We start from the raw sequence: 57,671 nt of genomic DNA on the forward strand, positions 1-57,671 counted from the left end.
TTTGAAGCTAGCGAGATTTTGCAATCTCTTTTATAGTCGATTACTCGACTGTGCTTACTCACTCGTTGTTCAGTTTTCAAAGATCAATTTCTTTCGTTCGCTACCGTGTTACCGAAGCAGCGAGAAGTAATATACCACAGATCGTTTCACCAATGCAAGTGCTTTTTTCAATTGATGTCGATGTCTGTCGAGAAGTTCATTTCGCATCACTTGTGTTTACCTGCTTCAGAACAACGAGGACTAATGTACCATGACTAGAAATCAATTACAACCCCTTTGGAATAGTTCCATTATTGCCATTGTTTTGAATTGTTTTAGATTCAAAAAAAAGAACCTGCAGCAACAAGCTACAGGCGTCTAGCATTTATATATTAAAAAGGGGAGTAAGACATAGTATAGGCTCGCTTCCTTAAACGAACCTGAAATGCGCATCTCGTAATGATTACCAAATAACCTATAAGCGCTTCACAATACGTATCCCATAAACTTTAGCTACTTTGCAACCCTTGTGAGCAATGAATTTAACAGTAAGACTCTCCTGACCGCGACTTCACTCGCTAGGAATGCGATAATTCCACTGATTGTAGATGATTTCCTCCCGCTTATATTCTTCCTCAGTAAATAGATCCCAGTAAAAGCTATAGCATTTCGAAAGCGTATCATGCCCTCTTCTGGATACTTTGTTTCTTGTTCTACCGCAATCCCCATCTCCGACCTATCCAAACTGGAAGGTGCATATTGAGCGATATAAAGACGGTCCGCCTCGTGATAGTATATGCCGTTGGCGTAGGAAGCAGGGTATAAGGCCCCCCAAGCCAGCAGCACCTCGTCTGCAATGCCACCTACTTACCTCACCTTACCTGACATCATTGCCCTCTCCCCCATCCATATGAGTTGTGAGAAGTAGTGAGTAGTATGGACAGTTTATGAGTATTGAGGAGAACGACAACTATTCTGACACAAGGGGGAGTTATGAGTGGAATAAGAGTAATTGGAGAGTAGTGAGGATAACGAGATGAACCTTCCTCACCAACCCCATAGTGCCCCGCCTACCAGTACTCCGCCAGTACAAGCGATCCCACAAGCCTCTTAGCTACGAATACTCCGCTTTGTCTCCACGCCTATAAACACCCGTTCACCCCCGGGGTGAGGACTGGGACAAAGGGAAAGGGGATTGGAACGGGAATAGAAGACAATATAGGAGGGAGAGGGGCAAAATAGAGGGATATGCCGAGGCATATCGCCGTAACCGCACGAGTTGCTCAATTTCCCCGAAAAACCGGCACTACCGTTTCCTCCGACATCCTTTAGTCCGAAAACATCGAATTAATCTTACCGTCAGCGCCATCCAAACTGGATTAGTCCGAAATCGCCCAACTAAAATACCCTAAACAACCTCCGCCCCAGAAAAGTGGTTAATAGTTCGGCAGAATCTGACTAATTGGTCTTTTTCGAGCGGTATGCTTGGTTTAGTTCGGAGAAATCAGACTAAACCAGATTCAAACAATAACGAAATAAGGGTAAGCTTCACAACATATAAGTGCACAAAAAAGAGGGAGCTGCGCTCCCCCTCTTCTATTACAAAGGCACCACGTTGCGCCAGCTGCGCAACGCCGTAACATCTTCCGCACCTTCGGCCGCGTAAGCTTCACAAACGAAGCCCGGGACTTCCGTGCCGTCCCGGAGCTCAACCTTGCCGATCCCAAGCGGAGCCGGGATCGCTGCAGTAAAGCCGCCGAATGCCTCGAGCGGCATCTCCCAAATCTCCAGCAGGATGGCTGCGCCACCCTGCTGTTGCTTGATCATCCCCGGCTTCGCAGGGGATGTCGGCAGCTTCACAAGGCTGTACTTCGCTGCGGATTCATCCTCCCGGATGAACCGCGCTCCACAGCCTTGCATTTGTTTCTCTAGCGGGTAGCCACGCATGTGCAGCCCGCAAACCGCCACGAGCGTCGTTTGCGCAGCAGCGGCGCTATCCGCACTTGAACTTTTGCTCTCAGCGCCCGCCGCAAACAACTCCGCCGCACCGCAGATCAGACCCTCCTCTTCCGCTACAGCGAAGAGGGTAATCCCAAAAGGCGTCTCCGGTGCCGCATCGCCCGCAGGCACAGCAACTGCGCACAGATCCAGCAGGTTGCAATGGTTCGTGTAGCGACCCATATTGCGATTGGTGCTGATCGGGTCCGCGAGGACCTGCTCTCGCGTCCATGTGCCTCCACAAGTTGGCATCACAAGCACAGCATCCTGCAACAGCTTTCGAGCTTCCAGCTTATACAGTTGAAGCTTATGCATCGCTACAAATACCGATGCCGCATCATATTCGCCAGCTGCACCCGAACGCAATATCTTCTCCGTCACCGGATAAGCTACACCTGGATTAGCTTCGATAAATGGCCCTATATCTGCCCAGCGTTCAGCTACCCATGGACCTTCATATAAAATCGCCGCAGCTTGTGCGAATAACTCAATATCTACCTCTTCAATCGAAATGCCCTCACGCCGACTTACCTCACGCACCTGCTCAACGGCGCGTTCCCACGCTGCACGATACTCCGCAGCGTAAGGCCCGTAGAAGCCTAGCTGGCCACTTGGCAATAATACGCGAGCAGGCAAGCTCGCCGGTTTCCGCACGACGTTGCGGGACCAAGGATCTTCCGCGTGGATACCGCGTGCCACGCTGTCTACGACAAGCGCATCCGCAAGGGAATGCGCGAAAACCGTGACACAGTCGAGGCTCGCACAGGCTGGCACGACCCCCTTGGTCGGCCACGCGCCGAGACTGGGCTTGTAGCCGACTAGGCGATTCAGCGCTGCCGGCACTCGGCCGGAGCCCGCTGTATCTGTGCCAAGTGAGAAAACCACTTGGCCACGGGCTACACTGACGGCCGAACCGGAACTCGAGCCGCCGCTGATCAGTTCCGGACGCAGCGCGTTATGCGCGTCCCCGTAAGGACTGCGAGCGCCGACTAGGCCCGTCGCGAACTGATCTAGATTGGTTTTGCCTATAGGAATGGCGCCTGCCGCAATCAATCTCTCGACGACACCCGCATGCTCATCTGGCGTAAAAGCATATTCTGCGCACCCTGCGGTCGTCGGGATGCCAGCTAGGTCAATGTTATCTTTAATCGCAAAAGGAATACCCCAGAGAGGTGCATCCGCCAACGAGAGAGATGCCAAACGATCCAAGTACGGCTGAATCGCGTCCATCGTCGGCGGCGTGATCCAAATGTTCATATCAGCGTCAGCAATGGAACGCTTTACAATCGTCGACATGACCTCCTGTGGAGATAATGTGCCCGCTTCATATTTTTCACGCAAGCAACCGAGTGTTAATTCTTTTTCCAACCCATCACTACTAATCCGTTCTCCGTCTATTCGCTCTACCATACCCCTTCACCTCTCCCTTAAGCAGATTGTGCGATACCTAGAATTAATTGTCCGGCATGCACTTGATCGCCCGGCTTTACGCCAATCATCGAAACATAGCCGTCACAAGGAGCGTGCTGCGGAAACTCCATTTTCATACTTTCGAGAATGGCCAGTTGGTCACCCTTCTTCACTTGCTCACCCGGAGATACCAACACTTTCCAAACACTGCCTGGCATAATACCACGCACGGCGATCGTTCCTGCAGGTAACTCATCCTCCGGTGCAGCATCGCCTGTCTCCTGCTCGGAGACATATTCCGCAAGACCTTTCGCTTTCCAGCTCTCACGTTCTTCTTTGAACGCATCACGCTGCTGGGTACGGAACGTATCCGTTGTTTCTTCTATAGAACTTAGGAATTGTAGATATTCACCTAGATCAAACGTCGTCTCTTGAATGTCAGCCTCATAACGTCCGCGAGGGAAATCCTCACGCAGTTGCAGCAACTCTTCCGCACTCACTTCATAGAATTGAATTTGATCAAAAAATCTCAACAACCAAGGCTTACCCGCCTGAAAGCTCTCCGTTGAGCGCAGACGATTCCACATTTGAATGGTGCGTCCTACGAATTGATATCCGCCTGGACCTTCCATTCCGTATACACACATGTAAGCTCCGCCGATGCCGACAGCATTTTCTGGTGTCCATGTACGAGCTGGATTGTATTTCGTTGTAACTAGACGATGACGAGGATCCACCGGTGTTGCCACAGGAGCCCCTAAATACACATCGCCCAACCCTAATACGAGGTAGTTCGCTTCATATACTATCTTCTTCACTTCATCTATGGTATCTAGACCGTTAATCCGTTGAATGAATTCAAGGTTGCTCGGGCACCAAGGCGCATCTGGTCGCACCCCTTGTTGATAACGCTCGATCGCTAGCTGTGTAGCTGGATCATCCCATGACAATGGCAAGCGCACAATACGCGATGGTACACGGAACTGTTCTAATGGAGCCAGCGAAGCGTCGATCTCGATGACCTTCAGGCACGCATCTGCCACCGTAATTTCCGATGGATCAATATGAATTTGCAGGGAGCGAATACCTGGCGTTAGATCCAACACGGGAATCGAGCCACTTTCCACAATCGCCTGCATCAAAGCCTGCACTTGGAAGCGCAGCAGCAAATCCAGCTCTAGCTCACCGTATTCGACGAGCAAGTTTTGATCTCCACAACAGCGGATCGTGATTGGGAATCGGCGATTCTCTACTTCATGGAAAAGTCGCGGATATTCCGGTGTAATCTCCTCATTTACTGCAGGCAATTGCACATGTACGAGTCGGTCAAAATCTCCCTCGCCAATCGCACGCAAGTTGCTCTCTTGCAGATCACGCAGTGCTTCAGCTTCCGGCAGCGTCAGCAGGTGGAAACGGATCGAGTCACCTGGGTGCAATTGACCTAACTTCCAGAATTCAGCGGATGCCGTCGTCACCGGGCACACAAATCCACCAAGACTCGGTCCATCAGGCCCAAGCAGAATCGGCATATCGCCCGTCAAATCCAGCGTACCTATCGCATAGGCATTATCGTGAATATTGGAAGGATGCAATCCCGCTTCTCCACCATCTTCACGTGTCCATAGCGGAGCAGGCCCTTTCAAACGAACCCCTGTCCGCGAGGAGTTAAAATGCACTTCCCAGCTCGTTTCTGTCAGTTGATCCAGATACTCTGTACGCAAAAACTCACCTGTACAATGTGGTCCAGGAACGACCCCAATTGTCCACTCGCGTGTCATGCCAGGGCGATGGTCTGGGGCTAATTCAAACACATCCTGCACGCGGTTCTCGCCACCTTCATTAACCCCAAGCACATCGCCCGTACGAAGCGCACGTCCGCCATGCCCACCGAAGCCACCCAACGTAAACGTCGATGAGCTGCCTAAAAGTTTCGGCATATCAAGTCCGCCGCCGATGAGTAAATACGTGCGCATGCCCTCTTTGGCTTCGCCAAAGCTCAGCACTTGCCCTTGGGATGCAAACACCGGACGGTACGTAGCGACCGTCTCTCCATCGAGTTCCGCTTGCATATCGGCACCAGTTACGCAGAACCACATGTCACTGCGGAACTTGTAGGAGCCGCCACGCAGGGTCATTTCAAGACCAGGCGCATCATCCGCATTGCCTAGCAATTTATTCCCAATACGGAACGATAGCGGATCCATCGGTCCGCAAGGAGGCACGCCTACATCCCAATGGCGGATACGGCCTGGGAAGTCTTGCACGGTTGTTTGGATACCTCCATCAACTACTTCAAGCGCGCGCTCTGTCGGTTCAAATGTGTTCAGCAATTGCGTGTAAACATTGCCGCTGAGGCAAGCCTCTTCTTGCAGTAGCGCACGCACATACTGCAGATTTGTCGTTAAACCGTACATGCGCGTTTCAGCCAGCGCTTCTACTAATTTATGGATCGCGTCTAAGCGGTCCTTGCCGTGAACAATGATTTTAGCCAGCATCGGGTCATAGAGTGTCGTTACAGTCAGACCATCACGTACCCATGTCTCATTACGAGCTTCATTAGAGAAAACCGCGCGATCCAGCTGACCCGCACTTGGACGGAACTGCTGAAGGCAATCCTCTGCGTAAATCCGCGCTTGGATACTGTGGCCTTGCGGCTTGCTGATTTGGGATTGAATGTCATTCAACTCAAGCGCCGCTTCACGCACCATCCACTCCACGAGGTCAATGCCAAGCACTTCCTCCGTCACACCGTGCTCCACTTGAAGACGTGTGTTCACTTCCAAGAAGTAAAACTCACACGTTTCTGGATCGTAGAGATATTCAACCGTACCTGCGCTGCGGTAGCCAACCTCCGCTGCCAAACGCTTCGCCGAAGCAAACATCGCTTCACGCACGTCATCCGACAGATTCGGAGCTGGACTCTCTTCAATAACTTTCTGATTACGGCGTTGGATGGAACAATCGCGCTCACCAAGCGTGACTACCTCACCTAAGGAGTTGCCGAAAATTTGTACTTCAACGTGACGAGCACGGGCAATATATTTCTCGAGGAACACGCCCCCGTTTTTGAAATTCGTTTCAGCCAAATGGCGTACGCCATCATAGGCAGAGCGCAATGTCGCTTCATCTGCACATACGCGCATGCCGATACCGCCGCCGCCTGCTGTACTTTTTAGAATAACCGGGTAGCCAATACGCGCAGCTTCCGTTAAAGCTTCTTCTAACTCCGTGATTAACGGAGTACCTGGCAGCATCGGAACACCTGCACGTTCGGCAATTTCACGTGCGGAATGCTTCAGTCCGAACATCTCCATTTGCTCTGGAGTCGGTCCGATGAATACAATGCCATGTTCCCGACAAGCACGGGCGAAATCCGCATTTTCACTCAAGAAGCCATACCCAGGATGGATTGCTTCCGCACCCGTTTCAAGCGCTGTTTGGAGAATCAGCTCTGTATTCAAGTAACTTGACTTCGCTGGCCCCTCACCGATCAGAACCGCTTCATCAGCTCCATCCACATGTAAACTATCTTGATCTGCAGCCGTATAAACAGCCACGGATTGAACCCCCAGTTTGCGCAATGTACGCTCGATACGCACAGCGATGGCTCCACGGTTCGCAATTAGCACTTTTGTAAACATCGTAACCACTCCTTCATGTGTATGTTCGTTCGTTATTTATCCCAGATGAGCACCCGAATCGGTGTCGGGCTATAGGCATTACATGGGTTGTTAAGCTGCGGACAATTGCTGATCAGTGCCATGGTGCTTCCAATGGACTGCATTTCAACATAGCAGCCTGGCGCGGATACACCATCATCGAATTTCAAACCACCATCCGGTGTCACAGGTACATTCATGAAGAAATTAATGTTTGGCGCCAAATCCCGCTTCGTATACACGCCGTCCTGCCCAGCTAACTGCAGCATGAATGTATCGCGACAATTGTGCATCGACAGCTTATCGTGCGAGTAACGCACGGTATTGCTTTGTGCCGAACATGAGCCACCGACCGTATCATGACGCCCGCAAGTGTCAGCTACGATTTTCAAAAGTTCTTTACCTGACTCGGCTCTCAGGATAGAACCTGTACTCAAGTAGATGTTGCTTTGCCCTGTGATCGTCGCCACCGCACTGTAGTGATCCTCTGGATTCTCCGCATCATAGAACAACGTGTCTGCGGCTTGATTCCCTTCGAGATCCACGATCCGCATCACTTGCCCTGGCTTCAGCACACGCATCCAGCCATCCCCCGCTTGAACCACTTCACTATATATCGCATCCTCCACTAAACGAGGGCTTTCTACTCGATTAAAAACGGCCATTTTCGTTCCTCCTCCTGTTAATCGTTTCTCTAAGAACCTAACAGTGTGTGATATTCCCATGTATTTTCAAAAGCTCGGCGATTCTCCGGGCGATAATTCAAGCAAAAATCGTCTTCATTAACTGGCGTGGCGTCTTCCACTTCGATTTTGACAGGCACAGATGGGTAACTCTCTCTTGGATCAAGCGGATTCGGCGTGTTAGACAGAACGACTAGTGTGTCTAGCTCTGTTCTTAACGTAACTGTGGCCCCTGCTGGGCAGTGATCTAGGCTGAGTCGCATGTCCCCATTGTCATCCACCACTACTTTGGAGAATAGATTCACGACCGGCATCATATCCCGCATGCTTAGGCCATTACGAACAAGCTCAACTGCAAAGTTCTCTTGACCGCTCCGCAGCCAATCATTGCGCAGTTCCTGATAATTCGTTGTTCCGTACTTGGCATCTGTCGCTGCACGGCTCGTGTATCCACTAAGTGGATCGTGCCACCCTAGGCTGTCTTCCACGATACTCACCATCGCACGACCGTTATCGCTCATCAGTACATTCCCACGGGTTAAATGCGCTGTATGCTGCGCCTTCAACGTATCAGGCATATTGTAACGCTCCGTCAGATCCTTCGCGTGGTACAACTGGATTGACACATTCGCACCTGCTTCCTGTGCAGTCAAGCGAATCAACTTCCCTTTGCCAATTACCCCTGACCATTTGCCTCCTGGCCCTATGTCCTTGCTCCAAATGTTCCCCATGCTATCGCTCTCCTTCGCTTTTTGCTTAAACAAAAAGGGAGACATCACAAGACCCATTGTCTTGGTGATATCTCCCAGGTTTTTATCCTTCCGTGGCACTCTTTCATAAGAGTGGTTTACTCTCGGACCAGCCCGGTACGTGACCGGCGGAACCCTAGTAAACAATCGTATTCGTTTGTGTCACTAAACATAACATCGTTGATGTTTTGTGTCAATAACTTCTAATTATTTTAGTTAATCGGCACAAAATACTTCTCGCAATCCCAATAATGTGTTATATTAACTTACACAAACAACAAATATCTAACATAATCAATAAAATAGTTAACATCCTTACATATAAGTAATGAAACATCACATACAAAGTTTTCTAGGGTTCCGCGGGTGGCCTGCTTCCCGGTCTGGACCAAGAGAAGACGCACAGCTAAAGACTGTGTTCACGGAGGGATAAAAGCCCGGGAGATATCTGTAACCTAGATATCGCCTTGGCTTTTTTGCATACAAACCTCTTCTGTGTTCACATTAATCACTGATGAGGGAGTGTTATCGCTATGACCACTGAAGGCACACTACGTAAATCCCTAAGCTTATATCAAGTTGTTTATATGGGGCTCGCTTGGATGACCCCTATGATTTATTTCTCCATCTATGGGATCGCCTATGAGAATGCACACGGGATGTTAACACAAGCCTACCTGCTCGCCTTTATCGCTATTTTCTTCACTGCGTATAGCTATGGTGTGATGTCGAAGGTTTTCCCAACTTCCGGTTCCGCCTATACCTATACCAAAAAAAGCATCCATCCTTACCTAGGCTTTCTCGTAGGCTGGGTCTTGCTCCTGGATTATTTCTTCTCACCCATCATCGCGTGCTTAACCTTCGGTATCTACCTGCATGCTCAGTTCCCATCCATTCCTGCGTACGTGTGGATTATCGGACTTAACATCGTCCTCGGTCTCATCAATATCATCGGCATCAAATTCTCTGCAAATATCAGTAAATTGTTCGTCTGGATTCAAATTATCTTTATCGCCGTGTTCTGCTTCTTTCTATTCCGCAACTTATCTGGTGCTGGTGAGATTCACCCACTTCAGCCTTTTCTGCAAACGGATGTACCTTTCTCTACCATTCTCGCTGGCGCCTCCATTATATGTTTCTCTTTCTTAGGCTTTGATACAGTGACAACAATGGCCGAAGAAACGGTCAATTCCGAGAAAACCATTCCGCGCGCTATCATGATCATCATCATTACGGCCAGCGTGCTTTACTTAGTGCCATCCTTCCTAACACAGCTCGTGTATCCGCATTTAACTTTTGTTCATATTGACTCTGCAGGCTTTGAAATTGTGAAAATGGTAGGCGGCGCCGCATTGAGTTCCGTGTTCCTCACCGTCCTGGTTCTTGCGATCTTCACACAAGGATTATCGTCCGTTACTAGCGTGTCACGCCTCCTGTTCGTGTTGGGTCGAGATAACGTACTGCCGAAGCGAGTGTTTGCGTTTCTTCATCCAAAGTTCAATACACCAGTTATCAACATAGTGATCGTCAGCGTCGTCTCGCTGCTCGCGCTTGTGATTTCCCTGGATAACGCCGTGAAATTCGTTAATTTCGGCGCCCTTTCCGCCTTCTTCTTCGTAAATGTATCTGTCATCGCGCAAAAGTATATGAAAGAACGCCACCGTTCGCCGAAGCAAACGATCTTGTATCTCGTACTTCCGTTGCTAGGCGCCGGATTCATTGGCTATCTATTGTCGTTGCTGGATAAGGACGCGATATGGATGGGCATAACGTGGCTGCTGGTTGGGGTGGTGTACCATCTCGTTCAAAAGCGTACCGCTCAAACCAAAGATGCTGCATTGGCCATGCGTGCTGCACGGTCTACTCCCCTGAACTAGTGCATAACAAGAAGAACCTGAGAATTTTCTCAGGTTCTTCTTTGTAGTTAGGTTACTTCCGATCCGCTGGATACACCAACCCGATCTGTCTCCGCGCCTCATCCATAATAGCCATCGCCGCGCTGGAATTCGCATGTGAGTTCGTCGGAGACTCTAGGTCGCCCGCCTTAATCAGCCGGCTAAACTCCTCCGCCTCGTAGCGCATCGTCCTTGTGCTTTGCTCACGCGTCAGATCCTCTACAGAGCCATCGCGGTAACGAATTTGTACTTTCTCTGGTTGGTTAATCTTATCAATGACCATAGTCGCCAATTCGCCTTGAATTTCGGCCGGCAGGTAGGAGCTAGCGATTTTGGAATGCTGAATAACAGCATCCATCTCTTTGTAGCTTAGTAACAAACTACCCTCGCCATCAACGCCTGATTCCAGCATCACCGCACTCGCTTGCACCCGCTCAGGCGCACCAAACAACACAACCAATGGATAAATACAATACACACCTAAATCCATCATCGAACCATTTGAAAACACCGGATTAAATGCATTCAACACAGTACCTTGCTTATAAGCATCATATCGGGATGAGTATTGACCATAGCTGGCAACATAACGTCGTACTTGGCCAAGCTTATGTAAATTCTCTTGTACCGCTTTGAAGTTAGGCATAAGCGTTGACTTCAAAGCCTCCATGAACACAACCTGATGGCTGCGCGCTGTGTCAATCATCGCCGCAAGCTCCGTACTATTGGAAGCTGCAGGCTTTTCGCAAATTACATGCTTTCCATGCTTCATACAATGAACAGCATACTCCGCATGTAAGGAGTTCGGGCTTGCAATATAAACAGCTTCAAACGCATCACTTTGCGCAAATGCCGCTAAGTCTGTAAATTGATGTACCACATCAAATTTCCCTGCGAATTCCGCGGCTTTTTCCGCCGTGCGTGAGTAAACAGCGGTCAATTCGAACTCTCCTGTTTCGAGCGCCGCATGAATGAATTCCTCTGTGATCCAGTTCGTACCAATAACTGCGAATCGTATCATTTTCCCCATGACTCCTTCATCCTAGCTATATTCTTTGACCTCTACCCTACCAAATTCACCCTCCGAATTCAATCTCAGCACCTTTCTGATTTCCACACAATCATTGAAACTTCCCGTAATGCTTGATCTTTACTTTCGTTTGACAATGAATCTCTACCTCCGGGTATACCTCACGCCAGTCCATCGCTTTCCATTCCTTATAGGGAACGATATTCTTAATCACGTTTCCCAGCCCGAGGCTATCTACATTATGCTTCTGCATATCTTTCACTATGGTCTCCATGTGCGAGGTGATTTTCTCCCCAATTTTACCCTCTAATGCATGCCGATCTTCTTCTTTGCTAATTTTCAAACCTCCCATGTACTCCAAAATAACACCGCTTACTGAAATCTCGAAATCCACTCTGAACGAGCTTCCGTCCGTCCGTGCCGCGTGAACCTGTCGTTTGCTAACCAACGAATCAAACAACACAAACTCTTTCTTATCTCCCTCTTCACTTAGACGCATGGGTAAGGAACCTAACTTGAAATTTTTGCTTAACATGGCGAAAAAAATCGATTCCTTGTCTGCTATTTTCATCACGTAGCGATCATCTTGAAACAAGGCAATGCCATTCACCTTCACATGGTCACCAATATCTTTAATAATCGGTGCAACAGGGTCAATACCATCATCATAATAATCTCTAGTGAACTCGTATAAAGTAATCTTCGGTATGCTCTGGAACTTCATTTCAGATTCCATCATTCGATCAATATACTGTGCTGTTCGTAAGTAATTGCTGTAGTTTTTGACTAATAAGTCATGGGCATCTCCATCTACAACAGTCACTTTGACACGCGGTGAAACAGAAGGATCCCTCACCAAGGTATCGATATCATCCCAAAACCCTCGCTGAGCTAGTGTCGTTCCGAACAAAATATTACGCATCTGACCGCTAACCAGAACCAGCTGAGTCTGCCTAGAGAGATCTACTTTTGCACCTTTGCTGCTATCTGAAATGGTTGTTAACACTTCCCTTGGTCTGCGACCTTCATCCACAGCTAGAGGAATACTATTGGTCACCTTGAGCATCCCCCCAGGCATTAAATCAAATGCTGTCGTATGTGTCAGTCCAATCTTTTCTAAGATCCGCTGGTCATTCCCACAGCCTGTGATCGTCATCAGTAGCATACAAGTAATCAGCCATCGAAACTGAATCTTAAGCAAGCTGTTTTCGCCACCTTTGAATAGAAAGAATACCAATTAAACAGATCGGTAGGACAAAGCAATAAGCAATATTCAAATACGTACAAATAGTCAACCATTTACCCACTTCATCCAACACACTTGGCATTAACGAAATGAGAAAACTGATAACCATCATAAATAACGTGATCCGCTTAAGCTTAAAATTTTTGAAAATTCGCTGCATACATAAACTCGCCGCCCAATGATACATGACAATCGTAATGAGAACCCGAAAAACAAGAAAACTAAAGAGGATATTCTCCGCTCGCTCGATAAAAGGAAATTTAATATACGCAAGTAAGTCGATAAAAGGAAACATAATTAATTTCAACTGCTGCAAGCTATAGAAACCGAAGCAAATTAGGCACACACTCACATAAATAAGAAAGCTAAACGCACTAGATAGCTGTACACCTGTAATAAATCGCGTTTTCTGCTGAACATAGGGGAACAACAACATGCAGAGCTCATACCCCAAGAAAGAACCATAGAGATTAAAAAAACCTGTCCAGTGCTCTTTCCCCTCTTGAAATATATAGTGCGTATATCGCGATAATTGCAAATCATTATAAAATGGAATTTCCAAAGGCATCATCCACAATAGCAAAAAGAAAAATACGGTACCTGCCTTCACAATCGTATACACACCTTTAACGAGCAGTAAATACGCAAGCAGGCTGATAACGAACATGAAAGACATCGGGTTTGCAGTTGGAAATGCGGTAACTTGGAAAATAAGGACATACTCCTTAGCAACCAGACTAGCCGTAAGTGCCCAAGTGAGCCCTACAATGACATATAACGGATAAACGATCCACTTGGGCAGAAAGCTTTCAAAAATTGTGAATATATCTGCTCCGTTCCCCAACTTCCAAACGACCCCAATCAGGTAGATATTGAACGCAACTACAGCAGCGATGATTACTAACATAAGCCAACCGTTATAGCCAAAATATTCAGCTGCAATACGCGGTAAAGCAAAGATCCCCACCCCAACTTGTATCATATGAATCAAAATGAAGATATGGAAACCGTTCAGTTTCTCATTCACGCACGGATCATCCTTATTTTCTCATTTTATTCTTCTTGGAATTGGTCGTTTTCACCTGACTCGGCCGTGCTGTCAGCATAGAGAAAGGACTACGAATGAAAACATCCTTCCAATCAGCCCATTTTGTAGGCGCAAAGGGTGAAAGATAGGACGTCCCCAGGCTGGTTAACCCACATAAATGGATGACAATAAAACCAATGCCCGCCATCAACCCGAAATTCCCCCATATGCCCGCTAGCAATATCAAACCAAAACGGATAAGACGAATCGATGCACTCATCACGTAACTCGGAATAACAAAGGACGATATCGCTGATGAAGCGACTGCAATAATGAGAATGTTACTTGTAAGCCCTGCTTGAACAGCCGCTTGACCAATAACAATACCGCCAACAATGCCGATGGTTTGTCCGATTTTGGTCGGCAAACGCGCCCCCGCTTCTCTCAGCAGTTCAATCGTAATTTCCATCAACATGGCTTCGATAACCGGAGGAAACGGCACTTTACTTCGCGATTCTCTTAAAGTTAAAATCAGTGCCTCTGGGATCATCTCATAATGATACGTAGTCACAGATACATAGACAGCTGTGAATGTAATGGTTATCACGAAGGCGATAAACCGGAGCATCCTTGTAGCAGTCCCGATCGACCATCTCTGATAATAATCATCCGCGGAAGAGAAGAAGTCGAAGAAAGCTGTCGGAGCGCTCACCACGGCCGGACTCCCATCTACAATTGCCAGAATGCGGCCTCCAACCAATTTGGAAACTGCTGTATCTGGACGCTCCGTAATTAGGAACTGCGGGAATAACGAGTATGGATAATCATCGATATACTGAGAAAACATGTTGCCATCATAGACCGCATCAATCTCTATTCCACGAATACGTTGAACAAATTCATCAACCAGGTCCATATTCGCAATACCTTTGATATAAAGAACAAAAATGACTGTTTTGGTGACTTCACCAACTTCTAGCTTAATAACTTTTAAATGGGAGCTCTTCACCCGTCTTCGCACTAAAGAAAGGTTCGTTCCCGCTGTTTCTGTAAACGCATCATGAGGCCCCGTAATAACGGTCTCGGTTTCGGACTGCTGCACACTCCTGGATTCAGGGCCATAAACAAAGAATAAGTATACTTTTTCATTATGAAAAATAGCCACTTGCCCAGACAATATACCAATGACAATTTTCTTAGGGTCATCCGATTGTTCAAATTGTGACTGCTCCAAAATGGGACTTAAATCCTCCGTTTGCACATTCGATAATGGATCCATGACTTCCCGAGAGAATTGTGTGTGATCAATCATATGAGGAATATAAACAATATCAACTTGGATACTGGGTATGTTTCGATGAAACACATCAATACAATCCTCAAATTGCTCCAGAATATGAGCTAATGATATCGACTCATCTGTATTGGAGGTCTCCGTTAACGCAGGTATCTCAAATCGTTTAGGCTCTCTGTCTACTTGCCGCGAGAAAGAAAACAATAAACGATCCCATATGGCCATGCATGATCCCCCCACCTAAAGCTTTCTTTTATTCTGAGCAGTTACGCTTAAAATATTCCATTTCGCCCAAAAGTTGCGCTTGGACATGCAGCTTGACACGAAACCAAATGGTTTCATATAATAAGACATGTAACCAAACGGTTTCGCATTGGCGAGTCCGATGGAAAAGTAATTTTGCGGAAAACTAGGTGGATGTCGATGGGTATCCATTCGAAAGGAGATTACTGATGCAAGAGGAATTACTGAAAAAGTTGCGATACAAGCAGGGACGAGCACTCGTTATGCAGGCACCTGAAGGCTATGCACTCGGTATCGAGGAAAATTCGGAGCCGAATGGAACTTATGATTTTGTTCAGCTTTTTGTTCATAAAGCTGCTGAAGTAGAAATATGGGTCCCTAAAGCGATTGCCCATTTGAACGAGGATGCCCTATTCTGGATCACCTATCCGAAACAAAGTTCGAAGATCAAAACGGATATTAACCGCGATAGCTTATTCGAGTTAGTTGGCGATTCAACAGACTATCGAGCGGTCAGCAATGTCGCGGTAGATGATACATGGTCAGCTCTGCGTTTCCGTCATAAGAGTAAAGTAAAAAGTAAATAATAACACTAAACAACGGAGGTTTTTGACAATGGAAAATCAAATGCAATCACTACCTGATATTAAACAAACACTGGTTTTTAACGCACCTATACAAAAAGTGTGGAACGCTGTAGCCACTTCTGAAGGCATCGCGGTTTGGTTCATGCCGAATAATTTCAAGCCGGAAATCGGTTATGAATTCCATTTGGAAGCTGGCCCTTTCGGCAATTCCCCTTGTAAGGTTACAGAATTAGATCCCCCGAATCATCTAAGGTTCTCTTGGGGCAAGGATTGGTTCTTATCTTTTGAATTGACCGAATTAGATGGCCAAACACAGTTCACCCTTACCCATGGCGGTTGGGATATCGACAAAGTTACCGAATTCGGTCAACCGCATGATACGGTTCGCGATACGATGTCACAAGGCTGGGCAGGCATCGTCCAAAGGCTATCTGCTTACATCGAGGCTTAAGATGGCCATTCCCGCGCAAAAGCATGACGTCTTTCAGGCTATAGCCGATCCCACACGACGACATCTGCTGCAGCTTCTGGGTGATGAGGAAATGCCGGTCACTGTCATCTCAGGCCATTTCCCTATGAGCCGTACAGCGGTATCGAAGCATCTTCGCATTCTCGCAGAAGCTGGTTTAGTGAAAGAACGTAAAGTCGGCCGCGAGACCCGCTACCGATTGGAGGCCGAGCCACTGATGGAGCTCAAACGTTGGCTTTCCTATTACGAGCGCTATTGGGAAAATAAACTCAATGTGCTCAAACGTTTCGTTGAGCAGGATGATGATGCAGCTGAGCTCAAATTCACCCCACTTGAAGTGGTGGATCCAGAGAAATAGATGAATTGTGCGAAGAGTCTTCCGTTTTGGGGAGGCTCTTTTGCGTTGCGGAACCGGCGGAGTTGCCATGAGCTGTGATCGGATGTGATGGGCAGCGAGAATGAAATAAATGGAATTACTCCCACTCACCCCATCGTGCTTACAAAAAGTAATTTACTTACTTGACGGAGGATCGGCAAAGGCGTACAATTAGTTACATAAAGTAATTAAATATATTTAAGTACATTAATTATAAATAAGGAGATGTTTTTCCATGATTTCACCGATATTTGTAGGGCACGGTTCACCTATGATGGCACTGCAGGATACTGCTTGCACGCAATTTTTACTCGAGTATGGTAAAAAGCTGTCACCCAAAGCCATCGTCATTTTCACCGCGCACTGGGAAACCGAAGTGCTTACCATTTCCTCCACGAATGATGCATATGAAACTATCTATGATTTCCGCGGCTTTCCTGATGAGCTTTTTCAATTAAAATACCCAGCCAAAGGGGACGTTGCATTGGCTCAATCGATCGCGGAGCGCTTTCAAGTGAAGGGCATTCCTGTTCAACTCGATAGCACACGCGGCCTAGACCACGGCTCATGGGTACCGCTTCTGAGGATGTTCCCTACACCTGAAGTTCCCGTCATTCAAATTTCGGTGAATCCATATTTACCACCAGCCGAGCAGTACCGAATCGGCGAAGCTCTGCGTGGTCTGGATCAGGAAGATATCCTGATCATTGGCAGCGGCGCCACCGTGCATAACCTGCGCGCGTTGAATTGGAATGCGACCGAGCCGGATGCTTGGGCGGTAGCCTTTGACGATTGGCTTGCTGCGAATATGCAAGCAAAGAACCTTAAGGCGTTGTTCAACTACGCCGCGGAAGCCCCTAATTCGAAGATGGCCGTGCCACGCCCTGAGCATTTCATCCCGCTCTACATCGCGATGGGGAGCGGCGATCCTGAGCGGCAAGTCGAGATCATCCACCGTAGCTACGAGGTAGGATCGCTGAGCTATTTGGCCGTTTCATTCTAATTAAAGCTGTATCCGTAGCGCCCCGCATGAAATTGGTTAGGTTGCACATGCTAACATAACTAATTTCAACAAACAGAGGTGCTCAAGCATTGACATGGACGACTCGCATTATTCAAATCTTATTGGCAGCAGCGTTTGTCATGTTCGGGATTTTGAAGCTGTCCACCCATGACCTGCAAATGAAAATCTTCACTTCGACCTACGGGTACAGTGTAGGTTTCATGTACATCGTCGGAGTCGTCGAACTTATCACCGGCATCGGGCTTATCATCGGCCTATGGCACCCGCGAATTGCGCTGCTCTCCGCAGGTGTCATTGCCATGATTATGGCGAGCGCGATGTTGACCCATATCCGCTCCCACGAGGGGATGCGGACCTCTATTCCGCCTTTGATCTTCCTTGCGATGGCGATATTCCTCGTTGCCAGAAACTCGCGCGAACGAGCACGAGAGTGGCACTAAGAAAGTTATAAAAAGCGTGCAAGCCTCTGGGCCTGCACGCTTTTTATAACTTCTCATTGCATGATATCTTCTCGAACTCAATTATATCGCCAGAAGATGTCAATGGTTTGCAAGTCGTTTTAGAATCCGGTTCAAAAGCCCGATATCATCACCAAGGTCGGAGAAGAAAGCCCGATCCTCCTCTTCTACAGCCCGAACGGCTTGTGAAGCGATCACATCTCCAGACTTAGTTACCGATATGACGTTCGCTCTAGAATCCGTCGGGTGAGGCCGGCGTTCGATATATCCTTTTTTCTCCAGTGTTCTCAGCACCTGCGACGTAACATTGACATCCATCTGTGCATGCTGGGCTAATTGAACTTGTGTAATGCCAGAGTGGTCATTCTTTTCATTTAGCCACTTACAGGAAAAGAGCAGCACGAATTGCGGGTGTGTCAACTCAAAAGGATCCAATGCCTTCCGTATCGCCTTTTGCCAAATATTCGTCACCTGCCACAGCATAAAGCCGGGGCTTTCCTCTGCATTACTGTATTTCGAACTCATTAACGTTTCCTCCAAAGCTGTTCAACATGGCATTCGCAATGACCCGAAAGTCTTGCTCCGATATCTCAAAGTGCCCAAAACGAAACGGGTAACCCCAACTTTTCACTCCGCGTGTGAAGCTAAGCTGCTCCAACAGGGAGTTAATCTTCGTTTCTTTACAATCAGTATAGCGAATGTCACGACGAAAAGGTATGAAAGAATCTGACATCGGATATTCATATATCCTGTCATCCAGAACCTGCCCGATAGCAGTGAAGGCTTGCAGCGGCTCCCCATCCTTCATCTCCGTTCGAGGTGAGTAATAGATAAGCCAATCGCCAGATCGCATGCGTCTTAAAGGTGCTGCCTTTCCATGACAGAGCTGAGCGAAACCGCCCTGCACACCTCGTCTCACATGCGAAGCCGACACAACACCGATCCAATAACGGCTTTGTTCGCTCAATATTTCAGACAGCATGCCGAAGCTCTCTTTCCAATGCTAATGCGACAAGCCCCTCCATCGTATGCGGTATGCCTTCGGCCATACCAGCTCCAATCACCGGACCTAAATGTTCCGCATTTGGCCCCGTGATCGTCACCTCGTGCGTAACCCTCGTCCCTTCGGCAGTCTCCACTAAATGATGCGTGAAGTGAACTTGAATCCCTGCAGCCGGGATATCGGTAACGTCCGAGAAGCCGCGAAGAGGATTGACCTCCTTCAATTCAAAATTCAGGCGGTCCTGACCTTCTGGCTGCAGCAACCCACGTGTACCTGCGACAAACGCCCCCTCTAATGAAGCATGCACAATCCCCTTGTCCCACTCCACCCAAGTTGAGATATCGCTATACAGATTCCAAATTGTCTCCGCTTTTGCCATTGTCATTACACTGTGCTCAAATTTCCACATTATTTAACACTCCCTATATAGTATTTGTACATATAATATCATTACATATTATATTAGTCAATACTATATTTCCAACTATCTCTAACGTAGAAACCAATAACAAAAAAAAAAGAGACCCACAGCAACGGGCCGCAGGTCTAAAGTATATATATTTAAAAGGGGGTCGAATTTCATTATAGGATCCGAACCTTAAAGTGAGATGAAATTCAGATGTCATTTGCGTGACAATTCATTCGTTATTCATTACAGCTTGAACTTTGTTTGTTTACTCAGCCAACTTGGACTTGATGGGAATATAAATATCCATCTCTACAAGCTCATGCAAATTCGAATGACAACGCTCATCATAATATTCAAACTCGGCACTCCCCGCATGCTCGTACCCTGAATGAGGAAACCATTCCGTGAAAATCGTCTGCCACGTACTTTGAATCGACGCCACAAACTGCTCCTGCTTCACCTTCGGTGTCGTGAAAACTGCGTAATCCGCCTCTGGAAACTCGCGACATACCATATTCTCCGGCACATCCTCGAAGCTCGTTGCCTCCATCCCAATGATGTAGGTCAAATCCCCGCTCTCCAAGTTGAAATCTGCACAAATGCCAAGTTCAACAGGCAACCCTGTATGAACACGATTCGGAATATGTTGCCCTAACCCTTCTTGCATGTACTTCTGCCAGAACAACGGGATATCTCGGTGATTTTGCCCCTCCTTGCAGGAAGTCTTCAATTCATATCCAATCACTTTAAAACCAGGTTTCGTTTTCAATGCGTAGTCCATACGTATTCCTCCTAAATAGGGATTAAATTTCCGATCCAGCACATTCACTTTGGGATAGTTAGGCGGTCGTATGCCTTGCTTGCGATAGGCAAGCGGCGTACGTTCAAACACCTTTTTGAATGCCCGTGAGAAATTCTCCGGGGACCCAAAGCCATTGTCGAGGGCGATATCGATCAACTTCTGTTCCGTGTGTGCGATTTGGTAAGCCGCTCTAGCTAATCTCCTTTTGCGCACATACTCCATCACCGCGTCGCCTACCATCGTTTGAAATACCCGATGAAAATGAAAGGCAGAGAAGCAAGCGACCTCGGCTAAGCATTCAACAGACAGTGGACCGGACAGATGCTCCTCAATATGATCCAGCGTCCTCTGAATCCGCGTCTCATAATTGTCCATCGTCTGCCCCCCTCAACTTCGTAACCTTAGTTTACGGCATTCGGAACTACGCTTCTTGATAATTCTTGCTCTCTATTTCCAACTTCCTTTGGAAGCAACGGAATACGTCTTGTATTGATTCTTCCCCTTAATTTCAAGAAGATTCAACTGCAGACCGTAGGCACAACCGCCATCGATCCCGATTTTGTCCGTATCAAACCACACTTCCGCTTTCCCATGAATATCCTTCGTCGTTGTATGTCCGAACACAACAATCTTCTTCACTACAGTTCTCTGTTGCACAAAGGGTGCACGAATCCAAATAAAGTCACGCTCCGGCTGTGTTTTCCAATCTACATACGCGGGATTCAGCCCGGCATGGACAAAAATATGCGTGTCATTCTCGTAATAAAGCGGCAGCTCACGTAAAAATGCCAGATGCTCACTGCAATTCGCCCGAATGCGCTCTTTCGCCGTTTTCAAATCAAAGTCCCTGACTCCGCTAAAGCTTTGGAACGTCTGTATGCCGCCATGTTCAAAAAACTTCATTTCCGTCAAATCATCGGTCCCGCTCACGACTTCCAAAAAGCGCTGATCATGATTCCCTTTGAGCGCAATTGCACCCTTCTCACGCACAAGGAACATCACATGCTCCACAGTTTCCCGACTCGCTGGTCCCCGGTCTACATAATCTCCTAGCAAAATAAGCTGATCATCTTCCGCATTAAACTTTGCTTTATCTAGTAATTCCTTAAATTCCTCAGCACAGCCGTGGATATCGCTAACAGCTAGCAGTCGTTTCATAGACGTTTCCCCCTGATGTTCTCTTGTCAAAACTCCCATGTATATGTAGCTTATTTTAGCATATTTCGTTACGTACGAGCTTCCTTAATTATGGAAATCCATATAGAAGCAGTGAAAAGGACGCCCTGAAAGGACGTCCTTCAACAAGAAACTAATTGATAAACTGAACAAATTGTAAGAATCTCTTCAGCATGACCGCTGATTCCGCTCTAGTCGCTGGAGCTGCAGGGACAAATTCTGTTTCGGTTACGCCGTTTACAATACCAGCGCTCACCGCCCTAGCTACGGCATCTTTGGACCACGAGCTCAAGCCCATGCTATCCGTAAATTTGTCTAATTGCTTGAGGTCAACCGTAGCTGACTTCCCGGCAAATGTCATCGCTCGCGTGATCATGACCGCCATCTGCTCTCTCGTGATTCTTTCATTCGGTCTGAACGTGTTATCTTCAAATCCTTCGATCAAACCAGCTTTAGCCGATGCACCTGCTGTCCCCGCAAACCAACTGTTTGCAGGTACATCCTTGAAACGTGTTGATGCCTCTTCTTTTAAACCAAGTGACCTAACCAGAAGAGCCGCAAATTCGGCGCGTGTGATGTGATTATTAGGTCCAAAAGTAGTATCCGAAGTCCCCTTGATCACTAATTTGGAAGCCAACAATTCGATCTCGTTCTTCGCCCAATGTCCTTTTACGTCATCGAAAGTCTTCGAAGCTTGAACAACGGTGTAGATACTGTTACCCTGACGTTTAATGGTAACCTCTGCCTTGCCATTTACGGTTGTTACTATCGCTGGAACGAAAGACATCTCCCCGGTTTCCGGGTTGAACAATACCGCAGTTAGTTGATTGGAATCTACTGTTTTAACCAAGGTAATTGTTCTTGGCACGTACGTATTCCCAAAATTGTCCACCTTTACCGTCTTCTCATTGCCTTCCGCGGTAATGGTGAAATCAACTGCACCTGAAAGCAGTGTTAATCCAGCTTGTTTCGCCTTAGTGTTAATCAGCTCAGCCGTAGGGCCAGTTACCTTTTCGATCGAGATATTAATTTTCACATGACTTACATCGGTACCAAGCGCTGTCGCTATGTTCGCAAGATCCAACGATTTGGCAGGGAGATCGTAAGTAACATCATTACTTTTAATGGACAACACTGTATCTGGCGCGTTTACCAGCCCTGACGATAAGGCCTTTGCATCCATTTGAACTTTAGCAGTCCCTTCATTGCTCTTTACATCAATCGTAATTTTTTTGGATTCATTGGATTTGAGTGCATCAAATGCTTTCCCCAATGTGCCGCCATCTACCGTAACGACCGCAACGACTTTCCCATTAATCGTTTGGTTCACTGGAGGGATTACTACTTGCACACCATCTTCGTTGCTTGTTAGATCCGCAGTAGGTGCTGCCGAACCTCCAGATGGATTACCATTTGATTTATAAGGAACTACACTTGCTAAATTCGAATATTGACCTTCCCCCAAATCGTTTACTCCAGTTACCTTGTAATAATAAGTTAGGCCGTTAGTTAATTCGCCATTTGTATACGTTGCATTCGTAACGTTTGTTGCAATTTTATCAAATGAACCATTTTCAGCCAATCCACGATAAACGTTATAGTAAGTAGCACCAGTAACAGTCCTCCATGTTAATATCGCTTTTGCGTCACTTGCGGATGCAGTCAGGTTTGTCGGAGCAGAAAGCGGTGCGATAAGTTGAAGGAATGTCCCCAAGTTTATGCTGCCGTCTTCATTTCTCGTGTACGATTCAACCGGTTCTAGACTTGTAAAGTTTGCATCTGTCAGTTGAATACCCGATTTGTTAACCGATTTGGAACCGTCGAACATATAGTTATTGTCGGCTTTTAATTCAGCTGGGTAACTATCTTTGACAGAAACCGTTTTTTGATAGGATACAAAGCCATTAATTGTGAAGTCAGTTGGGATGCCTGAATACGTTGTAAAACTTAGGTTGCCTTTGGCATTGTTAAAGCCAATATTATTTTCAGCTCTGACACCAGGGTTACTATTACTTGTAAAACCATTAGCACCATTGCCAAAAGCAATACTGTTGCGAATTATATGTGGTACGTGAATGCCTTCGCCACCTAGCTTGAAACCATTCTTGTCCCCTTCGCCTACTCTGCCATTCGTTAACGTCCCGTTATTGTAGGCAATACTATCTTCAATTGTTACAGCGCCGATCGCACCTGATCCCACTTTGGTATAAAGGTCCCAACCATCATCAATGTTATTGTGGGCAATATCACCACGGAACACATTGCCTGGACCAGCTGTCAGTTTTGCTGCAAAACCGTCGGCATTGTTATTGGATGGATCTATATTATCAAAGGATTCACAGTTCAAAATCAGGTTATAAGAGGGCCATGTCGTTTTGTCAGTTGATCCGTCCGTACTGCTAATTTGCAGCCCCGTGTCACCATTAGCATAAAATCTACTTTGCTCAACGATGTTATAATTGCCGCCTACTGTAAAACCTTTCGTGTTAGGACCTGTACGAGTAAAATCAATGCCTTTAATATGCCAATAATTCCCACTCAACACAACACCTTCGGATTTCTTATCAAAATCAAATATTGGCGTCGCACCTGGAGCTGCCTCGAGATATTTGTTGGCTGTAGGCGTACCGTCATTGCCCTTCTTAATATCAAGCTTGGCATTACGTACATATCTACCATCTTGAAGGATGATCTTCTGCCCTGTGCTCACATAAGCAATAGCTGTGTCCAGATCAAGAGGACTATCTATTGTACCTGTACCAGCACTTGTACCTGTTGGCGAAACATAGATATCACCGCCAGGAACAAACGTCCTCATGGATACTGAAAAGTTGGCTACCCGTTTATCATACGACGTCAACAGCTGCGTATCATTTGGTAAAAATACAGCGCTAAAGTTCGTGTAAGTATTCTGGGTAACTGTTGTAGGTAAGGTAATCATTTTACCCGCTTCAACGTTCAATTCTGTTGCGATGACATGTTGATCCTGTTTAATCGTTACTGTGCCGTTTACATTCGACTTTACGGATAAGGAATAATCCATTTTTGAAGTTTTATCTAGAGAGACAAACTGGAAATCGGGTGTAACAGGCAGATTAGGAGCCTCAATCTTAGGCGTATCCGTTTCTGCTGCCGTTACTTTCAGTTCGATATTACTAACATCAATTGTTGCAAGACGAGCCGTATAAAACCCTACATACATTTTGGAATCTTGTACACTCATAATGTCTGGAACAAAAATCTTTTGCTCCTGCTCATTGTTAATCTTTCCAGTGAATCCGCTATTCGTTTTGGTGAGCGTGAGCTTATAAGGCGTGTTGCTCGATGAAGGCCTTTCATTTCTTAACATCACGTTTTGAATGCCCTTGCTGCCTTTGCCATCACTAGATTCGACACCTGATCTTACGAATAATTGTGTGCCATTGTCTTTGGTTGTGCCACCGCTGTATCCACCAACAGCTGCAATGTTGGAGGCGAATACACTAGAATCACCTTCAGTTCCAATGGCATCCCTCGCCATAATCCCGAAAGATTCTTGGCCGTCGTAAGGTGTTTTCGCATAAGCATTAACTTTAATGTCTGCCGATAAGACAAAGTTATCTTTCACAGCGTCCAACTCTACGTAATAAAAGGAAATACCATCATGATCGCCAGTAACCTTACCACCGCCGTCTAAAGCTACGAGTTGTACGCTTCCATCTACTTTTGGCGTGATGGTATTACTGCTTGCAGACGAAGATTGGCCGAATCTAATCGGATTCCATGTATAGGTCATCTGCTCTCTAACTGTCACTTTATAGACGATATGCCCAATGCTTCCATCGGTAGGAATGATCTTAATGTCATAGACGCCAGCTATGTTCTTTGTATAATTCGAGCTATCGATTGTATAGTCAGTTGGTGCTAGAACTTCTTCATCTTTGTTGTCGTACAATTTTGAAACTGTTAATCCGCTTGTGTTTACATCTTCACCGACTCGATAGGTTGTTTTAGGATATTGTGTAACTTGAATCCCCGTTAATTCTTTTTGTTTGACTGTAACAGCGACATTAGCTTGTTGTCCTCTGTACGAAATGACAACTGGCTTCGCACCCGCAGTGGTTGTGTCGAGTGCGGTTGTATAATCTTTGGACAAAAGTCTTACTTTCGAATTGTCACTATATCGTGCATACACAACCATCCCGTTAGGTTTAAACGAATCGCCTAGGTAGTAAAGTGTTTTTTGTGGAGGCTGTGCAACTTCCAAACCAGTCATTTGAGCGTCATTTACAGTTACGTTAAATGTTGTGATCGTTGAAGGCGTCTCCGTTGATCTGACTGTAACGATCTTTGTTCCGGGAGTATCGAAGGCATACGTGGAGCCTGTTACCGTTGCTACCGGAATGGAGAACGTGTATTTATCACTTGTTAGATCTGTCATGACCCCTGAATTGTAGGCTGCCGTAACAACGAAACCTTCAGGATCAAATAGATCTCCTAAATAATATTCCGTCTTGGCAGGAAAATATTTGATTCCCAATGCCGTAGCTGTTAAAGGCACGATGGTAAGATTAATCGTTTGGAACGCGCCGTTAAAGCTAATCGTAATCGGGACTGTTCTTAATTGACTACTATCAAAACCAGTAATCACATAATCGTTTGTCGAAAGAACTTCCTCACTATTATCAGTGTATACGGCTGTCACCTTTAAACCGCTTGTATCTAAACTTGTATCTTTCAAATACTCCGTTTTCATTAAAGTCGTGTCTAGTTTTAATTGAATTGGAGCTCTAGGATCTACTTTAATGTCGAAATCACTAAACGTGATTTTTGCATCTCTTGCCGCATACATACCGACATAGATTTGGCTGCCGAATAAACTGTCCAACTTGAATTTTTCACTTTTGCCGTTAGCCGTTACAACGTAGGCATCGCCAGTTTTTCTGATTTTCAGCACATATTCTTCATCCGCAGTTGGAGCATTCAAATCGCTAAATGGAAGCTTTGTTTGAGTACCTGTGGTCGTTGATGTTCCAACAACACCTTTTTTATAAACCGCCTGCATAATGCTTGTCGTAGCCGTGACACCAAAACCACCCACTGCTACATAATTGGATGTTTGTGAGCTGTTACTAGACCCCACACTGCCGCGCAGCATTAATCCAAAAGATTTTTGGGTTGGAGAGTTTGGGGTAGCATTACTGTTAAAGTTTACTATTTTTGCTTTCGCCGAAATCTCAAAATTGGCATCCGTTGGTACGTCTAATGTCTTGTAATAAAAAGATAAGCCTTCGTTATCTGATGCAAATTTGCCGTTTTTAGCTTCTAACGTGATGGAACCATCTTGACTTACAGTAGGACTAGGATTATTTGCTGCACTTGTACTATTCCCGAAAGCGCTAAATTGCCAATCCCCAATTGCTGCTGCGGATCCGCTAAAAGGAATCATCGATAATAATAAAACAAGTGACAAAACCATTGCCAACAACCGTTTGTGTTGTTTCAAGTAACATCCCTCCAACATTTCTTTGTATGCGCTTACTTTTTGGCGAGAAAAAAGACGCCATCCAGCGCCCATTCCCTCCAAATCCTACTTACTCAACCCAGGTAGTCTGACTCCATCGACTGCCTTCCAGATAGGAACAGCCCCTCGGCTCGCGTTGCTTGTACAACCGGCGTCGCCGCATGCCTCCCCTTCATCGTAAGCGAATGAACATCAACGCCACGCACATCTTCCAAACAAAGAGCAGGACCTTGACGCGTTTCGATACGCACATGATGAAGTTCCAAATCTGCTACATGCTTGCACAGCATGCCGTCGCCAGCCATGATTAACTTCTCGCGCACCATATCCGGCTCATCTCCCTGCTCCGAAGGATCCGTCGTCATCTCGATATGCACGTGCGATAACTGCACGTCGCGAATCGGCATCTCTGGCAATCCATAGAGGAAGCCAGCAGCTGCACGAGTCCGCTTCGCGGTTACTTGATGGATCCGAATGTGTTCGATCACAGGTGTGCATTCCGTTACGGGAACGGCGTCTGGACTACTGATCAACGGATCGCTTTCGTCAACACCGTGCCGATAGAATGAGTTAATCGTTAACGGACAGAACACATCTTCCATATAAATATTGCTGACTAAAATATTCTTGATATACCCGCCGCGGGCACGGTTCGTTTTCATCCGTATGCCGCGATCCGTCCCTGTGAAAATACAATTGGAAATAACCACATTCCGAATACCGCCAGCCATCTCGCTGCCGAGCACGACACCGCCATGTCCTCTCAACATCGTACAGTTGGTAATCACGATATTCTCGGATGGCTTGCCCACCCGTCGGCCATCTTCATCGATACCGGACTTAATGCATAAGCAATCATCGCCAACATCAAAGAAACAATCGGAAATACGAACATTTTGGCACGAGTCGATATCCAACCCATCGCCATTAGGCGTATCATTCGGGTTCTTAATCGAAACCCCGTGAAGCTGAACATCCGAGCAATAGACCAAATGTGTATTCCAGAAAGGGGAGTTCTGCAAGGTTATGCCTTCCAGTCTAACGCCTTCACAATCCATCAATTGCAGCAGCGGCGGCCTTAGAAATTGGGAAGACCACTCCACGATATTGCTCTTCACCGTTTCCAGCAAAGTCTGATTCTTCACCTTGAGTTCTTGCGTTTGTGCGGAGTCCACCGTGCCGCCTTTGCGAATCTCACGATACGCTTGCCACCAAGCACTGCCTTGACCATCGATGATGCCATCACCTTTGATAGACACCTTCTTCAAACCTCTCCCATAAATGAGCGGAGAGTACCCGTAGCATTCGTAACCGGACCAGCGGGTCTGTACGAGCGGATACTTATCGAACTCGTTGATAAACATTAGCTTTGAGCCCGTTTCAAGCTCCAACGTCATATAACTGCGCAGCTCAATCCGGCCGGTGAGATACGTCCCAGCAGGTACATAAACTGTACCGCCCCCTTGAAGGGAGCAGGCCTCAATCGCTGCTGCGATGGCCTGCGTATTATCCGTTTCACCGTCACCAACAGCGCCGAATGTTGTTATGTTAATTATCGCCATAGGTCGCTCCTTCGGTACCTTACTTCTTCAATGACTGAACTTCAACGCATGCCATGACAAAAGCTCCCACACCATGCAGATCATTCTCACTCGTTGGACGCGTTACATAATTCTCGTAATCTCCAGCCGATGTTCCAATACAGATCAGCGGCAGAATAACTCTACCTTGCTCATCAAATTTCAACGTATGCAACAGACCTTCATACCCTTTCAACGCCGCTGCCGCACATTCGCGGCCAACAATGCCGAGATTTACGGCTTTGGCAATCGTGTAGACGAACAGGCTAGTACAGGAGCTTTCAAGCCAGTTGTCCGGCTGATCACCCTTGTCGATCACCTGATACCAGAGACCGCTTTTCGCGTCCTGATAGTGGATGATTGTATAGACGAAGTCACACAGTGACTTCACCAACGCTTCGCGCCCAGGATCGTCCGCAGGCAATTCATCGAGGAATTGCGCGACGGCTAGGCCGTACCAGCCAAGCGAACGTCCCCAGAATTCCGGCGAGCAGCCGGTTTCCGGATTCGCCCACGGCATACGGCGGCTTTCGTCCCACGCATGGTACAGCAGACCCGTGCGCTCATCTTTCATATACTTGCGCATGAGCTGCTCTTGATGCAGCACCGTTTGGCGCAAGCTCGTTTCGCCGAAGGCGTTCGCGTATTTCAGCGAGAATACGCCGGCCATGTACAGACCGTCCAACCACATTTGGTTGGCGTATTTATCTTTGTGCCAGAACCCACCTTCGGAGGTGAGGTTCAGGGTCTTGAGCAGATTGCGCAGCTTATCGGCAGCTGCGCGGTATTTGGGCTGGCCTGTGCGCTGTTCGATGCGGAACAGCAACAGCCCAGCTTGCATCGCGTCGAGCTCGTCGCGCGCGAAGTAGAGATTGCCGTTGTCGTCGACTAAACCGTCGACATAGCCTTGGATATACGCGTCATAGCGCGTATCTGGACTTGCTTGTGCGAGCATTTCCATGCCGCACAGGAATACGCCTTGATGATAATGCCAACGCCCGGCGGGCGGAAGCTGCATCGGCGTATGCGTGTCCATGATCGAGTCGCAGGCAGCTTGTGCCCACTCTAATGGTGTTTTCGTCTGAACAGCAGCCATCAGAAGGTCCCCTTTCATTTAAACAATGAATTTAAACGTTTCAATTGCTTTCCAGCACGGTGAACATCGGCGCTTTGATCAAAGGAGGTGCCTTTCTGCCAGCTAACTGGTAGCAGACTGAACGAATCAACAAAGCTTGTGTACCAGCGTTCATATCGCCTTCCACTTCGCCACCCCCGATATGGACTGCCTTCGGCATGTCGGGATAATATTCGCCTTCCTTCACTTGAGCCACGTTAGGTGCTGTTGGCGAGTGGGCCAGCTCACGGGAGAAGCCCCCGTCTGCACGAAGCAAACGCTTCATATTGGCCATTGTAATCGAAATGATTTCTCGCAATTCTTCTGCCGGAATGGATAACGTCATATACGACAGTAAGTGAATCGGATTACGTATATAGCACATATCAACGGCTTCCTCATGCCGCAAGGCATAGAGGATACTTTGGTAAATTCGTTCCTCTCTTGGCAACGGAACATTGAAGTGGTCATAGAAAATGTGCAGCTTGAACGTGCCCGAGATCCGCACATAATAGGACCCTTCTCCCCATAAACCGGTAAAAGGATCCTGTTTATTGGCGAAGAAATGGAATGCTGTTTGGGCAAACTCAGCTCTGCGGCTCTCCGGCTCCACTTGCTTCACATATACACTGGAGGTGGAAAGGCGATCACAGCCTCGCCAGCTGTTCGTTAGCTCAACCGACTTCAGCCACGTGAGATAGTCTTCAGGTGAGGACATATAAGCTGGCGCTTGCTGCGCCTCGTATGGCAGTGCATGAAGCGGATGCCCACCAAGCTTGCGCAATGCATTCAAGCTATAGGAAATAGCGCGGGCAACCATCACTTCATCTTCACGCATCAGCGGATTGTCATCATAGAAATAGCCTGACGATGACTCCTGCTTGCTTTGAAAGAAACGGATACACCCCCGCTTCATATCTGTCGACATAGCATCCAGCCAATCGCAGCGCTCCAAAATATTCAGCGCTTGCGCTGTAGATTCAATGTCTGGAGCGCCGCCCAGCATCCGTCTGGAGCTTGCGGCGTAGTAGAACCCGCCGCTTTCTGCATCCAATTGTCCGCTAAGCCACGCTCCAAAACCATCAAACAATTGATCCATTTCGGCAAGTAGTTTACTGATCTCCGCACTTTGATCTTGTTTCTTATCTTGTTGATCTTGTCTCTGATTTTCCCCAACAGTCATGCGCATTTCCCCGCTTAATGTGTTGTCATGTCCTTTTACAGACTACCCCTTAATGGATCCAATCATCGCGCCCTTAGCAAAGTGCTTCTGCAAGAACGGATACACAATCAGAATCGGAATCGTAGCTACGACGATAACCGCCATTTTGATCGATTGCGCCGGTGGTGGTGTCGCGCTGTCCAAGTCGGAGCTCACGTCCAGACCGCTGGCAAGGACGACAATTTGGCGCAGTAAGACTTGAATCGGCCATTTGGCACTTTCATTGATGTAAAGAATCGCACTCAAGTACGTGTTCCAATAGGTTACCGCGTAGAACAACGAGATCGTTGCAATCGCAGGCATTGATAATGGCAGAACAATACGGAATAGGATACCGAAGTCACTGCAGCCGTCGATTTTCGCCGACTCTTCGAGCCCTTCCGGGATGTTTTGGAAGAAGTTTTTCAAAATAATTAAGTTAAATGCACTCACTGCTGTTGGAAGAATCAACGCCGCGTAGGTGTCGATCATACCAAGCTCTTTTACTACGAGAAACGTCGGGATCAAGCCGCCATGAAACAACATTGTAAAAACAACGAGGAACATGATCACTTTACGTCCATCCACATCTCTGCGTGCCAAACCGTAAGCCATCAACGCTGTGATGAACATACTAATCACTGTGCCTACAGCCGTCGTCCCAATCGAGACCGCCATGGCTTTAAATATGGTGTTCGTTGAAAAAATAAAGCGATAGGCTTCAATACTCCAATCCGTTGGAATGAGGACGAATTTCTTAGTCGCCATCTCCGCACTCGTCGTGAAAGATCCTGCCACCACGTGTACGAACGGGATGATCGTAATCAATCCGATGATGGTTAATAACAAATAGTTGATGATACCGAACATTCTGCCGGCTACTGTTTTATCTTCTACCACGACTTCAACCTCCTAGCTGCTTTGCGCTTACAGGGCCTAGTAAACGCCCTCTTCACCCATTTTCTTAGAAATCCGATTCACTAGCATCACCAGTACAAGTCCAATGAATGATTTGAACAAACCAATCGCTGCGCTGTAGCTGAATTGCCCTTGTTTAAGACCCGCTGTATATACATAAGTATCAATGATCTCAGCAACTTCTCGGTTCATGGAGTTCAGAAGCAAATACACATGTTCAAAACCGAGCTCGAGAACCGCACCAATTTTCAAAATTAATAAAACAATAATGACACTTCGGATCGCGGGCAGCGTAATGTGCCACACTTGTCTAAATCGTCCTGCACCATCCATACGAGCAGCCTCATATAAACCTGGATCGATGGAAGCAATCGCCGCTAAATAAATGATCGTTCCCCAACCTGCTTCACGCCAAATGACTTGAAAAATATAAATCGGTCTGAACCATTCTGGAGCAAGTAAAAAATTAATCTTTTCAAGGCCAAAATACGAAATAAGTTCATTAATAATCCCGCCATCCATAGTCAACATTACGAAGCTGATGGAAACGATAATTACCCAAGACATAAAGTGAGGCAGGTACACGATTGTTTGAAACACTTTCTTAAAGAGATCCCCTCTGACTTCATTCAGCATGAGCGCCAAAATGATCGGAATCGGAAAATAAAACAAGAGATTCATAACGAACAAGATTAACGTATTGCTCAAAATATTCAGAAAATCCGGTTCTGTAAACAAGCGCTTAAAATGCTCCAAACCAACCCATTCACTTCCGGTAACACCTTTGAAAGGCTTGTAGTTCTGAAAGGAAATGATTAATCCGTACATCGGAATGTATTTGAAAACGATAAAGTACAAAATACCAGGCAGCAACATGACATAAATCCATTTGTTTTTCCAAAGACGTCTGCTCAATTCGCTGCTTGACTTCCTAGCGACAACACTTTGCGAAACCTTCACTTCTTGCATAGGACTTCTTCCTTTCCTTAAAAGGAGAAGGCCGCCGCGGTTTCAGCAGCCCTCTCACCTTGACTTGTCAGACACTTGTTGCAGAATTACTTTTTAAGTGCGTTGTATTCTTCAATGATTTTGCTGCCGCCACGAGCTTTCCAATCTTCAATTGCTTTATCAAAGCCTGCTTTATCGATTGTTCCGTAAATGTATTTGTTCGTTGCATCCGTGATAACGGCTTGCGCTTGAACACCTTTTTCAAGGTTTGTTTTGGAATCTAGTGCAGCTACTGGATCTTGAACTGCGAACTTCAGGTTAGCAATTTTCAACTCATCTGCTTTGCCTTGTGCTGGGATTGTTGGAATACCCAAGAATCTGCCGGACGTATCCTCATCACCAATTGCTGCATCTGTGAATGGTTTCACTTCGCGTGTCCATTTTTCTTCATCCAGCTTCTTCGCTTTGTTATCTGTTACGCTGTAGTTCACATCTTTAATGCCCCAGTTCGCCATGTTAGCTACTTCTGGTGTCATCATTTTGTCGAAGTAAGCAAGTACTTTGCGAAGATCAGCTTCCGTTTTATTCGCGGATTTCGGGAATAGAACAACGTTTGCATAGCCAGGCAGTGCCCATGCTGCGAATTTGCCGTCAGGTCCAGCAACCATACTGTGAACATCTACTACAGCAGTAGGTACATTTTTAACCAAGTCTTTGTTCAATGTTGAAACATCCGTCATGGCGCCGATATACATACCTGCTGCACCACTCGTGAATAGCTTTTGTTGATCCGTTTTACTTGTTGCTGCGAAATCTTTATTGATGTAGCCAGCATCACGCATTTTTTTGAAATAATCCATGGTCGCTACATATTGCGGGAACATGAATTCAGGAGCTAGCTTGCCGTCTTTCACGCCCCAGTTATTTGGTGTGCCCTGCCAAGCAGCAATGGTTTTGAACGCTCCGTAGATGAGATCGTTACGATCTGTTAATCCAATCGTATCTTTTTTACCATTGCCATCCGGATCGTTCTCCGTAAATGCTTTCGCCATTGCGAACAATTCATCTAAATTAGCAGGAGGTTTCAGCCCCAACTTGTCTGCCCAGTCCTTACGGTAGATGAGACCTTGACGAGCGATGTCTACGCCGCGGTACAAGGAGTACAATTTGCCATCGACTTTCGTATTGTCATTCGTTGTTGATTTCAATTTGCTAAGGTTCGGGAAGTCTTTCAATAGAGGTCCGATCTCCCAGAACTGTCCGTCACGAATCGCCGATTTCATTTGAATGAATGTTGCTTGGTTTTTCAAATACGTTGCTTGTGGCAGCGCACCTGTTGCAAACGTCGTATTCAACTTCTCTTCATACGTGTCTGCCGGGAAGAATTGATACGTCAGCTTCGTGTTCGTCAGCTTTTCAAGTTCTTTAATAATCGTATCTGGTGGTGTTTGTGCCGTATTCAATGGTGCCATGATTGTGATTGCTGTCGGTGTATTGTCTGTCGGCTTCGGTGCTGTTGTTGTAGTTGCTGCCGTTGTTGATGCTGCCGTTGTTGATGCTGGTGTTTCTTTATCTCCGCATGCTGCCAAAGCAAAGCTCGAAACGAGTAGTACGCTTAGTGGAATCGTAACTAAATTTCTCTTCATATCGGTTTGACCTCCGTGAAAATGTTGTGTGCTACAACTCACACATTACACGGTTCGCTATGGGTACCGAAACAATCATTTACTCATATACCCCATGTATGACGCGGGATGTGAGATGATGATTATCGGGAGGGGAGATGATTATTGAGGAGGCCTTTCTGGCCGTGGGGTTGAGTCTTTAGGCCTAAAACGACAAAAGAAAAGCCTACCATTTGGTAGACTCGTTATCATATATTTACTTGTACAATCTCAACTTGTGTGCGGCTCCCTCCGGAAAGGAGGCACTACTCATTTGGTCGAAGTAGCTCAAATTAACTACCTTTTTTCCATCCAATCGCATTTCCCAACGAAATTTGTCGAGATTAGCTGTAAGAAATCCAGTTATTCGCACAATGCTCCCGAGTTCGCAAGTGATAGTCCCGACTACCCCTTCTTCCCATACGCCTCATTATACTCTTGTATCATCTGATTCCCGCCGCCGCGCTTCCAACGCTCGACTTCTTGCTGAAAAGCCGCTTTATCCAGCTTGCCCAGGATATAATTGTACGTCGCATCGGAAATGATTTTGTACAGCTCGACGCCTCGCTCGTCATAAGTCTTCGACTCAACGCCTAATGTCGGGTCCTTGACGACGTATTTCTCATTATCCAAGCTAAGCGTATCGGCCAGCTGGGACAAAGATTCACTTTCCACAACGGGAATAACGTTCGGATTGTTCAAATCGGCGATCATTAGCGCATACAGCGCGTTGACTTCATTAACACGAATCTTCGACGTCTCTTCGGAGAGCTGGATTTGCCCATCTTTAACCGTATAATGCCGTCCCTCTAGGCCGTACTTCATGAGATTAGCGACATCTTTATCCATCGTCCGATCAAAAAACTGCAGCATCTGCTTCAGTTCCGCCTCAGTCCTTATCGCCTTTTTCGAAAAGAGATATAACGCACTATAGTTAGGAATGGACCAAATATGAAATCCTTGCGGCCCTTCGATATGATTCACCAACGTCAGTCTTGCCTCCGGATTCACTAACTGCGCCTCATCGGAAAGACGCTGCACATCCTGCATACTGCCAATGTACACGCCAGCCGTGCCGCGAATCAGTTTATCCCGCTGTACTTCCTTGCTCGTTACGGCAAAATCCGAATTAATCAGCTTCTCATCATACAGTTTCTTCATGAAATTCATCGCATCTACGTAGGACTGCGTTTCAAACTCTGGTACAAGCTTACCTCCCGAAACACCCCAATTATTCGGTGTCCCAAAATAGGAACTGAGCGTCTTAAAGGAGCCGAACACCAGATCATTGCGGTCCGTTAATCCGATCGTATCGTCCTTCCCGTCGCGATCAGGATCACCAAAAGTGAACGCTTTGAGCACTTCATATAGTTCATCAAGATTGGTTGGCTTTTTCAGCTTCAGATTATTCAGCCAATCTTCACGAATAATAATGCCTTGCCGAGAGGACGGGCGCTCGGTATATAAGCCATAAATTTTGCCATCGACTGCTGCTTGCCCCAAAATCTCTTTATTTAACTTTTTCAAATTCGGATACGCAGCCAAATACGGTCCAATATCCCAGAATGCGCCGGAACGGATCGAATTTTTCATCAGCATGTAGTCCGTATATTTCACGTAGGTCGCCTTTTTCAACGAGTTCGTCGTAAGGGCCGTATTCATTTTATCCGTGTAGATGCCATCCGGAACCCAATTCAATTCCAGCTTCGTTTGCGTCTTATTCTCAATCGCTTGGACAAGCTCTGGTATCGGCGGATGCGGAAAATGAAGAGGTGCCATAATAGAAATAACAGGCCTTGCGCCTTTATCATTTTCTGCTTTTGGCGTGTTGTCGTTCTGACAGGCACTGATCAACATGATGACAATAAGAACTATACTCATTCGTCCTGTCCACTTTAACCGCTGGCCAACTATCCCACTTCTCATGTTAACTCCTCCTTGCAACAGCTGTGTTTTGGGCGGCAAATATGAGATAATGATTATCCCATTTGCAGATGATTATTGATCTGAACCGCACTCTTGACTACAATACATAGATAGTCTGACGAATGATTCTTTGAACAGATAAGGTGTTGGATACGATGCGCTCTTTAAGTTTTCTTAGCAAAATGACGATATTCAGCTTCTTGCTTAGTACGCTGCCTGTGATCTTTATCGGTGCTTTCGCCTTCTTTACGTCGTCTAGTGAAATCCAAAAAAATGTAAACGAAGGAAAAATGCAGTTAATCACCCAAATTAACTCCAATGTAGAGCAGAAATTAACCACTGTCAACCATACACTAAATCAGGTCATCAATTCCACTGTTCTCAAAAAGGCCATGGACATGCCACTGACTGTAACCGATTTCATGATGTACGATGATCTGCGAAGTGAGATTCGGTATATGCAATCTTTTGACACGAGACTGGAAGATGTGCTCTTGATTAATGCGAAACAGAATTGGATGATCAAAAATTCAGGACTCTACAAATTCGACAACTATCCATTTGCTGATAAATTGATTTCCCTGATGAACACGCAAGACAATAGCATGTGGATTCTGAATCCATCCGAGTGGTTTTACACCGAAGAAAATGCGCGAAGCGTGACCTGTGATTACAGTATTTCGCTTGTTAAAAAGCTGCCGACCACTGGACTCGATAAATTCGGCCTCGCTTTAGCTAATATCCCTGCCTGCTCCCTGAAGGATATGATTCAAAGTGATAGCGAACATCCCGATGACATTGTCATCATGGATGAACACAAGCGAATTGTAATGAATCGGGATCCGGGTCTCATCGGAAAATCCATCACAGCTGCTGGCCTAACCGACCTGGCACACCTTGATGAAGACGTGAGCGGGCAGTTCCGCGCCAGCATTCACGATAAGCCTTATTCCGTTACTTATCTGCGTTCGAATCTGAACAACTGGACCTATCTTTCCCTGACTTCGATTGACAGCTTGACCAAGGAATCCAGCAAAATCGGAACCTATACAATTTATATTTGCGTCCTGATGCTGCTTCTTGCTTTGGTACTCGCATGGCTGGTTTCACGTAAAATGTACTCACCGATCCAGCTTCTTCTGAATCAAATCGGAGGCTTGGTGAGCGGGAATCAGAAGCGCAAAGCGAATGAATTTCAGATGATCAGTGAGCATGTGCACACGTTGTTCCAATCGAAATCGCAGCTCGAAAAAGAAGTTCATCAACATATCGGTCAGGTGCGGACCTTCTTCCTGATCAAGGCTTTTCAGGGGCATATTAAGCCGACTGAGCTATTAGAGAAGCTTGCCCAATTCGGCTACACCGACCATATTGCTGCTTGGAAAACGATGTCCGTCATCACCATCCAAATCGACGCCATCGACCACACTCGTTATGAGAAAAAGGACATGGAGCTGCTGCTCTTCGCCGTGCACAACATGATGGAGGAGCTCATCCCTACGGAGCAGCGCTTAGCGCCGATCCTAATTGACCAGACCATTGTGACCATGATCGGGAGTTCAGACAGCGTCGACAGTGACTTCCGTACGATGGTGTACGGCCTAACCGAGCAGGTTCAACAGCATATTTATAACTTCCTGAAGCTGCACATCTCAATTGGGATCTCCTTGCCGATTCATGCGTTCACCCAGATGTCGCTGGCCTACAAAGAAGGACTCGAGGCTTTGAAGCATCGTATCAAGCTTGGCGAGGGCATCATCATACAGTATGAGAATATCAACTCAGGGAAGCATTACTTGAATTTGAACTATCCGAAGCCTCTTGAGAATGAACTGATCGACAGCATTAAGCTAGCCGAAAAGGATAAATCCCGCGAGCTGTTGAAGCAGCTGCTGCATGCTGTTTTCGCGGCGCAGCTCACCCCGCAGGAGTATCAAATCCCGTTGGCGCGGCTGCTCAACAACTTGCTCATGATGATGCAGGAATCCGGCATCGCCTTGAATCAGATTCATCCGAACCAAGGCTCTTTGTTCGAGGAAGTGCTCGGTCTGCATACGACCGCCGAGATCGAGGACTGGTTCTGGACAGAGGTTATCCATCCGCTGATCCGAATTTACCGCGACCGTCAGGATGCGCAGTACCACAACATATCCGAGAAAATTATCGATCTCGTGCAGCATTATTACGACACGGATCTGACACTCGAAGAATGCGCTTCTCGCCTGCATTACAATGCCAATTATTTGAGCAGCATTTTCCGCAAAGAGACGAACTGCTCCTTCAGTGATTATTTATCGAACTACCGTTTCAATATGGCGAAAAAATGGCTCTCCGAGACCGATATGCCGATCAAGGATATCTCTTCGAAGCTGCGTTACAACAACTCGCAGAATTTCATCCGCTCCTTCCGCAAGCAGGAAGGGCTTACGCCCGGTCAGTACCGGGATAAGCAGAGGGAGGGCTTGCCGCCTAGTACGATTTAAAAAAGCAAACAGCCTGCGAAGCCACCACATGAATGTTGGTGGTTTCGCAGGCTGTTGTTCGTCTCGCGAGATGTACTTGCGAGATGGTAGGACAGCCTCTAGGAGGCTTGTCCAGATGATCTGTGTTTCTACGCGATTAAGCGGAAACGACTTGGCTGGATTCGACCGCTGCTTTAAGCGCGGCACGGTTGTCCCACAGGAAGGAGAGCACCTGATTACGCTCATCGAAGAACAACTCTTCTGCGTCCTCATAATCTTTCCCCACGCCATGCACACTGAAGCGTTCGTCTTCATAACTCATTAAGGTCCATTGACCTCCACGTTTTTTATCAGCAAAAATAAGGTAAAGCTTCTTCCCTGCTGCGTCCCACTCTGCGAAGTTTGAAAAGTTGTCCAAAATCAAGCTGATGTCCTGTTTATTCTTAATTTGCATGATCTTATCTCCTTTTCGCTTTTTTAAAATCGTACCCGAGTTTCCCTGAGAAGTTTGTCACAGTTTAGGGACGAAATGTAGGAATTTTTGTCGAATGGGATGCGTTGTTTGGTGGGAATCGCCGCGGAAGATGGATTGTGACTAGCCGTGGCTCCATTTAGCTGGAAAAACTACATCTAATTCCAGCGGATTCACCGAGTATTTGCGAATAGTTGGATTTCCTACATCTAATTTTCGGCTTTTCGGCGGGGAGGCGGAAAAGAGAGGAAAATAACTGGAGGAAATCCAGTTATTTGTCCCAAGACGTGCATTGTCCGCGAATTAGCGGGAGGAAATCCAGTTATTTCTCTCACGCGTGATTTCTCCGTGCATTTGGATAAAATCTCGAAGTAGGCCTACCCATTGGACAAATACAGTGTATTCCAATCCAATAGGCCCAAATTTCCTTCTACATTGGATTTATCCACGTAAGCAACCCCATATCGGGCCCAAAAGACCCTTTTTGTTCGTTTTGAGTGGATTTGTCCACTCAAATTTGTTTTTAGCTAGTTTAAATTCCCCCTCCACTGGAATTGTCCAATGGAGCTAAGTTCTGGTTAGTGACAGTAGCAGCTAAGCATACAAGTGGACGAGTTCTACACGTGGAGGAACGCGCAGGTACGAGTTGGGTTGGGTTGCAGTTGCGGTTGGGGTTGGGGTTGTCAGAACTGCAAAAGTGAAGTTTTGACAGCGGTATTCCCTCATTTATTAGAAATTGATGCGAATTGGCATCAATTCAGTCTGATTTGAGGAGATTACCTTGAAATCCGATAGAAAGGTTGCCTATTTGCACGCATTTTCCAATTCTGAGGATAAATGAGGAGAAAAGGTTGCCTATTTGCATTTTTCATAGAATAATTCCCCTCCATGATCGACTGCACCTCCCGCCCCAAAGAAACAAAAAAGCGAATCCCGAAGGATTCGCTCTCCACACAACACACAACACACAACCTACAACCCCGCCGCGGCATACACCTTGTCGAAGCCAGCTTTGGACCGCTCCGCCAAGCTCTCCGGAGAATCTGTCGGCGCTTCGGCCGTCAGGATCTCCTGCGCCACGGCTCCGGTGTAACCAATACGCTGCAGGCCTTGCAGGAAGCCTGCCAAATCAATAACGCCCTCGCCCGGATACACACGTCCGTTGTCGAGCACTTCCTCCACCGGCACATCCGGTGCATCGTTGATGTGCACATGCACGATCTGATCGACGCGGAGCTTCTCGATATCCGCGACAGTCCCACCATTCGTGTACCAGTGGTACGAATCGAACAGTAAGCCCACGTTGCGCTCACCGATCGCATCGATCCAATCCAACGTTTCATCAATGGTCCAGATGAACGGGTTCTGCCACCGTGTCCGCAGATGATGCGGACCGACGAACTCCAGCCCTAGGCGGATGCCGTAGGCGCCTAGGATTTGGGCGCACGTGCGCAATCTGCGCGTCGCGAGCGCCATGAAGTGCGCTGCCCCGAGGTCCGTCGAGGGCAGCACATACGTGCAGCAGCTCGTGCAGCCGAGCGCTGCTGCCGCTTCCGCGGCTTGGGCTAGCTTCGGCAGCCCCTCGCGGAACACCTCTTCCGTGGAACGCCATTCCACGGGCAAACCGATGGACCCGACGACGAGTCCATTCTTCTCTAATAACTCACGAGCACCAGCGACGGTGTGCGTTTCTACAAGGCCCACAGCGTCGATGTCGACCGCTTGGAAGCCATATTTTGCCGCTAACTCGATGAACTGCTCATTACTCTCGATCTTGCCAAGCCCTGCTCTCGTTAACCCTCTAAGCATCTGATAATCCCTCCAAATGGTTTCTGCTATAGCTTGCTTTTTCCCAGTCTGTTCTTCGTTCTATCCGCAACTAATCCCAGTTCAACTTCACTTCGCTGCCTGTACGCGAAGACTCATAAATCGCATCGAGAATCAAATTGTTCGTATAACCGGAAAGCGCCGATGTGATCGGCTGTTTGCCTTCACGAATACAATCTAGGAAATGTAGGCTAAGACGTAGGCGCTCGCCTTCATCATTCTCAGGTTTTTTCAATTCCGTCTCGATCGGACGGTTGAATTTCTCTGTCAGCAATTTCCCCGTAGGTCCCTTGTAACTAGCTCCGCCATCCGCGCCCATCAGATGCACGAAAGGCGTGTTATCCGTGTCCATGTGAACTGCCCAGCTCACTTCAAGCGTCAGCGTGCTGCCATCTTCCATACGAATCAGCGCAGTCGCCAAATCCTCTACATCATACGTACCGTTCCAGTTCGGCTTGCCCCATGTGCCAATCCCTTTGCGACGTGGTCCGAATTCCGCATACGTTGCGCCAACTACAGAAACTGGTTTCGGATTCCCCATCAAATAAAGGGCAAGATCCAGCATATGAACGCCGATATCGATCAAAGGACCGCCACCGGATTCGTCCATTCTCGTGAACCATGTTCCCCAACCTGGGATGCCTTTGCGGCGGAACCAGCCCGTTTTGGCTGTGTAGATTTTGCCTAGCTCGCCCGCTTCAACTTGCTCCTTAATCTGCATAGGAACGGATTCCCAACGCATTTGGTGACCGATCATCACGATCGTATTGGCCGCTTTGCTTGCTTCATATATTTGTTTAGCCGCTGCGGCGTTAATGCCCATTGGCTTCTCGATAAGGACATGTTTTCCCGCTTCGATCGCTTGGACAGCAAGGGAAGCATGGTATTGATTCGGCACCCCGATAATGACAGCATCGACGTTCGTGCTCTGAATCAACTCTTCTGGTGTGGCAGCCACATGAGCAATGCCATGCTCTTGCGCTCTCGCTGTAGCCAAAGGCAAGTACGCATCCGTAATCGCCGTTATCTCACAGAGTTCCGCCAGCTTTGAAAACTCCCGAATATGAACCCCGCCAATATTGCCTGCACCAATAATCCCAATTCTAATTTTGTTAACGCTTTCCACGATTCGTTCCTCCTCATAAGTACACGCTGTTGACTCTGCTTTTATGATAAAATAAGATCACTAAGAAGTCGTACCGTATATTCGGAAAACGTCCCATTTTTTCGAAGGAGCCCTGACTGATCATGACGTATTTTCCAGATTATCTGAAAACGTACCCAAATATGCACTCCCCCTTCCCGTTCCACCTTAGTAGAAATACATTGGAGCACGGTTTTCGCGCGCACCGCCATGACTACCTCGAGTTCTCCTATGTGGTCGAAGGACATGGCGCAGAATCGATAAATGATGTGAAACATACGATGGCACCTGGCACGTTCACCTTTGTGCTGCCCTATCAAGTACATGAGATTTTTACGGATCCAGGTCAAAAACTAGTTCTCTTCAACGGCATGTTCAGTATGGATTTACTTATGGAGCCGGGGAACGATCAAGGTCTCTCTGGTCTGTTCAATGATTCGAATGGATTACCTGCTTATGTACAGTTCGAAGGTGCTGAACAGGAGAAGATGTCCGCTCTCATTGAAGAGATCGTGAATGAGTATCATGGCGACGAACGGTACAGGCAGACTCTGCTGAAGGCCAAATTGAAGGAAATTCTGATCCGCTTCGATCGGCATCGCTTCCAGCACGCAGGCAAGGAGGAAGAAGCAGCAACATTGGCCAAATCCCCTTCAAGGTCCAGCCACGCCGTGTGGCCGATTATTCATTATATCCATCGGAATTATCAAGAGGATCTGGCGTTGTCCGATCTGGCAGCTCGCTTCACGATGAGCGTGTCGCGTATCAGCGAAGTGATTAAGCAAACAACAGGCCAAACTTTCGTCCACTTCCTGCACGATCTGCGCTTGCGTTATGCTTGCAGCCTGCTGGTCTCCACCGACATGAGTGTCACGGAGATCGCTTTGGAAGTTGGCTATGGCTCGTACAAAACCTTTTCGCGGATATTCCGAGAGAGTAAGGGCATTGTGCCGAAGGAGTATAGGCGGGTTGAGCATGGTCGTGCGGTGACGTAGGTGTTGAACAAGAACCCGCCATTTCGCACTACGCGAATAGCGGGTTCTTTGCAGGTAGCTATGTACTTGTTATGTCCACAAGATTTGCCTCAGAAGCTTTAACTAAATCAGCACCGCTTATAAATATTTGCAGCCCACGACGGCCTGCACTAATGCTGACCAGCTCCATCTTTGTCACGGAACTATCCAAGAAGAAAGGATACTTTTTCTTCATACCAAGCGGCGAGACACCGCCTCTTATATATCCCGTAAGATTCTGAATATCCTTTACAGGAACCATTTCTACCTTTTTATTACCGCTTTGGATCGCCAAACTTTTTAAATTAAGCTCTCGATCTCCAGGGATGCAGGCCGCGATTACCCCCGTTTTATCCCCTTTCAAAACTAATGTTTTATAAAGTTGACTAACTAACAAATGAACCTTTTCGGCCACCGTGCGGACATCTAATTGATTTTCATCCCACTCGTATTCATGCAACGTATAGGGAATTTTGAGCGAATCCAATTTGCGACAAGCATTCGTCTTCACCATGTTCTCACCTTTTTCCGAAATGCTAAACGTATGGTTCCATTTTACTTAATCAAGGCGTGTTCGCAAGGGTTAACAAAAAAAATGACCCACAGCAACGGGCCGCAGGTCTCAAGTTATCTATATTTAAAAGGGGGTCGAGATTTAGTATAGGCTCGTTTCCTTAAATCTACCTGAAGATAAGATGTCAATCTTGTTACATTTACATGACGGCTTATTGCCGATCGTTTATGACTTCAGCACCCGGTTCGAGACATCGTTGATTTGCTTCAGTCCCTTGGGGTGCCCCACTTATCGCCATCGTGGCGGGATCATAAGCTCGTTTATTTCTCAAGCATTTGGAACACTTGCTCGACGTCCTTGTCACCGCGACCAGAGAGGTTAATGATGATGATTTGATCCTTACTCATCGTCGGAGCAAGCTTCTTCGCATAAGCGACAGCATGTGCGCTCTCGAGCGCGGGAATGATCCCTTCCGTGCGGGACAGTTCCTGAAATGCCGCTAAAACTTCATCATTGCTGACTGTCACATATTCCGCTCTCTCCGTTACTTTCAAATGGCTATGTTCCGGCCCTATGCCAGGATAATCGAGACCCGCTGCAATCGAATACGTCTTCCGTGGGTTGCCCTCCTCGTCCAGCAGTACCAGGCACTTGAAGCCATGAATTACGCTCGGTACACCTTCGGTCAACGTAGGCGCTTGATCTGGCTCGACTCCGATCAAGCGAACCGATGGTTCGTCTAGGTAGTGGGCAAACGCGCCGATCGCGTTGCTCCCTCCCCCTACGCAGGCGATAACCGCATCTGGCAGGCGACCCTCTTTATCGAGAATCTGACGCTTGGATTCCTCACTGATGATCGATTGGAAATGTTTAACCATCGACGGGAACGGATGTGGACCGACGGCAGAACCAAGCAAGTAGAACGTGTTCTTGTAGTTCTGAACAAGATCTCCTAAGGCTTCGTCAACGGCATCCTTCAGGCGACCTTGCCCTTTGTGAACCGGAACAACGGTAGCGCCAAGGAGCTCCATCCGGAAAACATTCAAGGATTGACGACGCGTATCTTCAGCGCCCATATAGATGATACATTCCATGTCGAACATGGCGCAGGCTGTCGCCGTTGCGACGCCATGCTGTCCGGCTCCAGTCTCGGCGATAATCCGCTTGGCGCCCATCCGCTTGGCAAGCAGAATTTGTCCGATTACGTTGTTAATTTTGTGCGCACCTGTGTGGTTCAGATCCTCACGCTTTAGATAAACTTTCGCACCGCCCCAAGTCTCCGACAACCTCTTCACATAGGTCAGTGGATTCTCGCGACCCACATATTCACGTAAATAATAACTATATTCATCATTAAATTCCGGATCGTCTTTGTACTTATAGAATTGCTCACTCAGATAATTTAGCACTTCCTGTAATTCTGGCGGTACGAAGCTGCCTCCGAACTCCCCAAAATACCCTTCCTGCAATTGTTCCTGATTCATACTGTAAGCGCCTCCAATGCAAATAGTAGTAGTCTGTCCGACCTAGCTTTTATCGTACCATAAATACCCAGTTTCGGGGTTGCACATTTTACAACTGCAAGAAGTAGTAAAAGCCCCCAACTCACAATGAAGTGATTGGAGGCTTCTCTTATTGGTTCAGCACCTGATTGGAGACATCGCTGATCTGCTTCAGTTCTTCATCTGTCAGTGTGAATTGCAAGGCTTTCACATTTTCCTCCGCGTGATGCGTTTTCGAAGCACCTGGAATGGCGAACACGGTCTCCCCATGCGCATGAATCAGCCAATTCAGCGCGATCTGCGTTGGTGATGCATCATATAGCTGCGCAAGTTCATCTAACTTGTCGATCAGTGGCTTCGACTTCTGCAGCCCCGAAGCACGGAAAGCCGATGTGAATTTACGCGGACCCTTGATCGCTTTCACCAGCTCTGGGTTTTTGTGAAACTTGCCGCTCAAGATCCCCTGCTCCAGCGGTGAGTACGCGATAATCCCGACACCAAGCTCCTTGGCAGCCTCCATGATCCCATTGTGCTCAATCCTGCGATCCAGCAAGCTATACTTCACTTGATTGGAAATGAGGCGAAGTCCGTGCTCGCGGAGGACGCGGTCAGCTTCACGCATTTTATCAGCAGAAAAATTACTGACGCCAACGTTCTTGATTTTACCTGACTTCACGAGCCCTGCCATCGCAGTCATTTCCTCTCGAACGGATGAAAACGAAAAAGGCTGATGCACCTGATGCAGTTCGATCGTCCGATTCTCCAGCAACCGAATTCGCTCATCGATCGTACTCGTGATGCTGCTCGCGGTGCGAAGGAACGGCCACCACTTCGTCGCGATATGTGCTCCGTCAGCCAAAGGCCCTGCTTCGCGCAGCGCTTCCGCCAGCATTTGCTCGGATTGACCTTTTCCGTAAACCTCCGCTGTATCAAACCAATTAATCCCGCCCTTGAGACTGGTCTGAACGATGCTGCGCACATCCGCTTTCTTCAGAACTGGCCAAAACTTGCCAACCATTCCTTGACCATTGCTGAATTGCCAGCAGCCAAGTCCGAGTGGCGATAAGGCTAAGGACGAACTGCCCAACTGCCGGAGTACTGCTTTCCCCACCATACTATTCACCTATTCCTTACTAGCTATGATGTGATTCTCCCATTGATTATACACGATACCCGTAGGAATCACCCAATTCACGCTAGTGGCGAGGTTGAGCTTCGCCAACGCAAAAAACTCAAGTTATCGAGAAAGTCCCGACGACCTGAGTTTTTCATGAAGTGCTTTACTCCCGCAATTTATTGATAATCCTTCGCTTTCTTTACCAATTCATCATAAGCCGCTTCCGGCGTAATTTTGCCGAACATCACTTTTTCACCTATATCCTTAAAGTCCTTAGCTGTGTAGTTACTCCAGCCTTTAGCCCCAGGGTTAAATGGTTGAGCGTCTGGTGCGACATTCTTGATCAGCTCGATTTGCTGTTTATCCGCAGGAGTCAGCTTCGGTGTCAAATACTCGAGAACCTTTTTGGAAACGGGTACACCGCGCGTTGTCGTCAAAATGTCCGCTGCTTCCGTATCGTTTACAAACCAGTCGATAAACGCTTTAGACGCTTCTATGTTCTTGGAATCCGCACTAATGGACCAGAACATGGACGGTTTCAGGAAGCCGCTGGCTTGAACACCTTTAGGCTGCGTAACAAACTTATAAGCGCCTGGTTTCACGCCGTCAAAGCCAGGCAATAGGGCCGCGAAGCTGCGCTTGATCAAGACCGTATCGTTGTTCATCAAATCCATCTTCGCATCGGATTCTTTATCTGTCGTTGCAACATCGGGTGGAGGAACTACGCCTTCTTTACGAAGATCCGCATATTTCTTCGCATACGTGATGTACGTATCTTTGTCCAAATTGAATTTGCCATCTACCGTAACCGGATAGCCCTTGCCTTGGCTGCTTTGGTAGGAAGAGTAAACGGTGTAATCATTCGTCGCATCCATTAAGGCATATTTGTCCTTCTCTAGCTTTGCTTTCGCATCCCTGCCGAATTGGAAATATTGATCCCATGTCCAGCCATTAGCCGGAGGTGTGATACCCAGTTTGTCCACTGCATTCTTGTTGAATAACATCCCCGTAGCATTATTTCCTAGTGGAATCGCATACAGCTTGTCTTTATATTTACCGGAATCGACTAGCGATTTATCGATATCCGCCGTATTAATGCCTTTGGACAAATCCACGAGCTGGTTTCTTCCGCTATATTCAGCTAACCAAGCCGGGTCCATTTGGATGACGTCTGGTGCGTTTTTCGCCGCAGCCTGAGTGGCAAGCTTATCCGCATAGCCATCAAATCCGGAAAATTCCGGCTCAAACGTAACGTTCGGATGTTTCTTCGTGTAAGCATCAAGTGCCTTCAAGGTGGCATCGTGTCTGGCTTGTGAGCCCCACCATACAATGCGGAGTTTCACTGGCTTATTATCGACCACTGCTGCTGTTGCTGCTGCACCACCGCTTGGTTTTGCGCTTTCACCTGTTTTGGTACTGGTAGTGGTATTGCCACCGCAAGCGGTCAAGCTTACAGCTGTAAGTGCTGTAACTGTCAGTAAACCCCATCTTTTTATCTGCTTGTTCATCATTCTGCTAACCCCTTCCTGTACTCCATATTCAGGTCCATGTGTCAACGCCTTTCCGATAAAAGGAACGAAGGTACAGTAGCAACTCCATTCATCAGCAGCGCGCTTATAACTTCATTATATAAACCGAAGGACACAATCAAAATAAGGGTAATGAACACATTTCTACCACAATCGAGCACAACCTATTTCTTTCCGAGCTCACTGGGATTCATACCATAATGTTTTTTGAAAATGGAGCTGAAGTACGCCACATTTTTGTAGCCTACCTTTTCTGCTATCTCGTAAATCATGTGTTTACCTTCTGTCAGAAGTACTTTGGCCTTCTCTAGCCTTACACGAATTAAATAATTCGTAAAGGTTTCTCCCGTTGCTTTCTTAAACATCCGGTTCAAATAATTGCGGGTTAGATACAGCTGTTTCGACAGATCCTCCAAAGCAATGTCCTCGGCATAATGCTCATGCGCATATTGAATCATGAAATCAATGGCTTCCTTATGTTTAGAGTGTTCGCTCCATCCACGCTGTGAGGAAATGCCGGAGATTTTATTTTCAAGCCAATCCCGGAGCTCCTCGATCGTCTGAATCTTGGTAATTTCCTGATTTGCCGGCAGACCAGGGAACAGATCGTCGAGCACCACGCCGGTGCTGTATAGCGAATAGGCCAGAATCGTCCACAGCTCCGAACATAAGTATTGCAGATATGCTGGCGTTACGGAAGGCATCTGGCGGAGCTGTGCCAAGTAGGCATCCACAATCGCAAGCGTCTCCTCTTGCTTCGCATATACGATAGCCTCGGCTAGCTCTTGATAAAACTTGATAGGGCGAATCGTAAACTCGGGCTCTGCAGCATCCGGATTGGACAAGCGAGTCCCCTGATCTCCGTTCAGCGTTTGCTGCAGGAGATCCAAGAAAGCCTCTTCTGTTGAATCAGAGAGTTGTCTCCAGTCCGTCTGCACACTCCCAATTCCGACACGGATACTTAATTTCAAATAGGTCTGAGTACATTCCGAAATGTACGCTCCGATACGCTTTATACTCGCTAGAGCTACTGCATCCGATTGTTCTAAAGGAATATGAAAAACGATGGCAGCATGATGGCTGTGCAGCTCGATGAACTCAGAAAGCGGCCAATCCCGCTCAAGCACTTCGCGAATGATGTTAGCCAGGGCGAACCGGAACAAGCTCCAGTCCGTTAAAGTGAGATTCGATACACGGATTGTCCCCATCAGCTCGATGCCCATGATGAGATGTTTCTGCGATAGCCACGATTTCTCGTCGATCGGCTCCATACTTTCCTCCGCTATAGCCCGACCCAACGTACCCGTGACGACCGACTTCAACCATTCCTTCTGCACGAAGGGCTCGTACATCAGTAACCTGCGCCGCGTCTCCTCCTGCTCTAGCTTCGCCAGTTCTTTGGTCTCCAGCTCATGGATAGCCCGCTCCAGCACACCACTAAGCTCATCCATCGTGACCGGCTTTGACAAGTAATCGCTTACCTGCAATCGCAGCGCTTGACGCGCGTACTGAAAATCGGAATAACCACTGAGGATAATGATTTCTCCCGCAAATCCTACCTGCTTCAGTTGCTCAATCATCTCGAGACCATTCATCACAGGCATATAGATGTCGGTTATGATAATGTCTGGGCTCGTTTCTTTAACCTTCTGAATTCCTTCCTGCCCATCCATCGCTTCTCCTACCCATTCCGCCTCTAACCGCTCCCAAGGGATCGATTTCTTCATCCCTTCCAGCACTTGAAAATCATCATCAATTATAAGTACTCTCCACATGAAAAGCCTCCTCCACTTCGGATTTATTGTGCAGAACAGGTAGCCGCAGAACCACTTCCGTTCCACCTTCCTCTCTGCTTCGCATCGTGACTCCGTAAGGCTCCCCGAAATAGGCAGCAATACGGTCCATCACATTCCTAACGCCATAGCCTCCGGTTTTGCGCGGCTTCGGTACATCCCATTCTGGCCTCAGCCCTACGCCATTATCGGTAATGATAATTTCCAATTCGTTTTCCTTACGATTAAGGGCGATATGAACCTCCCCAGCCCTCCTGCCATGAAATCCATGAATGAACGCATTCTCCACAAAGGGCTGTATCGTTAAACGCGAAATATACAGTTCTTTTAATTCCTCTTCGACTTCAATGGTGAAAGTAAGACGCTCACCCCAACGAATCTTTTGAATTTGCAGGTAGCACTCTACATGCGTCAGCTCATCCCGAATTGGAATAACCGTTTCACCATTGGAAAGACCAATACGGAACATTTTGCCCATTAACGAAACGATAGTACTGATTTTCTCTTGTCCAGAATCAATAGCAATCCAGTTCAGCTGATCCAAGGTATTGTATAAAAAATGTGGATTTATCATCGCTTGCAGCGCCAATATCTCCGCTTCTCGCTTACGCTTATGCTGGGATTGCAGCGACTGCAGCAATTCTTCAATCCGCTCCATTTGCCGGCGGTACCCATTGAATAAGCTCCCGAACTCGTTCTCGTAATCGGTGGGCAGATCCATTGCAGCCCCTGCAGCAGGCACTCGTCCCATTCTCGACAGTAACAATCGAATTGGCTTCGTGAACTGTCTGGATAGAAACAACGTGAAGAAGGCAGTGATGAATATGGCCGTCAGACCGACAGTGACTAGAATATAAGCTAGGCGGATACTGCCGTGTACGATCTCATTCCATGGGGTAATTTCAATCAGCATCCAGTCTGATCGCACCTTGCTCCATACGAGCAGAGCTCCCTCACCCTGATCTTGGTTCACCGGTAGGTGTATATAATTCGAAGCGATTTCCTTACTGCTGATCAGTTTAAGATCATTTTCACTTAAAGTCGGCTTACCAATCGTGGCAATTGTCCTGCCGCTTGCATCCAATAACAGCCTGTTCTTCTCTTTACCCGCGGACTCCCCCCGAACAAGGCCCTCAATCGCTGTTGCCTTCACGTTAAGCATCAGCAGCCCATAATATTTGTCCGAATTGTTATAGAGCTTGCGGGCGAAGCTGATAAACTGCTGTGGCCCCTTATTGGTTGGGAGCGTCCGCTCCCCGACCCAGGCGAAATCTGAATTCTGGATTTCCGGATACCATGGCTCCTCCCGAACATGCTTCATATCCAGAATTTGCACAGGAGCTTGGGGATCGGTCTTAGTTGGATTGTCTATATATAAGTAGATAGACTGCACCATCGTCGTGCTGTAGGTGATGCTTGCCAGCATCCGCAGCATATCGTCCCTTCGATGAAATAACTCGAACGGATCCTTTTCAAAGGGGTCATAGCCAATCGTATTCATATTTCGGGATGCAGCAAGTGACATCTGTTCGATTGATTTCAGCTGGATATCGATCTGCTTATTCAACTCATTAAGCATATCTTGCTGGTAGTACGATGACGTATTCGCGAGTTCCTTGGACGTCGTATTGTAGCTAATCCAAGTAAAAACGAGCAGCAAGATCGTTAGGAAAGAAGCGAAGCTCCCGAAAAACAAGCGGTCAATACGCACGCGTTTGAATAAGTTCATTCGAGCTCTCCCTTCAGGCGGCAATCATGAAAGCCAAAAAAGCTGCACAATATCGCAGCTTTTCAAGTAACTCTCCAAATATTACCCCTTCACTGCACCTGACGCAATGCCGTCAACAAAATGGCGCTGAGCCATAAAAAAGATAATTAACGAAGGAACAATGGATACGAGTGACATCGCCAGCAATTGGCCCCAAGGCAAGGCAGATTGACTGTCTACAAACAATTTCAGTGCCAGCCCTACCGTATATTTATCCACCGAGTTGATATACAACAAGTGACCGAAGAAATCATCCCAGTTCCACAAGAAACAGTAGATCGCTACCGTAACTAGTGCAGGCTTGGTGAGTGGCAGGATGATGCGCCAGTAAATGCCGAACCAACTGCAGCCGTCGATTTTGGCCGATTCGTCCAGATCCTTCGGAAGTCCCCGAATGAACTGAATAAGCAGGAAAATAAAGAAGGGTCCACCGATACCGCCAGCTAAAGCATGCGGGACATAGAACGGCAGATACGTATTAATCCAACCGAATGTATTGAACATAATATACTGCGGAACTAACGTCACCTGACTAGGCAGCATCAACGTGACCATCAGGATAGAGAACCAGAAATTTTTGAGCGGGAAATCCAGTCGGGCAAAGCCGAAAGCGACGAGACTGCAAGAAAGCACTGATGTAATTAGCACGCCTGCAATAAGCTCGAAGGAGTTCATATAGAAGTGCGTAAACGTAAATTTCGGAAGCGCAACCCAGCCGTCGGTGAAGTTGCTCCACAACCATACCTTCGGGAATAAATTAGGCGAGCTCATCTCATCATTGGATTTAAATGCCGCTCCAACCCACCACAAGATGGGATAGACCATAACGATACTGAATAGGGTTAAAAAGATATGGGAGCCGAGAGTCCGGCGTTGCATTAGTGTCATTTCTTACGACCTCCTTCAGTCTCATAGAATACCCAGTAACGGGATGATGCGAAGATCAGGGCAGTCGCAATGCCAATAATAACAAGCAATATCCAGGCTAAGGCCGAAGCGTAGCCCATATCATAACGGGCGAAAGCTCTTTCGTACAAATACAGTGCATACATATACGTAGAGTTGATCGGACCGCCTTTTGTAATAATGAAAGCCTGCGTGAACATTTGGAACGAGCCAATCGTCTGCAGCACCAGATTAAACAGCAGAACCGGGGAAAGCATCGGCAGCGTAATGTTGAAAAATTGTCTGAGCTTCGACGCGCCATCGACAGAAGAAGCCTCGTAGAGCTCCGAAGGGATTTGTTTTAACCCTGCAAGGAAAATAACCATCGAAGAGCCGAACTGCCACGCCACCAAAATAATTAAAGTGCCCAGAGCCGTACCAGGGCTGCTGATCCAGCTGATCCCCTCTATCCCAAAAATACTTAAAAACTTATTGATAAAACCGTCGATCCCGAAAATATTTTTCCATAGAACCGCGACGGCGATACTGCTTCCGATCAGAGATGGCAAATAAATAAATGTACGGTAAATGGAAATACCCTTTATGTTCTTGTTGAGCAGCATAGCGACCAACAGGGCAGTCACCAGCTTGATTGGCACGGAGATGACAACGAACATCAGCGTGACAGTGAGAGACTGTCTGAACGTTTCATCGTCGGCGAAGATGCGTTCATAGTTTCTCAAGCCGATCCAATCGGGAGCGTCCAGCAACGTAAATTTGGTAAAGGAATAATAAACCGATCGGATCATCGGCCATAAGGTTAAGAGCAAGAAGCCAAGCAGCCATGGGGAGATGAACAAATACCCTGCTACAGGCGATTCCCAGCGGCCCTTCCAGTTAAAGGCGGAGAACCGCTTTTGAGCCTGTTTATTGGCATTTGTCGTAGGTTGTGTGCGCATATTGGGGCTCACCCTTTTCTAATAGTAATTTCATCTATCATCAGTATAAAAGAGCCCTCCCCCCAAGAAAATGAGAGGATTGAACACAACTTCATCCCTATCGAACACAACCCAGACCCAAAAAACCTCCTACAACATTTCTTGCTCTATGACTTGTCATATCGTTCCCTGTGTCTGGCTATGCAGTTTGCCGCGCTATGATATACTATCCACATACTTATTATCGAAGGAGATCCGATCGTTGAACGTGCTATACAAGGAACAAACCTCCCACCATGACATCTCCATTTATGACACCAACACCTTTTCTGATGAAAAAGGGAGCTTTCGCGTCTTGGAGTTTTCCAATCAAGCCATGCAAGGTGCGATGGATTTGGAGCATCCAGATCGTATCCTTTTCGAATATCCACGAGCTATGATTCATCTCATGCAGGTTAATGCCCCCCGCTTTGAGCGTGTATTCCTTATCGGTCACGGGATCGGTACGATCGCTTCCCACCTGAGAGAGAAACGCTTCACCGTTGCGGAGTTGGATGCACATGTCGTGGCGCTGAGCAGGCGCTTCTTCGGCTACAACCAGGACAATGTGCGCATCGGTGACGGCAGGCAGCTTCTAAACAACGAGCCTCCACGAACGTATGATTACATCCTTATTGATGCTTTTACTGATAAGGGCACCCCGCTGTCATTAACGTCATTAACCTTTTTTCAAATCGCCCAATCAAAGCTCGACGAGGGAGGCGCTATCCTTCTGAATTTAATGGGTAAAGGTGAGCATGACCCGCTCTTAGCCGCTATTCACACAACACTTCGTGAAGTGTTTAACCACGTTAAAGCATTCGCTCTCCCCTCTGAGGGACGCCGGGATTTGCAGAATATGATCCTGATGGGTCAAAATAAACCGATCACCCGCCACATGCGCCATATGGCTGGCTTCGTCGAAATAGAGCCTGGCTATGGGCATATCCTGATGGATGAAGCTTAATTTCCTTTTTTTATTCACCTGAGGGAGTTGTTTGCTTCCTATCGTTTATAATAAAATGTAAGAAGAGAAAAAAGTTCAATAGAAAAGGTGTCATTCATGAGCATATTAAACGTAGAACGACTTAGTCACGGATTTGGGGATCGCGCGATCTTCAACGATGTATCCTTCCGCCTGTTGAAAGGCGAGCACATCGGACTTATTGGCGCAAATGGTGAAGGGAAATCGACCTTCATGAACATCATTACCGGCAAGCTGCAGCCGGACGACGGGAAAGTCGAATGGTCCAAGCGCATGCGCGTTGGTTATCTCGATCAACATGCGGTACTTAGCAAAGGCATGACAATGCGCGACGTGTTAAAAGGTGCCTTCCAGTATCTGTTCGATATGGAACAAGAAATGAACGATATGTATGGCCGCATGGGCGACGTTTCGCCTGAAGAGCTGGAGCGTTTGCTCGAAGATGTAGGAACAATTCAAGATACCTTAACGAATCAAGATTTCTACATGATCGATGCCAAAATCGAAGAAACGGCCCGCGGTCTGGGTCTGACAGATATCGGCTTAGATAAAGACGTAAATGACTTGAGCGGTGGGCAGCGTACGAAGGTGTTGTTGGCGAAGCTTCTTTTGGAAAAGCCAGACATTCTGCTTCTCGATGAGCCTACGAACTATTTGGATGAACAGCATATCGAATGGTTGAAACGCTATCTGAATGAATACGAGAATGCCTTCATCCTTATCTCACATGACATTCCGTTCCTGAACAGCGTAATCAACTTGATTTACCACATGGAAAATCAAGCCTTGAACCGCTATGTTGGCGACTACGATCATTTCCTAGAAGTTCACGAAATGAGAAAATCCCAACTGGAGTCCGCATACAAACGCCAACAGCAGGAAATTTCGGAGTTGAAGGACTTCGTTCAACGTAACAAAGCGAGTGTCGCCACTCGTAATATGGCGATGTCCAGACAGAAGAAGCTCGACAAGATGGAAGTCATTGAGCTTGCCAAAGAGAAACCGAAGCCACAGTTCAACTTCAAAGAAGGACGTACAGCCGGCAAGCTCATCTTTGAAGCGACAGATCTGGTTATCGGTTACGACTCACCGTTATCCCGTCCGCTTAACCTGCGCATGGAGCGCGGGCAGAAAATTGCTCTCGTCGGTGCCAACGGGATCGGGAAAACGACGTTGCTGCGCAGCATTTTAGGCGAAATCCCTGCGTTGTCAGGTTCCGTGCATAAAGGTGAAAACCAACAAGTTGGCTATTTCCAACAAGAAATTAAGGAATCCAACAACAATACGTGTATTGATGAAGTGTGGAACGAGTTCCCCTCATTGAACCAATTCGAGGTGCGCGCGGCACTTGCTCGATGTGGACTAACGACCAAACATATCGAGAGCAAGATTGTCGTGCTCAGCGGTGGCGAGAAAGCGAAAGTCCGTCTATGTAAGCTGATCAACCGCGAAACTAACCTGCTTGTGCTCGATGAGCCGACGAACCATTTGGATGTTGATGCGAAGGAAGAACTGAAGCGTGCACTGAAAGCGTACAAAGGCAGCATCATCCTGATCTCCCATGAACCTGACTTCTATCGCGATGTCGTGACAGAGACTTGGAACTGTGAGTCGTGGACAACGAAAGTATTCTAATCCACACGTAACTTGAAGAGCTTGCCCCATTTACGTTGGGGTAAGCTCTTTATTTCAAGGCAGGTTCTGGAAAATAGATTGACCCAATCTTACGCAGCATGTTACAATTAAGCGATCTTAGGTCCGTAGCTCAATGGCAGAGCAACCGGCTCTTAACCGGTAGGTTGTGGGTTCGACCCCCACCGGGCCTATATTGAATCCCCCTCGATCTTCATCGGATCGCAGGGGGATTTTCTCATACACCGCTTTGAACTGGACAAACTGCTCCTGTGATGATACATTATGTATCAGTAACGGGATTCGTCCTCCTCATCTCTGCCCTGCCCGATGCTCCGGAACGCATCCGAATGAAGCCACGGAAAGCGAGGAACCGTATGCTTGTTGTTCGATCCATGTTTAAGAGCAAACTGCTGGTATTGCTGCTCATTCTCTGCTTTTTCGACGCGTTATTTACCGATATCGGCTTGCAGCTAGCCCTCATTCAAGAGGCCAATCCGTTCATCCGCCATCTCTACGAATGGCACATCATCGCGTATTATCTCGTGAAACTCATATTCCCTCTCGCACTAATGCTCATATATCCCTATATTCGCCAGAAATTATGGGTGCAGCCCTGCCTAACCCTCACGGTTATCGTTTATGCAGCCGTCAATGTGTATCATTTCGTCTGGCTCTCGTACGGGCTAACGTATGTCGCTGGTTCTGCGTAGCGTAGATTCCGAAAAAATAGATGCCTGATGTACGTCGACCGGCTTACTCGGTATCAACGTCAACATCAGGCCTCATCGTCTGCATTTTTCACATGCTCAATGAGCTTCACTTAACACAATGGCGGGACTGTTGCCCTGTCCAAGAATTACGTCGATCTCATGCTGAATTTGCTTCAGAATGTGTAAGGCTTCCTGTGGATGGATGCCATTCTCCAGCTCCTTCTCCATAACGAGTACTTCCGTCACCAGCGCATCTGCATAGAAATTCACAGCGATCCCTTTCAGGGTGTGGATCTTCCTTTTAACGGCAACAAGCTCCCCGCCATCTATAAATGGGATCAGCTGATCATAGAAGTGAGAATAATCCTGCTTAAATTTCTCCATCATATACTGGAAAATATGCAGCTTCTGATCAATATTCCGCAGCAATTGCTCCACACCCACTCCTGGGTATTGGTTCAACAAGCTCAATTGATTCCATTTCCCTAACATATCTGTCAGCTGCCGTTCCGTAATCGGTTTAATGAGCAAATCATTCATGCCCAGCTTCAGTAGCTGCATGCGATCCTGCATAAGCATATTCGCTGTGAGTGCTACGATAGGCACGAGATTCAAATGTTTGCGCTGTCTCAGCTTCTGTGTAGCCTCATAGCCATCCATCTCTGGCATATGTATATCCATGAGAATCAGCTTCCACGTCTGGCTGTCAGCTAATTCTAAAGCTTCAAGGCCATTCCGTGCGATCACCGTATGATAGCCCAATTGCTTCAATTGCTCAGAGATAACGAGCTCATTGATCTCATTGTCCTCTACCACGAGAATGTTCCCTTTGGACTCCGTTGCCCGCTCGGCCTCCGTGTGAGCCATCGGAGTAGTTTCTGCTACAACTGTTCGGAACTCCCTCTGAGCAAGTCCCTCCATAGCCAGTTTCAGATTCGCTCTGCTTACTGGCTTCACGAGTACGACA

General features: G+C 47.2%; 44 protein-coding genes, 1 tRNA gene and 2 riboswitches (1 of these 47 running past the window's edge). Of the genes, 12 read left to right on the forward strand and 33 right to left on the reverse strand.

All coding sequences use genetic code 11. The features are described 5' to 3' along the window. Positions 1 to 1,578 precede the first annotated feature (1,578 nt). The 4 genes from atzF to L6I86_RS29280 are packed head-to-tail and all read right to left on the reverse strand — an operon-like array spanning position 1,579 to position 8,460. Complete coding sequence (atzF, locus tag L6I86_RS29265) at positions 1,579 to 3,387, reverse strand: allophanate hydrolase (protein ID WP_236291980.1); 1,809 nt, start codon at positions 3,385 to 3,387, stop codon at positions 1,579 to 1,581. A 17-nt stretch (positions 3,388 to 3,404) separates the two neighbouring features. Continuing rightward, positions 3,405 to 7,028 (reverse strand): urea carboxylase, encoded by a 3,624-nt coding sequence (uca, locus tag L6I86_RS29270; RefSeq protein ID WP_236291981.1) that lies wholly within the window; start codon positions 7,026 to 7,028, stop codon positions 3,405 to 3,407. A 32-nt stretch (positions 7,029 to 7,060) separates the two neighbouring features. After that, positions 7,061 to 7,711: an urea amidolyase associated protein UAAP2 gene (locus L6I86_RS29275; protein WP_236291982.1), complete on the reverse strand. Its 651-nt coding sequence runs from the start codon at positions 7,709 to 7,711 to the stop codon at positions 7,061 to 7,063. Between the two features lie 29 nt (positions 7,712 to 7,740). Continuing rightward, positions 7,741 to 8,460, reverse strand: a complete 720-nt coding sequence (locus L6I86_RS29280; RefSeq protein ID WP_236291983.1) for an urea amidolyase associated protein UAAP1 — start codon at positions 8,458 to 8,460, stop codon at positions 7,741 to 7,743. A 69-nt stretch (positions 8,461 to 8,529) separates the two neighbouring features. Further along, positions 8,530 to 8,629, reverse strand: a riboswitch (guanidine-I (ykkC/yxkD leader). A gap of 190 nt (positions 8,630 to 8,819) precedes the next feature. Further along, positions 8,820 to 8,924: riboswitch (guanidine-I (ykkC/yxkD leader) on the forward strand. A gap of 87 nt (positions 8,925 to 9,011) precedes the next feature. Here L6I86_RS29280 and L6I86_RS29285 point away from each other — a divergent pair. Beyond that, positions 9,012 to 10,355, forward strand: coding sequence for an APC family permease (locus tag L6I86_RS29285; protein ID WP_236291984.1), 1,344 nt, complete (start codon positions 9,012 to 9,014; stop codon positions 10,353 to 10,355). Between the two features lie 52 nt (positions 10,356 to 10,407). On the opposite strand, the gene L6I86_RS29290 is transcribed toward L6I86_RS29285, so the two are convergent. The 4 genes from L6I86_RS29290 to L6I86_RS29305 all read right to left on the reverse strand — a co-directional run bounded on the left by L6I86_RS29290 (position 10,408) and on the right by L6I86_RS29305 (position 15,195). Continuing rightward, positions 10,408 to 11,394: a Gfo/Idh/MocA family protein gene (locus tag L6I86_RS29290; RefSeq protein WP_236292105.1), complete on the reverse strand. Its 987-nt coding sequence runs from the start codon at positions 11,392 to 11,394 to the stop codon at positions 10,408 to 10,410. A 100-nt stretch (positions 11,395 to 11,494) separates the two neighbouring features. Beyond that, positions 11,495 to 12,604: a Ger(x)C family spore germination protein gene (locus L6I86_RS29295; protein WP_236291985.1), complete on the reverse strand. Its 1,110-nt coding sequence runs from the start codon at positions 12,602 to 12,604 to the stop codon at positions 11,495 to 11,497. Next, positions 12,597 to 13,676, reverse strand: a complete 1,080-nt coding sequence (locus tag L6I86_RS29300) for a GerAB/ArcD/ProY family transporter (protein WP_236291986.1) — start codon at positions 13,674 to 13,676, stop codon at positions 12,597 to 12,599. The genes L6I86_RS29295 and L6I86_RS29300 overlap by 8 nt, the downstream gene beginning before the upstream one ends. A 13-nt stretch (positions 13,677 to 13,689) precedes the next feature. Beyond that, positions 13,690 to 15,195, reverse strand: a complete 1,506-nt coding sequence (locus L6I86_RS29305) for a spore germination protein (protein ID WP_236291987.1) — start codon at positions 15,193 to 15,195, stop codon at positions 13,690 to 13,692. A 227-nt stretch (positions 15,196 to 15,422) separates the two neighbouring features. Here L6I86_RS29305 and L6I86_RS29310 point away from each other — a divergent pair, with 227 nt between their 5' ends. The 5 genes from L6I86_RS29310 to L6I86_RS29330 all read left to right on the forward strand — a co-directional run bounded on the left by L6I86_RS29310 (position 15,423) and on the right by L6I86_RS29330 (position 18,109). Further along, the gene (locus L6I86_RS29310) at positions 15,423 to 15,800 is read left to right on the forward strand and encodes a hypothetical protein (RefSeq protein WP_236291988.1); all 378 of its coding nucleotides are present in this window, start codon (positions 15,423 to 15,425) and stop codon (positions 15,798 to 15,800) included. Between the two features lie 28 nt (positions 15,801 to 15,828). Further along, positions 15,829 to 16,251, forward strand: coding sequence for an SRPBCC family protein (locus tag L6I86_RS29315; protein ID WP_236291989.1), 423 nt, complete (start codon positions 15,829 to 15,831; stop codon positions 16,249 to 16,251). 1 nt (position 16,252) lies between these two features. After that, positions 16,253 to 16,627: an ArsR/SmtB family transcription factor gene (locus tag L6I86_RS29320; RefSeq protein ID WP_236292109.1), complete on the forward strand. Its 375-nt coding sequence runs from the start codon at positions 16,253 to 16,255 to the stop codon at positions 16,625 to 16,627. Positions 16,628 to 16,880: 253 nt separating this feature from the next. Beyond that, the gene (locus L6I86_RS29325; RefSeq protein WP_236291990.1) at positions 16,881 to 17,648 is read left to right on the forward strand and encodes a DODA-type extradiol aromatic ring-opening family dioxygenase; all 768 of its coding nucleotides are present in this window, start codon (positions 16,881 to 16,883) and stop codon (positions 17,646 to 17,648) included. Between the two features lie 89 nt (positions 17,649 to 17,737). Further along, positions 17,738 to 18,109 (forward strand): DoxX family protein, encoded by a 372-nt coding sequence (locus L6I86_RS29330; protein WP_236291991.1) that lies wholly within the window; start codon positions 17,738 to 17,740, stop codon positions 18,107 to 18,109. 99 nt (positions 18,110 to 18,208) lie between these two features. On the opposite strand, the gene L6I86_RS29335 is transcribed toward L6I86_RS29330, so the two are convergent. The 13 genes from L6I86_RS29335 to L6I86_RS29395 all read right to left on the reverse strand — a co-directional run bounded on the left by L6I86_RS29335 (position 18,209) and on the right by L6I86_RS29395 (position 36,371). Further along, positions 18,209 to 18,652 (reverse strand): MarR family winged helix-turn-helix transcriptional regulator, encoded by a 444-nt coding sequence (locus L6I86_RS29335; protein ID WP_236291992.1) that lies wholly within the window; start codon positions 18,650 to 18,652, stop codon positions 18,209 to 18,211. Continuing rightward, the gene (locus L6I86_RS29340) at positions 18,633 to 19,109 is read right to left on the reverse strand and encodes an EVE domain-containing protein (protein WP_236291993.1); all 477 of its coding nucleotides are present in this window, start codon (positions 19,107 to 19,109) and stop codon (positions 18,633 to 18,635) included. Before L6I86_RS29340 ends, L6I86_RS29335 begins: the two co-directional genes overlap by 20 nt. Next, positions 19,099 to 19,539, reverse strand: coding sequence for an SRPBCC family protein (locus L6I86_RS29345; protein ID WP_236291994.1), 441 nt, complete (start codon positions 19,537 to 19,539; stop codon positions 19,099 to 19,101). Before L6I86_RS29345 ends, L6I86_RS29340 begins: the two co-directional genes overlap by 11 nt. Positions 19,540 to 19,804: 265 nt before the next feature. Continuing rightward, on the reverse strand, positions 19,805 to 20,716 hold the full coding sequence (locus L6I86_RS29350; protein ID WP_236291995.1) for an AraC family transcriptional regulator: 912 nt from the start codon (positions 20,714 to 20,716) through the stop codon (positions 19,805 to 19,807). A gap of 72 nt (positions 20,717 to 20,788) precedes the next feature. After that, positions 20,789 to 21,499: a metallophosphoesterase family protein gene (locus L6I86_RS29355; RefSeq protein WP_236291996.1), complete on the reverse strand. Its 711-nt coding sequence runs from the start codon at positions 21,497 to 21,499 to the stop codon at positions 20,789 to 20,791. Between the two features lie 151 nt (positions 21,500 to 21,650). Further along, a complete protein-coding gene (locus L6I86_RS29360) occupies positions 21,651 to 27,002 on the reverse strand; it encodes an S-layer homology domain-containing protein (protein WP_236291997.1) in 5,352 nt (1,783 codons plus the stop codon). Between the two features lie 92 nt (positions 27,003 to 27,094). Then, complete coding sequence (locus L6I86_RS29365; RefSeq protein ID WP_236291998.1) at positions 27,095 to 28,582, reverse strand: glycoside hydrolase family 28 protein; 1,488 nt, start codon at positions 28,580 to 28,582, stop codon at positions 27,095 to 27,097. 19 nt (positions 28,583 to 28,601) lie between these two features. Beyond that, positions 28,602 to 29,696: a glycoside hydrolase family 88/105 protein gene (locus L6I86_RS29370; RefSeq protein ID WP_236291999.1), complete on the reverse strand. Its 1,095-nt coding sequence runs from the start codon at positions 29,694 to 29,696 to the stop codon at positions 28,602 to 28,604. Between the two features lie 40 nt (positions 29,697 to 29,736). Continuing rightward, positions 29,737 to 30,897, reverse strand: a complete 1,161-nt coding sequence (locus L6I86_RS29375; protein ID WP_236292000.1) for a hypothetical protein — start codon at positions 30,895 to 30,897, stop codon at positions 29,737 to 29,739. A 42-nt stretch (positions 30,898 to 30,939) separates the two neighbouring features. Next, positions 30,940 to 31,815 (reverse strand): carbohydrate ABC transporter permease, encoded by an 876-nt coding sequence (locus L6I86_RS29380; RefSeq protein WP_236292001.1) that lies wholly within the window; start codon positions 31,813 to 31,815, stop codon positions 30,940 to 30,942. Between the two features lie 36 nt (positions 31,816 to 31,851). Beyond that, entirely contained in the window at positions 31,852 to 32,802 is a 951-nt protein-coding gene (locus tag L6I86_RS29385; protein WP_236292002.1) for an ABC transporter permease, read from the reverse strand. An 86-nt stretch (positions 32,803 to 32,888) separates the two neighbouring features. Then, complete coding sequence (locus L6I86_RS29390; RefSeq protein ID WP_236292005.1) at positions 32,889 to 34,427, reverse strand: extracellular solute-binding protein; 1,539 nt, start codon at positions 34,425 to 34,427, stop codon at positions 32,889 to 32,891. Positions 34,428 to 34,850: 423 nt separating this feature from the next. Next, positions 34,851 to 36,371, reverse strand: coding sequence for an extracellular solute-binding protein (locus L6I86_RS29395; protein WP_236292007.1), 1,521 nt, complete (start codon positions 36,369 to 36,371; stop codon positions 34,851 to 34,853). Between the two features lie 155 nt (positions 36,372 to 36,526). Between L6I86_RS29395 and L6I86_RS29400 the strand changes: the two genes are divergently transcribed. Then, a complete protein-coding gene (locus L6I86_RS29400) occupies positions 36,527 to 38,854 on the forward strand; it encodes a response regulator transcription factor (protein WP_236292010.1) in 2,328 nt (775 codons plus the stop codon). A 136-nt stretch (positions 38,855 to 38,990) separates the two neighbouring features. Here the strand turns inward: L6I86_RS29400 and L6I86_RS29405 are convergent, their stop codons facing one another. From L6I86_RS29405 to L6I86_RS29415, 3 genes are all read right to left on the reverse strand, one after another. Next, entirely contained in the window at positions 38,991 to 39,287 is a 297-nt protein-coding gene (locus tag L6I86_RS29405) for a hypothetical protein (protein WP_236292013.1), read from the reverse strand. Between the two features lie 990 nt (positions 39,288 to 40,277). Then, the gene (locus L6I86_RS29410; RefSeq protein WP_236292015.1) at positions 40,278 to 41,114 is read right to left on the reverse strand and encodes a sugar phosphate isomerase/epimerase family protein; all 837 of its coding nucleotides are present in this window, start codon (positions 41,112 to 41,114) and stop codon (positions 40,278 to 40,280) included. A gap of 70 nt (positions 41,115 to 41,184) precedes the next feature. Continuing rightward, on the reverse strand, positions 41,185 to 42,258 hold the full coding sequence (locus tag L6I86_RS29415; protein WP_236292018.1) for a Gfo/Idh/MocA family protein: 1,074 nt from the start codon (positions 42,256 to 42,258) through the stop codon (positions 41,185 to 41,187). A gap of 122 nt (positions 42,259 to 42,380) precedes the next feature. Here L6I86_RS29415 and L6I86_RS29420 point away from each other — a divergent pair, with 122 nt between their 5' ends. Then, complete coding sequence (locus tag L6I86_RS29420) at positions 42,381 to 43,271, forward strand: AraC family transcriptional regulator (RefSeq protein ID WP_236292020.1); 891 nt, start codon at positions 42,381 to 42,383, stop codon at positions 43,269 to 43,271. 58 nt (positions 43,272 to 43,329) lie between these two features. On the opposite strand, the gene ybaK is transcribed toward L6I86_RS29420, so the two are convergent. The 8 genes from ybaK to L6I86_RS29460 all read right to left on the reverse strand — a co-directional run bounded on the left by ybaK (position 43,330) and on the right by L6I86_RS29460 (position 53,356). Then, positions 43,330 to 43,803 carry a Cys-tRNA(Pro) deacylase gene (ybaK, locus tag L6I86_RS29425; RefSeq protein ID WP_236292022.1) on the reverse strand — a complete coding sequence of 158 codons (474 nt, stop codon included), beginning with the start codon at positions 43,801 to 43,803 and terminating at the stop codon, positions 43,330 to 43,332. A 320-nt stretch (positions 43,804 to 44,123) separates the two neighbouring features. After that, positions 44,124 to 45,287: a tryptophan synthase subunit beta gene (gene trpB, locus L6I86_RS29430; protein WP_236292023.1), complete on the reverse strand. Its 1,164-nt coding sequence runs from the start codon at positions 45,285 to 45,287 to the stop codon at positions 44,124 to 44,126. Between the two features lie 148 nt (positions 45,288 to 45,435). Then, complete coding sequence (locus tag L6I86_RS29435) at positions 45,436 to 46,419, reverse strand: aldo/keto reductase (protein WP_236292110.1); 984 nt, start codon at positions 46,417 to 46,419, stop codon at positions 45,436 to 45,438. A 179-nt stretch (positions 46,420 to 46,598) separates the two neighbouring features. Continuing rightward, positions 46,599 to 47,930, reverse strand: coding sequence for an ABC transporter substrate-binding protein (locus L6I86_RS29440; RefSeq protein ID WP_236292024.1), 1,332 nt, complete (start codon positions 47,928 to 47,930; stop codon positions 46,599 to 46,601). A 185-nt stretch (positions 47,931 to 48,115) separates the two neighbouring features. Next, the gene (locus L6I86_RS29445; protein WP_236292025.1) at positions 48,116 to 49,726 is read right to left on the reverse strand and encodes a response regulator transcription factor; all 1,611 of its coding nucleotides are present in this window, start codon (positions 49,724 to 49,726) and stop codon (positions 48,116 to 48,118) included. Next, the gene (locus L6I86_RS29450) at positions 49,704 to 51,473 is read right to left on the reverse strand and encodes a sensor histidine kinase (RefSeq protein WP_236292026.1); all 1,770 of its coding nucleotides are present in this window, start codon (positions 51,471 to 51,473) and stop codon (positions 49,704 to 49,706) included. The genes L6I86_RS29445 and L6I86_RS29450 overlap by 23 nt, the downstream gene beginning before the upstream one ends. Before the next feature lie 81 nt (positions 51,474 to 51,554). Further along, positions 51,555 to 52,400 (reverse strand): carbohydrate ABC transporter permease, encoded by an 846-nt coding sequence (locus tag L6I86_RS29455; protein ID WP_236292027.1) that lies wholly within the window; start codon positions 52,398 to 52,400, stop codon positions 51,555 to 51,557. Continuing rightward, the gene (locus L6I86_RS29460) at positions 52,397 to 53,356 is read right to left on the reverse strand and encodes a carbohydrate ABC transporter permease (RefSeq protein WP_236292028.1); all 960 of its coding nucleotides are present in this window, start codon (positions 53,354 to 53,356) and stop codon (positions 52,397 to 52,399) included. The genes L6I86_RS29455 and L6I86_RS29460 overlap by 4 nt, the downstream gene beginning before the upstream one ends. 241 nt (positions 53,357 to 53,597) lie before the next feature. Between L6I86_RS29460 and L6I86_RS29465 the strand changes: the two genes are divergently transcribed. The 4 genes from L6I86_RS29465 (at position 53,598) to L6I86_RS29480 (ending at position 56,704) form a co-directional block, all read left to right on the forward strand. Then, complete coding sequence (locus L6I86_RS29465; protein ID WP_236292029.1) at positions 53,598 to 54,341, forward strand: spermidine synthase; 744 nt, start codon at positions 53,598 to 53,600, stop codon at positions 54,339 to 54,341. Positions 54,342 to 54,437: 96 nt separating this feature from the next. Further along, positions 54,438 to 55,994 carry an ABC-F family ATP-binding cassette domain-containing protein gene (locus L6I86_RS29470; RefSeq protein ID WP_056618568.1) on the forward strand — a complete coding sequence of 519 codons (1,557 nt, stop codon included), beginning with the start codon at positions 54,438 to 54,440 and terminating at the stop codon, positions 55,992 to 55,994. 119 nt (positions 55,995 to 56,113) lie between these two features. After that, a tRNA-Lys gene (locus L6I86_RS29475) sits at positions 56,114 to 56,185 on the forward strand. 81 nt (positions 56,186 to 56,266) lie between these two features. Then, the gene (locus L6I86_RS29480) at positions 56,267 to 56,704 is read left to right on the forward strand and encodes a DUF5658 family protein (protein WP_236292030.1); all 438 of its coding nucleotides are present in this window, start codon (positions 56,267 to 56,269) and stop codon (positions 56,702 to 56,704) included. A 96-nt stretch (positions 56,705 to 56,800) separates the two neighbouring features. Here L6I86_RS29480 and L6I86_RS29485 read toward each other — a convergent pair whose 3' ends face one another. Further along, on the reverse strand, positions 56,801 to 57,671 hold the end of the coding sequence (locus tag L6I86_RS29485) for a response regulator (protein WP_236292031.1). The gene runs 2,384 nt beyond the window's last position; only the last 871 of its 3,255 coding nucleotides appear in the window; the start codon falls outside the window, past its right edge; its stop codon occupies positions 56,801 to 56,803.

This window comes from Paenibacillus allorhizoplanae (genome assembly GCF_927798215.1).
GTDB classification, from domain to species: Bacteria; Bacillota; Bacilli; order Paenibacillales; family NBRC-103111; genus Paenibacillus_E; species Paenibacillus_E allorhizoplanae.

Excerpts from the sequence above, each read along its gene's own strand:
- L6I86_RS29440 (WP_236292024.1), bottom strand. The coding sequence starts at position 47,930 with ATGAACAAGCAGATAAAAAGATGGGGTTTACTGACAGTTACAGCACTT.
- L6I86_RS29370 (WP_236291999.1), bottom strand. The coding sequence starts at position 29,696 with ATGGCTGCTGTTCAGACGAAAACACCATTAGAGTGGGCACAAGCTGCC.
- L6I86_RS29335 (WP_236291992.1), bottom strand. The coding sequence starts at position 18,652 with ATGAGTTCGAAATACAGTAATGCAGAGGAAAGCCCCGGCTTTATGCTG.
- L6I86_RS29400 (WP_236292010.1), top strand. The coding sequence starts at position 36,527 with ATGCGCTCTTTAAGTTTTCTTAGCAAAATGACGATATTCAGCTTCTTG.
- L6I86_RS29285 (WP_236291984.1), top strand. The coding sequence starts at position 9,012 with ATGACCACTGAAGGCACACTACGTAAATCCCTAAGCTTATATCAAGTT.
- L6I86_RS29435 (WP_236292110.1), bottom strand. The coding sequence starts at position 46,419 with ATGGTGGGGAAAGCAGTACTCCGGCAGTTGGGCAGTTCGTCCTTAGCC.
- L6I86_RS29315 (WP_236291989.1), top strand. The coding sequence starts at position 15,829 with ATGGAAAATCAAATGCAATCACTACCTGATATTAAACAAACACTGGTT.
- L6I86_RS29345 (WP_236291994.1), bottom strand. The coding sequence starts at position 19,539 with ATGTGGAAATTTGAGCACAGTGTAATGACAATGGCAAAAGCGGAGACA.
- L6I86_RS29350 (WP_236291995.1), bottom strand. The coding sequence starts at position 20,716 with ATGGACAATTATGAGACGCGGATTCAGAGGACGCTGGATCATATTGAG.
- L6I86_RS29405 (WP_236292013.1), bottom strand. The coding sequence starts at position 39,287 with ATGCAAATTAAGAATAAACAGGACATCAGCTTGATTTTGGACAACTTT.
- L6I86_RS29385 (WP_236292002.1), bottom strand. The coding sequence starts at position 32,802 with ATGCAAGAAGTGAAGGTTTCGCAAAGTGTTGTCGCTAGGAAGTCAAGC.
- L6I86_RS29450 (WP_236292026.1), bottom strand. The coding sequence starts at position 51,473 with ATGAACTTATTCAAACGCGTGCGTATTGACCGCTTGTTTTTCGGGAGC.
- L6I86_RS29310 (WP_236291988.1), top strand. The coding sequence starts at position 15,423 with ATGCAAGAGGAATTACTGAAAAAGTTGCGATACAAGCAGGGACGAGCA.
- L6I86_RS29455 (WP_236292027.1), bottom strand. The coding sequence starts at position 52,400 with ATGACACTAATGCAACGCCGGACTCTCGGCTCCCATATCTTTTTAACC.
- L6I86_RS29480 (WP_236292030.1), top strand. The coding sequence starts at position 56,267 with ATGATACATTATGTATCAGTAACGGGATTCGTCCTCCTCATCTCTGCC.
- ybaK (WP_236292022.1), bottom strand. The coding sequence starts at position 43,803 with ATGGTGAAGACGAATGCTTGTCGCAAATTGGATTCGCTCAAAATTCCC.
- L6I86_RS29325 (WP_236291990.1), top strand. The coding sequence starts at position 16,881 with ATGATTTCACCGATATTTGTAGGGCACGGTTCACCTATGATGGCACTG.
- L6I86_RS29340 (WP_236291993.1), bottom strand. The coding sequence starts at position 19,109 with ATGCTGTCTGAAATATTGAGCGAACAAAGCCGTTATTGGATCGGTGTT.
- L6I86_RS29460 (WP_236292028.1), bottom strand. The coding sequence starts at position 53,356 with ATGCGCACACAACCTACGACAAATGCCAATAAACAGGCTCAAAAGCGG.
- L6I86_RS29355 (WP_236291996.1), bottom strand. The coding sequence starts at position 21,499 with ATGAAACGACTGCTAGCTGTTAGCGATATCCACGGCTGTGCTGAGGAA.
- atzF (WP_236291980.1), bottom strand. The coding sequence starts at position 3,387 with ATGGTAGAGCGAATAGACGGAGAACGGATTAGTAGTGATGGGTTGGAA.
- L6I86_RS29420 (WP_236292020.1), top strand. The coding sequence starts at position 42,381 with ATGACGTATTTTCCAGATTATCTGAAAACGTACCCAAATATGCACTCC.
- L6I86_RS29390 (WP_236292005.1), bottom strand. The coding sequence starts at position 34,427 with ATGAAGAGAAATTTAGTTACGATTCCACTAAGCGTACTACTCGTTTCG.
- L6I86_RS29305 (WP_236291987.1), bottom strand. The coding sequence starts at position 15,195 with ATGGCCATATGGGATCGTTTATTGTTTTCTTTCTCGCGGCAAGTAGAC.
- trpB (WP_236292023.1), bottom strand. The coding sequence starts at position 45,287 with ATGAATCAGGAACAATTGCAGGAAGGGTATTTTGGGGAGTTCGGAGGC.
- L6I86_RS29365 (WP_236291998.1), bottom strand. The coding sequence starts at position 28,582 with ATGGCGATAATTAACATAACAACATTCGGCGCTGTTGGTGACGGTGAA.
- L6I86_RS29375 (WP_236292000.1), bottom strand. The coding sequence starts at position 30,897 with ATGACTGTTGGGGAAAATCAGAGACAAGATCAACAAGATAAGAAACAA.
- L6I86_RS29320 (WP_236292109.1), top strand. The coding sequence starts at position 16,253 with ATGGCCATTCCCGCGCAAAAGCATGACGTCTTTCAGGCTATAGCCGAT.
- L6I86_RS29470 (WP_056618568.1), top strand. The coding sequence starts at position 54,438 with ATGAGCATATTAAACGTAGAACGACTTAGTCACGGATTTGGGGATCGC.
- L6I86_RS29275 (WP_236291982.1), bottom strand. The coding sequence starts at position 7,711 with ATGGCCGTTTTTAATCGAGTAGAAAGCCCTCGTTTAGTGGAGGATGCG.
- L6I86_RS29280 (WP_236291983.1), bottom strand. The coding sequence starts at position 8,460 with ATGGGGAACATTTGGAGCAAGGACATAGGGCCAGGAGGCAAATGGTCA.
- L6I86_RS29395 (WP_236292007.1), bottom strand. The coding sequence starts at position 36,371 with ATGAGAAGTGGGATAGTTGGCCAGCGGTTAAAGTGGACAGGACGAATG.
- L6I86_RS29445 (WP_236292025.1), bottom strand. The coding sequence starts at position 49,726 with ATGTGGAGAGTACTTATAATTGATGATGATTTTCAAGTGCTGGAAGGG.
- L6I86_RS29410 (WP_236292015.1), bottom strand. The coding sequence starts at position 41,114 with ATGCTTAGAGGGTTAACGAGAGCAGGGCTTGGCAAGATCGAGAGTAAT.
- L6I86_RS29290 (WP_236292105.1), bottom strand. The coding sequence starts at position 11,394 with ATGATACGATTCGCAGTTATTGGTACGAACTGGATCACAGAGGAATTC.
- uca (WP_236291981.1), bottom strand. The coding sequence starts at position 7,028 with ATGTTTACAAAAGTGCTAATTGCGAACCGTGGAGCCATCGCTGTGCGT.